We start from the raw sequence: 56,141 nt of genomic DNA, 5'->3' as shown, positions 1-56,141 counted from the left end.
CTCTTATTCAAAAACAGTTTACAAGGTATGTGCCAAAAACAGTAAGGAGGGTAGAGATTCCCAAACCAAACGGGAAATTTAGACCGTTGGGTATACCGTGTATCATAGACAGGATTGTACAGCAATGTATATTGCAGGTCATGGAGCCAATCTGCGAAGCAAAGTTTTATGAACATTCATACGGCTTCAGACCTTGCAGGAGTGCTGAAAACGCTGTCTCCTACGCTTACGGACTGGCTCAAAGGAATAAGCTCCACTATGTGGTAGACGTGGATATAAAGGGTTTCTTTGACAACGTAAATCATAGAAAGCTGTTACAACAGATATGGACGCTGGGTATACGGGATACCAAACTGATTCAGATAATCAAAGCAATGCTGAAAGCGCCAATTCAAATGCCAGATGGAGAAATCTTATATCCAGACAGGGGAACCCCTCAGGGCGGCATACTTTCCCCGCTGTTAGCCAACATTGTCCTGAACGAACTGGACTGGTGGATAGCGTCACAGTGGGAGGGTATGGCAGACCATATGAAGTCTCCTTGTAAGGTCACATATTATCCGAATGGGGCAGAGAAAAAGTGCAACAGCTACACGGCGCTCAAAAAGAGCAATCTCAAGGAAATGCGTATAGTCCGGTATGCAGATGATTTTAAAATCTTTTGCAGGAACCGTAAGGACGCTGACAGAGCATACCATGCGGTTAAGGACTGGCTGCTAAAGCGGCTCAAACTGGAAATTTCTGATGAAAAATCAAAGGTCACAAATCTCAGGAAAAGAGACAGTGAATTTCTGGGGTTCCGTATGAAGCTGATAAGGAAACGCAGGACATGGGTAATCAGTTCAAATGTCTGTGACAAGGCAATGTCGCATATGCAGAAAGAACTCTCAAAAGCAATTATAGAGATTCAAAACAGCAAGACAGCAAGTAATATAAAGAGCAACATTCACGAATACAACGCCAAAGTCATAGGTATGCAGAACTATTATTGCATTGCTACGAGGATAAATCTGAATTTCAGCCGAATGGCTCATGTGAATAACGGTCGTTTTCTCCATCGGATAGATGGATATAAAAAGCAGGGCGAGCTAAACAACAAATATTTAAAAAACCGGTATGGAAAATCGAAGCAAATGCGCTGGATTGGAGATACACCAGTAGTACCTCTGGCATATGTGCAGTTTAAAATACCAATGCGCAAGAGCAGGAAAATCAATCCATATACTCCGGACGGAAGAATGGAAATCCACAGCAATCTGAAACTGAATGTTGAAGATATGCTCTGGCTCATGCGCCACCCGGTAACAGGAGAAACGGTACAGTTCAATGATAACCGAATCTCTCTCTATGCCGGGCAGGAAGGTAAATGTGCAATCACTGGGGAACAACTGGAAGTGATTCACTGTATTTGTTACAGGAAATCAAATGAGTGTAAAAATGGCAGAGACAGTTACCGTAATCTGTTGCTTTTATCGCCTGCCGGATATGAATTTATCTCAACAACAGACAGTATAAAGTTCGCTACACTGACAAAGAAGTATGAATTGAATAAGGCACAAATTACTAAGGTAAACAAACTGCGTGTTACCGCAGGGTTGGCAGAAATGTCAATGTAAATCGTAACAAACTGATTTAGCTAATGTGAAAAAGTGAGTGTGTATCACTGCTGAAACTATGCTTGATGGGGCGCCGGATGCGGTGAAAGTCGCATGTCCGGTGCTAGCCGGGGGAAAAGCTGGAGATAACATCAAAGGCTTACCTATCGGAACCTCTCGTTTATATCCGGAGCGAGAAGGACATTTTGAAACTTGTAAACACAATCATTCTAAACACCAAAGGGGAGGGGCAGCAATCCGGCGAGGATTTTTGGGTGAAAGCCGAAAAGCTCTATTATACCGCACTGATCGGGTACATCTGGTATGAGTGCGTGGAGGAAGAACAGAATTTCACTACCCTGCTTGACATGATAAATGCCAGTGAAGCGAGGGAGGATGACGAGGAATTTAAAAATCCCGTTGATTTGATGTTCGATGAGCTGGAGGAAAGAGAGCCGGAGCATTTTGCAGTAAAGCAGTATAAAAAATACAAACTGGCGGCGGGCAAGACAGCGAAAAGCATCTTAATTAGCTGCGGCGCACGTTTAGCCCCCTTTGACATCAAGGAGCTGCGTGACCTGACAAGCTATGACGAGTTGGGACTGGATATGATTGGGGATGAAAAGACAGCGCTGTTTGTCATTATCTCCGATACCGATGACACGTTCAATTTTATTGTGTCTATCATGTATACGCAGCTTTTCAACCTGCTCTGTGACAGGGAGGACGATGTGTATCATGGCAGGCTGCCCGTCCATGTGCGCTGCTTGCTCGATGAGTTTGCCAATATCGGGCAAATACCAAAATTTGAGAAGCTGATTGCCACAATCCGAAGCCGGGAAATATCGGCTTCCATTATCTTGCAGTCAAAGTCGCAGCTTAAAGCGATTTATAAGGACAATGCCGACACCATTGAAGGGAATTGTGATACCACCTTATTCCTCGGAGGGAAGGAAAAGACCACCTTAAAAGAGATGGCGGAAATTTTAGGTAAGGAAACGATAGACCTTTACAATACCTCTGACACAAGGGGTACGTCGCAGTCCTACGGTTTAAATTATCAAAAGACCGGAAAAGATATGCCATACTTGTTCGTGAAGAGTTCAGTTGCCTTATAAATTCGCATGAACAGGGACACGAACAACTGGATTCTGGAAAACTGAATACAGGAGGTCACAAATGAAAGAACTGCCAGAAAGAATCCATGACGATACCAACGGTCTTGACTACGTTCTTGTGGGTGATTATTACATTCCCGCCCTGCGGCTGACGGAGGAATCCCGCCCAATCGGGCATTGGGGGCGCAGGCGTAAAGCCTATCTGGAAGAAGCCCGCCCCGCCCTTTATTGCAGCCTGCTGTTGTCAGGGAAACTCTGGACGCACCTTGCCGACGTGGACGAGCAGGCACAGGAGCGGCTTGACCTTATCATGGAGCAGATGAAAGCCGCCGAGGGCGTGACGGAGAAATTGAAAGCGGATGACCAGCTTGAATGGGTGCGCCGCTGCAATTCTATCCGCAACCGGGCGGAGGAAATTATCTATGCGGAACTGGTCTATGCGTAATGCGGCTGGCTCCTGTCTGGAAAAAGCGGCTCTAAAGCCGGAAAATTGAACATGGGACACACGATACAAGAGGACTGCTAACCCGGATTTTACGGGGATGGCAGCCCTTTTTGCGTCATTCTTTCGCTTTCTTCTTCCCAAACAGGGACAGCAGCTTTGATTTTCCACGCTGGCTGGCAGACACGGGGAGAAGGGGGGATTTCTTGAACACACGGGCAAGGGTGGCACGCTCCTCTTCCGGGAGGCTCATATAGTCAATGCCGAATACCCGGCAGATAGTAAACGCCCGTTTTTCGTCCGCCGTGCCTTTGTGCATGAGGGCGTCCAGCAGTATCACTGGGATATTCCGGGCGAAATCCGCTGCGGGGGTTTCCAGTTCGGCGGTGGTCTTGTCGGATTCGTGCCGGGTGCGGAGGTCTTTGACAATCCGGTCAAGGTCGTCATGGATGACATGGCTGAAAAACAGTTCCTCGCTGACCTGCCCTAATTCTAAAGTACGCATATAGAGGTCGTTTTCAGGGGGCTGCCGCTGTTCCATGACGGACTGCCTTGCTTTTTCCAGAACTAAGTTCATGTCATGGATACGCATATCCGCAATCCGGTCAATGCAGACTTCCATATCCGTCAGCAGGCGCAGGAATCCGGGATGGCAGACAAACTCACAGAGGAGCCGGTTGTTCAGTGCGCCGCTTTTTAACAGGTCAACCGTGGAATCATTCAAGTGCAGCTCATGCAGGGCGGTGTTCGGGTGGTTCTTATTTTCGGTCAGCCCCATGAGGTAGTCCATGGAAAGACCGTAGTATTCCGCCAGCTTTGCAAGGTTGAACGGGCTTATATCCGTGCATTTGTCGGATTCATATTTTCCCAGCGTGGCCCTTGCTATGCCTGTCGCCTTTTCCAGTTCCGCAAGCGTCATGTGGCGGCTGGTTCTCTCGTCTTTTAATTTTTCCTGAAGCGTCAGTTTTATATACATTGCGCCCCTCCTCTCAAAACAGGGTCTGTGTCCATTATAGCACGGGGCATTTCCGAAAGCGTAGAAATTTTTGGTTTTCACGGATTTTTCCAGCCTTTCGGACATGCGGGGGAAGCCGGTTTATTTTGATAAGATTTCAGTGTCACAGGACATTGAAAACAGAATGACCGGCTGCAAGTGATACCGTTCCCGGAGAAGTAGTGCCATGACAGGAGCATACCAAAGGAACGGAAAACGCTGGGGTGATTCCGGGCAGGAACGGATTGCAGGCAAAACGGCAGGGAAACAAACTATCAATTATGGAGGAAGGAACATGAAGTTAAGCATTGAGGAAAAGAAGATTTTATATGCCTTCGGGTGCGGGAGCCATGAGAACACCGTCCGCAGGCTGAAATGGGTCACTGCCCTGACGGTGGATGAAAAGGTGAAACGCCGGGTGCTGTGCCTGGCAAGGAAGCTGGATGACGGCGGAGCCGGGGAATGGTATCCCTGTTTTTACCGTCATCTCCGTTTGGAAATGGAAAGTTATTTTGAAGCAAAGAAGCATATCCGCATGGTGGAAAAAAGCACAGACTGGGAGGGATTTTATGGGAAAGCCGTCTAAGTATGAAAAGGAAACGATTGTTAACTTCAACGAGGGTGAGAAGGAAGCCAGTATTTACACATTTAATGCGGACTTGAAGCGGCATCTGGCGGAGTTCAGCAAAAAATATCCGCTCCTGTGCCATTTGGAGAAGTCCACGCCGGAAGGGAGCGTGGCCTATGTTCTGGATAAGTCCCGGCTGTCTATCCGGCTGGTTCCTCCTTACAGTGAGGAACGGCGGGCGGCGGCGAGGGCATATGCCAAAGAACACGGCTTCAAGCCCTTGCCGGGCGGGAAGGATATTGCCTGATTTGGGGGCGTTTTACGGTCAAAACAACGGGTGCGGAGCCGGTATTTTCCCCGTGGTTCACGGTGGAGGTATCAGACATCAGGGAAGCCCCGGACGGCGGAAATGCCTGTTTTGGGCGTGTTTTTCCGGCTGTCATGGGGCATGGCTGCGGTTTCTGTGGGAAATCAGAACGAGCGCGGCGCGTTCTGATTTTCTGATACGGAAAAAGGGAGCCGTCTTTGACGTGGGCGGGCGCAGCGCACTCACGTTGGCGGCAACCTTTTATGCGGGGTACAGGGGCGCAGCAGCCCTGTTGGGGTCAAGGGGCAACGCCCATTGGCGGGTTAAGGGCGGCAGTCCTTATCGGGTCAAGGGTGAAACGCCTTGCCCAGCTAGAGTTGGCGCCTGCGCCAATTCGTACTGGGTATTATCTGGCGCAGAAACCGGCAGATTCGGCAGCAAAGCTGCCTTTCCCGCAGAGAGAAACTTGAAAAGAAGGAGGACAGGATGAAGCTGACCAGACACAACGGCAGGGCCGGGAAAAACGGCGCTTACAATCCCAAACACAATGACCGGAGATTTGACGTGGCAAACAGTGAACATATCGACACGGAGCGGACAAAACAGAATATTTACTGGGACTGCTACACCGGCTTATCCTCCGCCCGGACAAGGGAGAGGGGCGGGGAAAACGATTATTCTTTTGAGAAGATTGAAAGGATTTATTACTATGAGCATTATGCTGACCATGTGCAGGCACAGAACGGGCGGAACGAAAAAAACAGGCATACTGAGCGCAACCGGACGGTGGATGACCTGCTCACCAGCAATAAGACCTGCCCGGAAGAAAGCATTTACCAGATTGGCACAGTAGAGGAATCTGTTCCGGGGGAGCTGCTGGCAGAGATTGCAGTGGAATTTTTTGCGGAGATGGAGGAAAGGTTCGGCTCCCACGTCCACATATTGGACTGGGCGCTCCACCTTGACGAAGGCACTCCGCATATCCATGAACGCCATGTATTCGATTGCAAAAACAGGTATGGGGAATTATGCCCCCAGCAGGAAAAGGCGCTGGAAGAACTGGGGGTGCCGCTCCCTGACCCGGATAAGAAGAAAGGCAGGAACAATAACCGCAAGCAGACCTTTGATGCGGAGTGCCGGAAGATGCTTTTTCGCATTTGTGCGAAGCACAGTTTACATTTGCAGACAGAGCCGAGTTACGGCGGCAGGGGCTATCTGGAAAAGCAGGACTTTATCATTGAAAAGCAGAAAGAAGCAATCTCCGCACAGAGGGAAATTTTCACACAGAATACCAGAGCCATAGCAGAGCAGGAAAAGAGGTTTGATAAAGCCGCAAAAGCTGTTTCCGAGAAAGAAAAGGAACTGGAAAAACAGGAGGGGCTGATTGAGGAAAAGGAGCGGGAACTCTCTGAAAAACAGGCAGCCCTTGCCACGGTCACCATGAAGATTGCAGACATAGAATCGCTGGTGGAGGAAGTGGCGGACACGGCTTATGAGAAAGCCTGCGAAGTTGTGGCGGATACCGTCCGGGCGGAAACGCAGAAGGAGGACATCCGGGCGGTGGAGGATTACAAAAAGTGGCTGGCTTCGCCGGAACGGAAAGCCCCGCAGGAGAAAAGGGATTTCGCCGTGAAGTGCCTGTGTACGGTTCAGGAGCAGCTTAAAAATGCGGCGCAGAAAGTGTTAAGGAAAGTCCAGTCGGCGCTCCAAAAACCGGAGGTGAGCCGTGCAAATAAGGAGCAGATTAAAGAGAAGGCGAGGGAATCCATGAAGGACAGGCTTGCAAGGGGGAAAATGGAAGCAGACCGGGCGAACCGGGAGCGCAGGAACGTAAGGGCAGCAACAAAAAAAGAGATGGAGATTTGAAGCATTTGCTTTCCGTGTGGAGATGGCAGATGCTTTTTTATTTCCGGGAAGGGACGGTATGAATGTATTTGAAGCAGTAAAGGAAAATGTAACGGCAAGGCAGGCGGCGGAGCATTATGGAATCCGGGTAGGGAGAAACGGCATGGCGTGCTGCCCGTTCCATGATGACAGGAATCCCAGCTTGAAGGTGGATAAGCGGTTCCACTGCTTCGGCTGCCAGGCGGACGGGGACGTGATTGACTTTGTGGCAAGGCTTTACGGGCTGCCCGGTCTGGAAGCGGCGAAAAAGCTGGCTTCAGATTTTGGCATTTCTTATGACAGCCGGGGGCGGGCTTCCCCAAAACCGGCAAGACGGAGCGTGTCGGCAGAACTGCGGTTCTTGCAGGCGGAGCGGAAATGCTTCCGGGTGCTTAGTGATTATCTCCATCTGTTGGAGCGGTGGGAAACGGCATATGCGCCGAAATCGCCGGGGGACGGGTGGAACCCGCTGTTTGTGGAAGCCATGCAGAAACGGGAGTATGTGGGTTATCTTTTAGACACGCTGCTGACCGGGACAAAGGAGGAAAAAGCCGCAGTCATCACGGGGCATGGGAAGGAGGTGGAACGGATTGAGCGGAGGGTATCAAAGTTTGCCGCCAGAGGTCAGGCAAGCCGTGGGAACAGCCATAGACAGCATGGACGGTGAAAAGACGGTGGGGGAAGTCCGGCAGATGCTGGAAACCACCCAGAAGGGGCAGACCGCCAACACGCCGGGGAATTACAGGGCGGTGTTTTTGCATGACCCGCTGCTTCGAGGGGCGTTCAGCAGCAACCTCCTGACTGACCGGGTTGACATTGTGAAGCCCCTTGGCTGGTATCGGGACGGGAACCGGCTGACGGACGTGGATATTCAATATTTAGTTCTGTATTTGGAGGAACACTACGGGCTGACATCAGAGAAGCGGATTGAGGGGGCTATCAAGGTAGCCGCCAATGAATACCGGTATCACCCTGTCCGTGATTACCTGAACAGCCTGCAATGGGACGGGACGGAGCGGGTGCGCTATGCCCTGCGCCATTTCCTCGGTGCGGAGGTGAGCGATTACAATTACGAAGTCCTCCTGCTGTTCATGCTGGGGGCGGTGGCACGGGTATTCAAGCCGGGGACAAAGTTTGAGGTCATGCTCTGTCTGGTGGGCGGCCAGGGAGCCGGGAAGTCCACCTTCTTCCGGTTCCTTGCTGTCCGTGATGAGTGGTTTTCCGATGACCTGCGGAAGCTGGACGATGACAACGTATACCGGAAACTGCAAGGGCATTGGATTATTGAAATGTCAGAAATGATTGCCACGGCGAACGCAAAGAGCATTGAGGATATTAAGTCCTTTTTGAGCCGCCAGAAGGAAACCTACAAAGCCCCTTATGAAGTCCACCCAAAAGACCATAAGCGGCAGTGCGTGTTTGCCGGAACTTCCAACACGCTGGACTTCCTGCCCCTTGACCGAACCGGGAACCGGCGTTTCCTGCCGGTGCAGGTGCAGGCGGAAGCGGCGGAGGTTCACATTCTGGAAGATGAAGCCGCTTCCAGAGCCTATATCGGGCAGATGTGGGCGGAGGTCATGGAGGTTTACCGGAAGGGGGATGTAAAGCTGAAATTAAGCCCGGCAATGGAGAAATATCTGAAAGAACACCAGCGGTCATTCATGCCGGAGGACACCCTCGCCACCCGGATTCTGAACTTTTTGGACGGGTACGGAGGGAAGATGGTCTGCTCCCTGCAAATCTACCATGAAGGGCTGGGACACCCGGATTATGAGGAACCGAAGCAGTATGACATTCGTGATATTAACTCCATCATGAAGAATTATGCGGCGGGCTGGAAAGCCTTTGAGAATCCACGGCATTTCCCGCCGCCCTATAACCGGCAGAAGGGCTGGGAACGGGCGGAGCCGCCTGACAACGGAGGGCATGGGAAATCGGGTTTCCAGCCTTTGCCCGAAGGGGAGGCCGTCCAGCTTGGGCTGCCAAAGGAATGGCTGGAAGGGGGAAAAGCGTAGCCGGTTGCCGGCTGGTTGCCCCTCCCGTTGTCAGGCCCGTTGCCGGGAAGAGAGGCTGCAAATGCCGTATTTCCGGGCTTTTTCTTTTCCTGACAACGAAAGCAACGGAAAAATAGAAAGAAAATCAATCAGAACAGAAAACGGAAAGCCGGGTTTTGTGTGCGGAGTTTTTTAACGTCCGTTGTCAGCCCCCGTTGTCAGGCTCCCGCCTGCCCGGCAGTCCACGCTATCACACCCGGACGGAAACGCTCCGGGTATCTTTATGGAGGGAAATGCCTATGGCAAAACAAACAGTTTATCCGGCGCAGAACCGGAAGAAAAATAAAAAAGTACAGTTTATCGTGTCCCGTGAGTTTGCGGGAAGCCAGACCATGCGGGAAGCCTTTGAGCAGCTTATTGAACGGCAGACCTGTGAACGGTTTGAGGAATGGCAAAAACGGCAAGCCAGCTAAAGGACGGAAACCGGAGAAAAACCGGGAATCTTGCAGAAAACAGTTGAAAGAATGGCGGGGGCATGGTATTATCATAGTATCGTGTCCCTGTTCATAGAAGGAGAAGCCTATGAGCAGGAAAAATCATCTATTGAATCAAAAAATAACCGCCCTCTATTGCAGGATTTCCCTTGATGACGGCAGCCAGAATGAGAGCATGAGTATCTCGAACCAGAAGCTTTTGCTGAAGGATTACGCTGAAAAGAACGGTATGCCCCGGTATGAGTATTACGTTGATGACGGGTATACGGGAAGGAATTTCAACCGCCCTTCGTTTAAGCGTCTGATTGCCGACATTGAAGCGGGGAAGGTCGGCTGCGTGATAACCAAAGACCTGTCAAGGCTTGGGAGGAACTACATTGAAGCGGGCAGTTATATCGAAATCTTTTTCCCAAAGCACAATGTAAGGTATATTGCGGTCACGGACGGCGTGGACAGCCTGACCCGTCAGGAGATGGATATTACGCCGTTCAAAAATATCCTGAATGACATGTACAGCCGGGATATTTCAAAGAAAGTGCTGGCTGGACGAATGACACGCTCCCGCCAGGGGAAGTTTTGCGGCGGGCAGCCGCCCCTTGGTCTGATGCGTGACCCGGAGGAAAAGGGGCATCTTATCCTTGACCCGGACACTGCGCCGACTATCCGTAAAATTTTTGACCTTGCCTTAAACGGCTGGGGGTGTATGCGGATAGCCAAACAACTGATGGAGGATAAAATCCCCATCACACGGGTAAAAAGCAATACGGAATGTGACGTGAATTATTATTCGTGGGGGAGCGCAAGGATTAGCCATATCCTGCGGAACCCATTTTACAAGGGCGCACATCTTGTCTGCCAGACACACCAGAAGGAAATCCGCTCCAATACCTATGACATCATTCCCCGTGAGGAATGGGAAGTGCTTGAGGGCTGCCATGAAGCTATCATAAGCCCGGAGGACTGGGAGAAGGTGCAGGAACTCATTGACCGCCGCCCTCCCATCATGGAGGGGAACGCCTGCCCCTTCTATAACCTGTTCCACGGCATTATCTACTGCGCCACCTGTGGGAAGTCCATGCAGGTACGCTATGAGAAAGTGGGCAGAACCGGGAAGAACCGCTTTACCGGCGAGGAACGGGAGCCGATAGACAAGGCGTATTATATCTGCCAGACGTATAACCGGCTGGGGAAGAACGCCTGCACCAGCCATAAGGTGGAAGCAAGGGATTTGTATAATCTTGTATTGAAGGATATTCAGGAACTTGCGGCAATGGCGTTGAAAGACGTGGAATCGTTCTACCAGCGGATTAGCAGCCGCATGGAGCGGCGGTATCTGGCGGACGCTTCGGAGATGGAGAAGGAACGGGAGCGGTTGGAAGCAAGGAACCGGGAGATTGACGATATGTTCCTGAACCTGTATACCGACAAGGCAAAGGGAATCCTGTCCGAGCAGCGGTTTGTGAAGCTGACGGCGGCAATGGAGCGGGAACAGGAGGAAAACCAGAAGCAGCTTAAAGAACTGGCACTCTCCCTGCGCCGCTCCAACGAGCAGGAAAGCGATGTCCGCACCTTTATCCGGGAAATCCGGCAGTACGCCGCAGTCCGGGAACTGGACGAGGGTATCTTGAACCGCCTTATCAGCCGGATTCTGGTGGGTGAGGTGAAAAAGGTTGACGGGGAGAAATTTCAGGAAATCAAAATCATTTATAACTTTGTCGGTGAGATACCGGCGGTAACAGAATAACGGCAATGCCCTTCTCTCTTTCCGGGGGAAGGGTTTTCTTTCCGCCTGCACATGAAAAAGAAGCCGGTTCTCTATTCTCCGGCTTCCAGAATAAACTGGGATTTATTTGATAGGTGTCCCAATGCGTTTATCCAATCTCCATTGTGGTGCCATTCCATCATCGGCATAGTATTCGTCCATTGCTGTAATTTTATCGTTTTTTGTTTGAATAAACGAAGTCACATGAAAAGAAATACTTCTATCTTTGGGATAGATACGAACAACTGTAATAATTAAGTCATTCACAATCTCTACTCTTTCAACGAGTCCGTCCCATTCTCCGGGGTACTCACAATTCGCAACAATATATTCATCCACCGTAAAATGCTCGTTGGTGCAATGCCAATTTACATAGGCTTCTGCATGAAAGTATTTTCTAATTTCTCTTTCATCTTGGGCAAGAACGGCTTTCCAAAATTGTTCTATATTCATAATTTTCTCCTTTAAATTGCGATTTCCCAGTATGTCAAACTGGAAATGGTTGAGAAAGACACTATATTGAAATCCAAAATCTTTGAATAATGCCACTTTTACTTAATCCCACTGTATCAACAATTTCATTTTCCATCACTCCACCGTTTTTAATAATCGTCCTTTGCGAAGCTACATTTCCCTTATCGCAGGTTACTAAAACCTTGCTTTCTCCAAACGCACGGCAAAAAGGTAAAACTAATCCCAGCATTTCAGACGCATAACCTTTTCGTCTTTCTGACGGACGAACACTATATCCAATATTACCCCCAAAATTTTTGAGAAAATCCGATAATGGGTGTCGAAAATCAATCATACCAACAACAAAATCGTCTTTTCGCCTTACCGCTAAAAACACTTCTGATGGAACATATCCGCTTTTATATTTTTCTCTTAATCTTCTCTCAAAGTCAATCCACTCATCAAATGATTGGACATCTTCAAGACCTGCACAACCATCAAAACTATCTCCACATTGTAACATTTCTTCTTTATATGACATGACTTGTTCTGCATATAGTTTAGATGGCCTAACCAACATCAATTCACGCATCACATTCATCCTCACAATTTGAATTTATGAACTCAATGCCGTTATCCAGGTAATTTCTTTCTTCAATTTCTTATATGAAGGTTTACTGGAAAAGAAATTTCGTCTGCGTTCAATCATATCCCATACCATTTTATACGCTGTTTCTTCCGATTCTAGTTCAGGACAAAGATGTTCAATACAATGATTATATAATTCTTCATGCCATTTGATATACAGTTCTCCTACATAAAAGGAGTCCTTGAGTATCTGGAGAAAATGGTTAAAGTAATCTTTCCCTTCTTCAAAATCTCTTTTCAAAAAGCAAAGCATCGCTAATTCGTATACTTCCCAGAACACTCTGTTTTCCGGTATATTATTTAACTGGCTTTCCATTTGTTCTTTTGCATAATCCATATCACGAAACAGACGATATTCCCTTACTTTTTCCATGGCAATCTCTGCAAGATGTTCCATCTTTTCAGCAAAGGCAGCATCATCACCTGTATATGATACATATCCCGCTTTACTTACACGATATCCGATGTTAAACGCTAATGTTTCATTTAAAGCTTTACTGGATTCCCATAAAAAACCAATTCCAACATTCAAATATGAACCTTTGTCATAGGCACTAGGCTGAAATTCTATCTGTATTACAAAGTACCCGTTATCATCAATCCAATTTCTGGAAACTCCCACTCTAAAAAGTCCTTCGGGGGCGAGCATTTTCTTGGCTGTTACATTTACTATTTTATTATGTTGTCCTGCCATTTTTCCTCCAAGTAATAATTCTTCCACAAATCCCGAATTTGTTACTGCGTTCAGTTTATCACATTTATAGAACATCTACAAGATTCCGTGTATGAAAAAGCAAAAAGAATGAATTCTTCACTTGACAATGTGGCAAAGAATTGATGTCGATGGATGAGATTTCGGTTATGGATGGTGGAAAATGTATTATGCAGCTTAGAGGGGTTAGACCATTCTTCTCCAATAAGTTTGACATCACAAAGCACAGGCAGTACCGGCTTCTGTCCGATTTTGATGACAAGAACGCCTTAGACATCGAAAAATATGTGAAAAACCTGTGTAAAGCAAGAGTCAGGGACAATGACACCATTGATGAGGTGGAGGATGCGGGCGTGATTGAAGCATGACAACTGAATATGGAAAAAACTGAATAGGGAACTTGTAAACCAGCAACAGGACTTCTGGACAAAAAGTCCAAAAGTTACGGAAACGGAGTTTTGAATGTACTTGGGAAAGGACAAAACAAAGCGTCCGGCATAGCCAATCGCCAAACTGAATATGCCGGATGCCCGCAGGGTTCTTCCTAAAGGATTGCCCTGTCTTTATCTTAGCATAAGGCAGGGCATTTTACACGAAAAACTCTTTCGGAAACCAGACAAAATTATTTTTGAGAAAGAAAGAGGTAGAAACATGGCATTTTTTACAACAGCGGTAACAGGATTAAAGACAGTCGTAACAGCAATCGGAGCAGGCGTGGGCGTATGGGGCGTCATCAATCTTCTTGAGGGATACGGAAATGATAATCCGGGCGCAAATGCTCATGTATGGTAAAGAAGCAAGCAACCGAAAACAAGAGATAGACCGCCAGCACCACACTATTCCGAATCAAAGAAACCAAAGACCAAAAGACAAGCATTGTGGTAAAATCTAAACTTTTGGATTTTTCCACGAATGCCTACGACTACGGAATCCCCTTCCAATTACTAATATCTTGACATAACTAATATGATTTGTTAAAATACAAATCGAAGTAAACAAAAGGAGGTGCTTTATTTTGCCCAAAATAAAAATTGATAAAGAATCGGTTATCAAAGAAGCCGCATATATGGCAAATACGATAGGCATAGAAAACTTATCCTTAAAAACGCTTGCAGCGCAATTAGGTGTTAAGTCCCCATCGCTTTATAACCATATTGACGGGTTTGACGACCTAAAACAGCAGCTTATGCTTTATGGTTGGAAAGAATTAGAGAACAGAATTATTGAAGCCGTAATAGGACTTTCTGGATATGATGCGATTAGAGCTATGTGCTACGCTTTCCATGAATATGCAATAGAGAATCAAGGAGTTTTTAGTACTATGCTTTGGTACAATCAGTTTGAAAATGAACAGATGAACGAAGTGACTTCAAAAATGTTTACAATTTTTTTCAAAGTAACTAAGTCGCTAAATATTTCACAAGATAATTGTGTTCATTTAGTCAGAATGTTTAGGAGTTTTTTAGAGGGCTTTGCATTGCTTGAAAATCATAACGCATTTGGTAATACACAGTTGATAAAAGATAGTTTTGAATTATCAATAACTATTTTAATTGAGGGGACAAAAAAATTAGAGGGGAAATGATAGCGAATGGTATATCAGAATAAATTGAGGGGAACGGTTTTATGAATCGAAAAATCAGACAGATTATTTGTGTAATACTGTCACTAATTTGTGTTGTTTCTATATGGTATAAGCCTGTTTTGGCAAATGAAAAAAGTAGCAATTATAGCGATATTGACAGCCGGTTAAAAAAAGAAATAAAAGAATTGCATATTCCCGGAATGGCGATAGCCATTGTAAACTATAAAGAGGTACTGTTTTCTAAAACTTATGGAAATTGCGATAATTTAGATACGCCTTTTATTATAGGTTCCTTGAGCAAATCATTTACAGCATTAGCTGTTATGCAGCTTGTGGAAGAAGAAAAAGTAGATTTAGACACAAAAATATCTGATTATATTGATACCTCTGCCTATTTTATAAATGCGTCCGACGGAGATAGAATTACTATAAGACAGCTTTTGAATCAGACAAGCGGTTTAGGTACATATCAGCGTTTTGGAAATGCAAAAATAACAGAAAGTTACGGACAACATCAATATGCAAATATCAATTATGGATTGTTAGGAGAAATTATAGAAGCAGTCAGCGCAATTAGCTATTCAGAGTATATGGATAAAAACATTTTCTCTCCACTAAGTATGAGCCATACGGCAGCAACACTTATACAAAGCAAAGAAAACGGATTGATAACAGGGTATCGAAATTATTTTGGACTTCCGATTGCGGGAGAACCGGACTATCCCGATAAATATTCATGGTCTACCGTTCCGGCAGGTTATTTAAGTTCCAGTGTATCAGATATGGCAAAATATCTGCAAATGTATCTAAATGGCGGAATGGGAATCGTCAGTCAAAACAGTTTAAATGCTATGCTTTATGACAATGTATATGTAGATGGTGACAGCCCCTATTATTATGGAATGGGGTGGACTTTGACGGAGGAATATACAGAGCCTGTATTGGGGCATTCCGGACTGGTTGAGAATTATATGTCAAATATGTTTCTATTGCCGGAAAGCGGATTAGGAATCATTTTCCTCATCAATATGAACGATTATCTTGTCACGAACCAACTGGCGGATATTATAAGCAAAAATGTGATATTTGCTCTTTTGGGCAGAGAACAATATGATATATCTGGCAGCCCGTATATTGTAAGACACCTATTGCTGAATGGGGCATATTTAGCGTTGGTTGCAGTGGCGGTATATCCAATAGCAACAATAAGAAAATGGAAAAAAAAGAAACAAACAACGAGACTGATACTCTTTGACATTACAAGGCATGGCATATTGCCACTACTGTTACTCTGTTTGCCCTATATGGTAGGGATTCCATTATGGGTAGTATGGTATTTTGTAAAAGACTTGTTCCTTGTTTTGTTGGTAAATTCAAGTCTGCTTTTGGTTATGGGATTATACAAAATATTATTTGCGGTATTTAAGACATAACAGACTACGTGCGGTTATTGCTCTGAATTATAAAATACAACTGTAAACTATGCAATGCCCTATGTGGGAGAAAGAGGGAATTATTTATGGCTTGCACAGAAGCATACAAGGAGCATATCGAATACACATTTAATGCCTTTTGCAGAGTAGTCATACACTATGCAGCTATCAACGCATGGCGTGACAGGGATAAGCGGCGGCAAAGGGAAATATCCTTTGAATACCTCACCGAAGAAAAGTTTTACCCATTCAGTACAACAGATAAATATTTTATAGACCCTTGTAAGCAATACCCTGTTACGATATGCGGTCAGAGGGTTATCCTTACGAGCGGGGAGCTTGCCGAAGCCCTGTCCTCTCTGCCGGAGAAAAAGAGGGAAATCATCTACCTTTACTTTTTTGGACGTTACACACAGCAGGAAATCGGAGAACTATACGGACGCTGCCGGAGTACGGCGTGGCATCACATACACAGTGCTTTGCAAATGCTGCATGAAGAAATGGAGGTGCTTTTCCATGAGGAATCCTAAACTTGTGCCGTATGAAACTATTGTCAGAGCAACCAGCGGAGAGCCGGAAGCCATTGACGAGGTTTTACGGCATTATGGCAAAAGAATCCGGCTTGTTTCCCTTGAAAACGGACAGGTCAACAAGGACACCGAGGACAACATAAAACAGCGTCTTGTCGCTGCCCTGTTCAAATTCCGTTTTGATGAACGGGAAGTATAAGAAATTACTTCCATTTTTGGAAAAACGGATATATAATAAAGCAACAGCAAATCGGAATCGGTAGACATACCTTGTCGGGTAATAAAATAAGGCATTTCTCGCTTTGTGTCCTGTTTTTTATCGGGCAGTTTTGATAGGATTTTTCTGAAAGGAGGAAAAGCATGAACCAAGAAAAAATCGGAAAATTCTTAAAAGAACTCCGTAAGCAAAAAGGACTTACCCAAGAACAGATTGCAGAAAAATTTAATGTATCAAACAGAACAATATCCCGTTGGGAGAATGGCAACAATATGCCGGACTTAGATATTTTGATTGAAATATCAGATTATTATGAAGTTGACTTACGGGAAATTCTAAACGGAGAAAGGAAAAGCGAGAATATGGATAAAGAAATGAAAGAAACTGTATTGCGGGCAGTGGATTATACAAACGCAGAAGCGGAACGCTACAATAAGCGTGTACGGATATGCAATGGGATAGCAATGCTTTTAGTATTAGCCTACACTATCATTAAAGGAACAAGTCTTTATGATAATCCGACAGTTATGGCTGGACTGGATATTGTACAGGGATTTGCAGTCGGAATGCTTTTGGTGGGTTTGCTATATTCAAGCCGCTATGGTGCGAGGATTAGAGCATTCAAAAAACGACTGATGAAAAGGCAAGAATAAATCGAATAGGTAATTGCGAAACAAGTTCAAAATCTTGATTCCAATAGGGCAAAGGCCCGGTTGAGCCGGACTTACAGGAGGTGGATGTGGATAACAAGGATTTTAAGACATGAAAACAAAGCAGATAAGGATATCTGCCCGTGAAATGGTATGCGGTATGTAAGGTTATGCAATCAGAGGTTTTAAACTGCGGATATATTCATGCCTGTGCAGTTTATCAGCCACCATTACAGTAATAAGCTGGGTAATCCCGGCGAGAAGCAGGTCAGCATGAAGCGTTTTTTCATTCTGCGTTTTACGCCCGGCAACACAGAAGCTGTCCTTGAAATGGTTGATTGATTTCTCAACAGTTACCCTGATCTTATAGGTGGAATCCCATCCGGCCGTACCGCGGAGTGTACCGGGATAGGCGCGCAGGTTTTTCTCGGGATAAATATAAAACATCCTGCCGCAGGGGGATTCCGTACAGGGATTTTCACAGTGGCAGACGCGTTTTGATTTCTTTGTAAGTTTGTTCCACTCCCATTTCATTTTCGGGCATACAAACTTCATGGTTGGCAGTCCGCAGCGGAGATGGGATTTGCTTCCTTCCCGTTTCATTGGAAGGGATGGGTCTTTGGGGCAGCAGGGGATGCCGTCCTTATTCAGCGGGCAGTCGGATTTTGGAAGGGAGATTCTGCCGTTGAGGGGAATGTAAGCCTGCTCAAAGGAAGCTTCCTGTAACAGGTATTTGTAGATTTCAATGGAATCAAATGCGGCGTCTCCCAGAAAAGTTTTCGGATTGATAAGCGGATGCTTGCGAAAGAAATCCTTTAAAGTGGGAATCAATGCCCTGGAATCGGCAAGACTCTTATCTTCATCCGGGGAATCAGATTTTTTTCCAACAATGATGTCAGGATGAGCCGCAAGAAAGTCCTTGTTATAAAAGGAAATATCCCGGACAATGCCGAGTCCGTTGGTAATAATGCCGAATTTATAAGCATAACACCACTTTACAACTTTATAAATAATATCCCTGATGCTGAATCAGTTGTTTTAAAACCTTAATGATAGCTTTTGATTTTATGTGTGTTTCGGCTTTTTTCACGAAAATGGAATAAAATACCTGCTGGCGAATTTGTTCGCTCAGTACGAAACGAAATTCCTGGACGCTTTCTGTCTGGTATTTGGAAAACGTCTTGTCCTGATACGGCAAAAGTTTCATTGCACAATACGCTATGTTGATTAGATTGACAAGCATTTCTATTCCTTTGCGGCTCCGCACCATGTAGCTGCATAATGACCAGAAGGTTTTCTGTTCGTAATAACTAACTTCGATGTTCCACCGAAAAGCATAAAGCATCAGAGGTATAAACTGCATACGGCTGCTTCCTGTCTGATTCAGTGGGGATTTTTCCTGCCAGGCACAGAATATTTGCAGCTGTTCTGGAAAAACTGTGCTGAAATATAAACGCCTGCCACCATTTTCCTTGTCCGCTGATGTAACATATGCCAAGACTGTCCTTTTGCCAAAAATGTTTGTAAGGACACGGCGCACAGCCATGTAATAGCCTCCAATTTTTTCATCAGACAGAGTAAAATCATCCTGGATGGAGAGCCTGTCGCCATGCGTTGCAGGACGTCCTCTTTTTCCCGTCCGCTGTGGCGGCAAATCATAAATGACGGAATCAAGCCTTGCATTTCCTATAAGGTCAAGGTTTTCATATTCGTCCACGATAGAAACAAGGCTCTTTTTTACATACCAGCTGTCACAAAGGAGGACGACGTTTTTCTTTGTACGCAAGACAGGCATTACATGCCGCACCATAGATGCAGCCAGTTCCAGTTTGGATTCCTTTTTCTGCCACATGCGATATCCGAGCGGTACGCACAGATAGTGAATCCTGTCCTTATTCCATACAGGGACACAGAGCATTACGCTCACAAAACAGTGTCCATTCAGGTAATTAGAGCCATTATGCGCAGCATGGTCAAAAAGCTTTGAAGCATCCTCAAATTTTTTGCCGAATTTTGCAATCATTGTATCATCAATACACAGGAAGACAGGCTGAGAGGACAATTTTTCCGGTATGAGCTTTAAAGCCATACCAGCAGTGACATTCATAAATCTGGAAAAATCAGCTTTTGCATAAGAACATGCATAGTAAAATGCATTCAGGGATTTTTCTGTAATCCCTGATAAAAAATGTCTGTACAGCGAACGGATGGAACCTGCTGACTCCATAGCAAGGATAGATAACACCAGCAGGAACAAGGTTTCAATAGTTGGTAAGGAAAAAGTTTTAAAATAAATATAAAAATAATGGTACAGTCTACCAATTAGATTGTTTTCGTTGTATAATAAGTCTGACGTACAAGGTCACCATCTTTCGTATAGTTTTGTGTGCAAACTTATTATACATTAGAAAGTGCCTTGTGCGTTATTTTATTTTTCAAAAAGTTGTAAAGTGGTGTAAGCATAACAGAAATGCCCGTTAATGTACATCTGCTGAATGGCTGGACTGGCGGCAGCATGGGAAGGCATGGAGCCGTAGGCGGCTTTATAAGGGTCAAAGGAATCGTCCATCCCTTTTGCTTTTTTGAAGGCTTTCAGCTGTTTGATGATACGGTTGGCATATTTGGGATTGTTTTCTGTAACCCATGCCTCAATGCCGGAGGTGTCAAAGAGAAGCATGGAAGCTTTCTGTGTATCAATACAATGGCAGATTGGTTCGGTCAAGTCAACAAGATGATCGAACATGGATTGTAAGTCCGATAAAAAATCCTGTTTGAACCGGGTGAATTTAGAGGCGTCCGGGACAACGTCAAACCCGCAGAAGTCCCGCAGTTCCTGAGAGTATTTCAGGAATACGATCAGCAGGGATGTTGTTGGGATTGAGAAGATAAGCTGTAGTAACAGAGCCTTCAGCATTGGGTAAAGCAGATGCCTGCGGGGTCTGCCGGTGGCAGCATGAAAATGAGAAACAAAAGACACCGGAACAATTTCATCAAGGTTGATGGTTTCATCGAGTATGGAAAGAAACGCATATTTATCGTTATCAAATTTATTTTGGCAATCGGTAAAAATATCTGCCAAAGAGAGCTGTTTATGTGTTATCATATAGATACGACTCCTTTACTGGTGGATATGGATAATTGTTACTGGACATTTCAATTATACCACAGACCAGTGAGGAGTTGTTTTATTTTGTAACAAAGAGAATCCCGTATTTATGTGGGTTCTGGCGTTTCGCAAACGCCTAATAAATCGAAGTTTGAAAGGAGTAACAGACATGGAATTTCCTTTTTATGATTCACCCGATACTGCTACGATTATCTGTTGTCATATATTGGAGCGTCAGGCACCTATTCTATATGTATCACATGATGAAGATGACGGAATGTGGCAATTTCTATGCGGGGAAACACACGAAACAGATGAAGCAAAGTTAGTGTCTTTAAAATGGGTTTTTGATTTAGATAACTCTGTTAGTACCTTAAAGGATATGCCTTGCGGTTACTATGCAGAAAGGAAAACCCAAGATGACGATTGGATTATCAGAAAGCGATAACTTCCTAATTGGACAAAATCGCTGCGCCACAGCCATGGCAGGCCATCGCGCAGCGATTTTGTTCAATAGGAATTTTCAAGGCTAAGGAGAATGTATAATGAGTAAAGTGAGTAGACAGTTTCTATAATAAAGCAGCAACAAATTCAATCGAGATTTGGAGGTATTAGCGTGAAAAAAATATATTGTATTATAGCACAGTTGATATTGTTGCTATGGTTTTTTTTGGCTATGACAGGATTGTGCTTTGGAAATAAATGTTTAGTTTCGAGGTCATATAAAGATGATGGTATATTTTTTCTAATTTATTTAATAGTACACCACTTTACAACTATTATAAATAGCGCTCCTTTTGCTGAACAAGGTATTTTAAGGCTCTCATAAGGGCAGATGATTTTATTATACTTTCGCTCTTTTTCACGAAAGTGGCAAAAAATACCTCCTGCCTGATCCGCTCGCTGAGCACAAACCTGAAATCCTGTGCGCTTTCCCTACGGTACTTTGAAAATGCTTCATCCTGATATGGCAGCAGTTTCATCGCACAATAAGCTATGTTGATCAGATTAACCAGCATTTCAATCCCTTTCCGGCTGCGCACCATATAGCTGCATAGTGACCAGAAGGTTTTCTGTTCGTAATAGCTGACTTCTATCTTCCATCTGAATGAGTACAGGAACAAGGGGATGTAATCCATCCATGCACTCCCCGTCTGGTTCAGGGGGGTCTTTTCCTGCCATGCACAAAAAATCTGCAGCTGTGTGGGGAAAACCGTACTGAAGAACAGGCGCCTGGAACCGCCTTCCTTCTCTGTGGCTGTCACATAGGCAAAAACTTCCCTTGTGCCGAAAATATTTGTAAGGACACGGCGCATCCCAATATAATAACCGCCTATTTTTTCATCCGAAAGTGTAAAATCTTTTTCCGCCGAAAGACGTTTCCCATGTTTTGCAGGCCTGCCCCTTTTTCCGGTCGGCTGCGGGGCAAGGTCATAAAGGACAGAGTCATACCTTGCATTTCCGATTAGGCCAAGGTTTGGGTATTCATCCACGACAGAAACCAGATCCCCTTTTGTATACCAGCTGTCGCATAGGATAATGACATTCGCCTTTTCCTGTAATTCAGGCATGGCCTGGCGTACCATGGAAGCAGCCAGCTTTAATTTTGACTCTTCTTTCTGCCACATACGGTAGGAAAGCGGAAACGCCTGGTAAACAATCTTGCCTTTATCCCACATTGGCACACAGAGCATGACACTTACAAAGCAGTGCCCATTCAGGTAGCCGCTGCCGTTGTGCGCGGAATGGTCAAAGAGTTTTGAGACATCCTCAAATTTCTTTCCATATTTGGGAACAATGGTATCATCCATGCATAAAAAAACGGGCTGCGTCTCTAAGGATTTCGGGATTAGTTTCAATGCCATAGATGCTGTTGCATTCATAAACCTGGAATAATCCACTTTGGCATAGGAGCAGGCATAGTAAAAGGCATTCAGGGATTTATCTGTTAGCTTTGACAGGAAATGTCTGTAAAGGAAACGGATGGAATCCGCTGACTCCAGTGTCAGTATGGACAGCAGGAGCAGGACCAATGTCTCGGCTGTAGGAATGGAACAAGCCTCAAAATAAATGTAAAAATAATGATAAAGTCTACCAATTATAGTTTTTTCGTTGTATAATAAGTCTGTCGTACAGGATCACTTTCTTTCGTATTTTTTTGTTTGCAAACTTATTATACATCAGAAAGTCCTGTATGACATTTTTTTTATGGAAAAGTTGTAAAGTGGTGTAATAGTAGTGATATTGTTCATTGTTAAAGAACAAATTGGTAAATGGTTTGTAATTGTATGGCTTACGATGTGGTTTGCGATACAGTTTATCTGCCATGAATGGTACACTATTTTTAATAAAGGATTTATGGGTACATTAGAAAGAAAAATTGAATATTTTTCAGGCACAATACAGTGGTTACAAATAGAAGGCAAATATATACCCGATGTATATCATGCTATATTGCATATTCTCATATTGTGTACCTTAATCAGCACCATTGTATATTCCATAAAATCACAAAAAAAGAAATAGAAATTCTGGTTTGTGGAATTATAGCCAGCTAAAAACTGAATAACCGCCGCTACATAGAACGGCACACCAAGACAGGAAATCAAGAAAAGGTTTCCTGTTTTTTTGCGCTCATTTTTGGCATTTTCAAAAAATGTCGGTATTATGCCGTGCAAAGGGGGGATAGAAAGAAATTTTCACAAATTCCCGCCTATTCGGGCTTGTGTGGTTTTGTAGGTAGCAGGGAGAGAAATATTGATGTGGTATAAAAAAAGTTGACAGCCCATTCTCAAGGATTTGAGATATAATCAAGAGGATAAGGAGTGAACAAAAATGGCAGAAAACAGGCAATACGACCATGAATACAAAGTACAGGCAGTGAAACTGGCAAAGGAAATCGGACAAGCAAAGGCCGCTAAAGAACTGGGGGTTCCAAAGAATACCATGTATGGCTGGGTACGGGCCAACCGCCCTGGCAGCCTCGACCTTGGGGCAGGTTCACAAACTCCGCAAAGCGCCATGACCCTTAACCAGGAACTTCTTCAGCTCCGCCAGCTGGTTAAGGAACAGGAAAAAGAAATCCGCCGTTTGAAGAAGGAAAATGACTTTCTGGAGGAAGCCAGCGCTTTTTTCGCCGCGAGCCGTCTGAGGTCAGCAAAAACGAAAGAATGAAGTTCATTGCTCTTAAAACCAAAGACGGCAAATTAAAAGGGGATATCTTCTTTTACTGTAGAACCCTTCATGTCAGCAGGCAGGGATTCTACCAGTACCTTGCAAATAAAGACCGCCCATGGAAGTATCAGCCCCTGGCAGACGCCATGATGGAAATCCTTGAGGAAGATGATTGTAATGACACCTACGGCCGGATCCGTATGTATCAGGCATTAATGTTAAAACAGCCTGAAAATGTGGATATTCCCAGCGAACGTACTGTTTACCGTGTCATGGAGGATATCGGCATCAGCCACCATCCCAGGCGCAAACCAAACGGAATCACGAAAGCGGATCGGCAAGCCCGGAAATCAGAAGATCTGTTAAAACGTGATTTTAAGTCAGAGAAGCCGCTGGTCAAGTGTGTAACAGACATAACAGAGATCAAAGCCAGCGATGGAAAGCTGTATGTTTCGGCTGTTTTTGACTGCTTCGATTCCAGCGTGGTTGGACTGGCGATGGATACTAATATGAAAGCTCCATTATGTGCGCGGACACTGGAAAACGCGGCGAAGACATATCCGGACATCCATGGGGCAATTATCCACAGTGACAGGGGAAGCCAGTACACGAGCCAGCTTTACCGGGATGTAATCCGGAAGTATGGCATACGGCAGAGCATGAACAGTGCAGGCGGCAGATGCCATGATAACGCCCGCTGCGAGAGCATGTGGGCCAGAATGAAATCTGAACTACTCTATGACCGTTACGATACAGAGAAGATGAGCACGGATGAACTGAAAACCCTGATCTGGAGATATTTCATCAGCTATTGGAATAACCGGAGGATCTGTTCCTCTAATGGAGGCCTTCCTCCCATGATAAAACGGCAGCGATACTATGATTCCCTGAAAGAAGCAGCATAGGATACAAAATCCTTGAGGAAAATGTGTCAACTAATCTTGACAAAATCACAAATAAAGACCGCCCATGGAAGTACCAGGCTCTGGCAGACGCCATGATGGAGATCCTTGAGGAAGACGATTGTAATGACACCTACGGCCGGATCCGCATGTATCAGGCATTAATGTTAAAACAGCCTGAAAATGTGGATATTCCCAGCGAACGTACTGTTTACCGTGTCATGGAGGATATTGGAATCAGCCATCATCCCAGGCGTAAACCAAACGGAATCACGAAAGCAGACCGGGAAGCCCGGAAATCAGAAGATCTGTTAAAACGTGATTTCAAGTCAGAGGAACCGCTGTCCAAGTGCGTAACAGACATAACAGAGATCAAAGCCAGCGATGGAAAGCTGTATGTTTCCGCTGTTTTCGACTGCTTCGATTCCAGCGTGGTTGGCCTGGCAATGGATACAAACATGAAAGCTCCGTTATGTGTGCGGACATTGAAAAACGCGGCGGAAGCGTATCCAGGCATCCGCGGAGCAATTATCCACAGTGACAGGGGAAGCCAGTACACCAGCCGGCTTTATCGGGACGCAATCAATCAATATGGCATCCGACAAAGCATGAACAGCGCGGGTGGAAGATGCCATGATAATGCCCGCTGTGAAAGCATGTGGGCCAGAATGAAATCAGAACTGTTATATGACCGCTATGATACTGAGAAGATGAGCACAGATGAACTGAAAACCCTGATCTGGAGATATTTCATCAGCTATTGGAATAACCGGAGGATCTGTTCTGCTAATGGAGGGCTTCCTCCCATCATCAAACGACAGCGATACTATGATTCTCTGGAAGAAGCAGCATAGAATACAAAACCCTTGAGAAAAATGTGTCAACTAATCTTGACAAAATCAATTTGAATGATGTGGTGGAGCTGGTTAAGACAGAGGAATAATAAAATATGGTTACAGTAACAGGGAATTGCGGATAGATGCAGTTCCTTTTGTTTTGCAGTTATTTAGTCCTTAGACTGTTTCCTTTTCGTACTGTTCCGGCGTTTTTTTGCATCAGGTTCTAAGATTTCAGACTGTCCAAGCATATCTGCCATATCATCAATATTCTTTTCGGTTGGTTTAATCTTTAGAAATTGGGTGAATATGTAAGCAAGTTTCTGTTTGGAAGTGCCTGCAAAGTTTTCAGCTTTTTCAAGAATTTCTTCCCAATGTTCGGTTATGGTCTTAGGAGGGGCAGAATCAATATCGCCTTTATGGGCATTCCTGATGTCTTTGATAATGGCGTGCATATCGTCATCAATCACATGGGAAAAGTATTCATTCAGTTCAAGGTGCTGTGCTTTCAGCGTGTTTAATTGCAGGTTGTATTCATCAGGATTGTGCCGCTTCATCAGTGCCTTTCTGCTTGTGTCCACCACAAAATTAAGTGATTTGATCTGCATATCAGCAAGACCGTCAACATATATCTCCAAGTCAAGCATGAGTTTTCGGAACTGTTCATGAGTGATAAGCTCTGACAGGAGCAGTGTGTTGATTTTGCGGTCTTTGAGAAGTGTCAGGGCAGCGTCACTCAGGTGCAGATTGGACAGGGCAATGTTGTCAAGCTGTCTGTTTTCAGTCATACCAAGCAGATAATCCGTTGATACTTCATAGAATTTTGCTAATTCGATGATGTTCCTATGGGGTATTTCTTTATAATCATCAGATTCATAAGAGCCAAGCGTGGAAGCAGGAATTTTTGTCTGCTGTGACAGTTGTTCTAAAGTCATTCCCTTTTCTACACGCAGGTCTTTCAGGCGTTCCTGTATGCTTAATTGCGTTTTCATAGATAAATCTCTCCTTTACGAAAACAGAATATCACACAAACAGGCGGATTCCTACCGAAAATTTCCAGCATGATAGAAAAAATCTGTTTTTTGGAAGATTTCTGACATGGTGGATATACGGGAAAGCAGGGCGTTTTGTTGGATAATGACAGTACAACTGAATGACTGTCCAAGCTGATATAAACTGCCAAGACCAATTTTAAGAAAATTTGAGCGCCAATATTGGACGACACAGTGCCGACAAGGGTTGCCTGTCAGGAAACAGCAAGGGGAAAACAGCAATGATAGAAAACCGCCCAAGATTGAGTATATTTATTTGGTACCGGAAGGGTACCGTTAAATTGGATTGGTGCCAGTTTCGGTACTAGGTAATTGCGAAACAAGTTCAAAATCTTGATTCCAATAGGGCAAAGGCCCGGTTGAGCCGGACTTACAGGAGGCGGATGTGGATAACAAGAGTTTTAAGACATGAAAACAAAGCAGATAAGGTTATCTGCCCGTGAAATGGTATGCGGTATGTAAGGTTATGCAATCAGAGGTTTTAAACTGCGGATATATTGATGCCTGTGCAGTTTATCAGCCACCATTACTGTAATAAGCTGGGTAATCCCGGCGAGAAGCAGGTCAGCATGAAGCGTTTTTTCATTCTGCGTTTTACGCCCGGCAACACAGAAGCTGTCCTTGAAATGGTTGATTGATTTCTCAACATTTACCCTGATCTTATAGGTGGAATCCCATTCGGCCGTACTACGGAGCGTACCAGGATAGGCGCGCAGGTTTTTCTCGGGATAAATATAAAACATCCTGCCGCAGGGGGATTCCGTACAGGGATTTTCACAGTGGCAGACGCGTTTGCTTTTACCGGTTGATTTATCATATTCCCATTTCATTTTCGGGCATACAAACTTCATGGTTGGCAGTCCGCAGCGGAGATGGGATTTGCTTCCTTCCCGTTTCATTGGAAGGGATGGGTCTTTGGGGCAGCAGGGGATGCCGTCCTTATTCAGCGGGCAGTCGGATTCCGGAAGGGAGATTCTGCCGTTGAGGGGAATGTAAGCTTTCTCAAAGGAGGCTTCCTGTAACAGGTATTTGTAGATTTCAATGGAATCAAATGAGGCATCCCCCAGAAAAGTTTTCGGATTGATAAGCGGATGCTTCCGAAAGAAATCCTTTAAAGTGGGAATCAATGCCCTGGAATCGGCAAGACTCTTATCTTCATCCGGGGAATCAGATTTTTTTCCAACAATGATGTCAGGATGAGCCGCAAGAAAGTCCTTGTTATAAAAGGAAATATCCCGGACAATGCCGAGTCCGTTGGTAATAATACCGAATTTATAAGCATAACAGAAATGCCCGTTAATGTACATCTGCTGAATGGCTGGACTGGCGGCAGCATGGGAAGGCATGGAGCCGTAGGCGGCTTTATAAGGGTCAAAGGAATCGTCCATCCCTTTTGCTTTTTTGAAGGCTTTCAGCTGTTTGATGATACGGTTGGCATATTTGGGATTGTTTTCTGTAACCCATGCCTCAATGCCGGAGGTGTCAAAGAGAAGCATGGAAGCTTTCTGTGTATCAATACAATGGCAGATTGGTTCGGTCAAGTCAACAAGATGATCGAACATGGATTGTAAGTCCGATAAAAAATCCTGTTTGAACCGGGTGAATTTAGAGGCATCCGGGACAACATCAAACCCACAGAAGTCCCGCAGTTCCTGGGAGTATTTCAGGAATATGATCAGCAGGGATGTTGTTGGGATTGAGAAGATAAGCTGTAATAACAGAGCCCTGAGCATTGGATAAAGCAGATGCTTACGGGGCCTGCCAGTGGCAGCATGGAAATGAGAAATAAAGGACACTGGGACAATTTCATCTAAGTTGATGGTATTTTCGAGAAGTGCAAGGAACTGATATTTATCATTATCAAATTTATTTTGGCAATCGGTAAAAATATCTGCCAAAGAGAGCTGTTTGTATGTTATCATGTAGGTACAACTCCTTTACTGGTGGATATGGTTGATTGTTACTCGGCATCTCAATTTTACCACAAACCAGTGAGGAGTTGTTTTATTTTGTGACAAAAAGAATCCCGTATTTATGCGGGTTCTGGCGTTTCGCAAATGCCTAAGTTTCGGTACTGGAGAAAGGAGCATGGAATGAAATTATCAAGATATGAGCAGGAGGTTGTTATCAACTTTAATGCAGATGAAAGCGAAGCAACAATTTACACAGCTAATCTGGCATGGATACGGAAAATGGATAAGCTATGTAAAGAGTTTCCAGAGGTAATAAGGTTAAAGTCATGGACGGAAGTAAGTAAGACCTATGTTTTACCCAAAAATCTTGTCAGGATTGGGAAACCGAGAACATTAAGCGAAGCTCAGCTTAGACATTTACGGGAGTTGCAGAACAGGGGATAAGAATTTCGGATTGAGTGAAATGGGTAAAGTCAATAAAAGCAGTCACGTAACAGAAATCCATAAAATTCCGGAGTGTGGCGGATATTTAATGTATATATTGGTGCTTGTATACACAAATCTTGACGAAAACCTGCTCCCTGTATATAATTATTTCATTATAGATGAATTGAATTAACTGAAAGGCATGATGAAAATGGGCAAGCAAGTATTGTTGATAAATGATCTGGCAGGATATGGAAAGGTGGCATTATCGGTCATGCTTCCATTGATGTCATATATGGGGTACCAAATATATAATCTTCCCACTGCGTTAGTATCAAATACGTTGGATTATGGCAAATTCGATATTCTTGAAACAACAGATTATATGAAGAACACTATTAAAGTATGGGAGGAATTGGGATTCTGCTTTGATGTGATAGCGACAGGCTTTATTGTTTCAGAGGAGCAGGTAAAAATCATAGAAGAATTTTGTCGAAAGGAAAGCATGAAAGGAACCCTGATATTTGTTGATCCAATTATGGGAGATGAAGGAACCCTGTACAATGGAGTTACAGAGCAAATGGTTGCACATATGAAGAAACTGGTAGGAGTAGCCGATTATATTGTACCAAATTATACTGAAGCGGCCAGACTTACAGGAGTGGAGTATCATGAATCTGCAACAATCTCGGAGGTAGATGAAATGATTCAAAGGCTTGGTAATATGGGCGCAAAATCGGTAATCATCACAAGCATTCAGCAGGATGGCAAAGATGTGGTTGCAGGCTTCGATCATAAAACGAAACAAAGATTTACAATTCCTTTTTATAACATTCCGGTCAGGTTTCCGGGTACGGGCGATATTTTTTCTTCCGTTTTATTGGGAAAACTGATGGAGGGAAACAGCCTGTATGACAGTACAAAAAAAGCCATGGACACTGTGAGCAGCCTGATTGAAAACAATAGAAACAATACAGATATATATAAGGGAATACCGATTGAGAAGGAGTTGGAGGTGCTTAAAATATGAAAAAACCTGGAATCCAGATCACATTGATTGATCAAAAAGGCACGAAAGGATGTCATAGGGGTCACAAAATAGGTGATAGTTTTGATTTTGATACAGAGCGTGGAAAACTCTGTCCTATGGCTATGCATGTTGCATTTCCATATATTGATATTTTAAGATACGGCGGCGAAATACCCGGACAGGAGAAGGGGACAGCGGTTTTTGCCTGCCCTGATGTGGACACATTAAATGTCTTTAAAATAGAACGGATTGATGTTTTGGATGACGATTCGCCATAAGGTTGGCTTTTAATTGTACGATGTGACTGGTAAGTTTGTGGACTATTGGTTATAGACGATGTATAGATAACAGGAGGAAATGATATGACTGTTTCAGAAATCATGGTTAAAATGGTAAAGTATTCAAAAGGAAATCTTCATGATATCAATCATTTTATGAAAGTGTATGCCTATGCAAAAACGATTGCAGAGTGTGAGAAAGTAGCGGATGATGAACAGAGAATAATAGAAATTGCGGCTATTATACATGATATTGCGTGTCCTTTGTGCCGGGAAAAATACGGAAATACAAATGGAAAACTTCAGGAAAAAGAAGGCGCTGTATTAGCTGAAGAATTCCTGAAGGGTACAGGGCTGTCGAACGAGATGGTGAACCGTATCATCTTTTTGGTCGCACATCATCATACTTTTCAGGAGGTTGACGGGATTGATTACCAGATTTTGCTGGAAGCTGATTATTTGGTTAATGCTGACGAATCCGGATATCAGGAAGCCAATATCAGAAATGTTATAGATTGTGTTTTTAAGACATCATCAGGAAAAATGCTTCTGCAATCCGTTTATGGGATTGCAGAAGGCAACCGCTGATTTGATAACAAATATGTATTTTGTAAACAGGTCAATCTGCTATGTATAGATTGACCTGTTTTAATTTGTGGCATTTGGACTTAATTCAAAATGAGAATGAAAGGTTTTCAGAAGCCCTTCTTTTTGCAGCTTTGATAATTCTACAGACATTGCTGCACGTTCTACACAGAGGAAGTCGGCAAGCTGCTGGCGGTTAAAGGGAATGTCAAAAGAAAGTGATCCTTGTCTGGCTGCTTCAGCAGATAAATAGGAAAGCAGCTTATCACGTGTTTTTCGCTTGCTCATGTGCGTTATCTTCTCGTTAAACAACAGTGTCTTTTGGGCAAAAGCTGTAATCAGGTTTTTAATCAGGCGGTTATGATGGCTGCAGGCAGCGGAACACATGGTAATCAGGCGGCTCATATTTATTTCCACAATTTCACAATTTTCTGTCGCAACAACACTGACGCTGAGAACTGCATCAGGAATGGCGGCAAAGGGTTCGGCAAAGTAGTCGCCCGGCATAAGATTTGTTATAACGTTCCGGTTTCCCCATAAATCTTCCTGAATGACTAAAGCAGTCCCAGACGCAAGCAGGCTGATACAGTCCGTACAATCTCCTGCCTGAAGGATGTATTGATTTTTGGCGTTTTTTCTGACTTTTGCTCCGATACACTTTAGCGAGGTTAAAATCTCGTCATCGGATAATCCTGCAAACAGCGGGCATTTTTTTAATACGTTTAAAAATTTTTCCAAAATCTCACCTCTTTGTTTGAATTCAAACATACTTGCTCTGCTTATTTTACTATAATGTAATCACCAAAGCAAGAAAATAAATAAAGGAGGATATCATGATAAAGTACGAGGAATGGAAGGATAAAAAGAAAGACTTCTTCAAAGTGGATGTACGCCATGTGCAGGGAAATTTCTTTCCCGGCTTACAAAGACGTGCCATGACGCTAAAAGCCGGGGAGGGAATTGAGGTCATACAGACTTTTGAACCTTACCCGCTATATAAGGAGATGGATATGCTGGGGTATATACATCATACAGAGAAGCTGGCAGAAAATGAGTTTCATGTCTGGTTTTACCGGACAGAGGAAAAAGAGCCGGAAGGCTCTGCACCATACCGTCCGCTTGCATTGCTGAATTATCCTATGATTGATGAGGACTTAGGGCGTATCGCGGCGGATTTTTGGCAGGCAACATGGCAGAGTGAGAAGCGCACTCTCCCCTATGAAATGCGTCTGCTCCTTTCCCTGACAAATGCAGTTGGCGCAGGAAGAATGAGGCAGGCTGTGCGGGAACTGGTAAAGGCATATATCTATGGTCTTGAATCCGCAGCGCTGGATGATGTGTTTGAACTTTTGGCATGGAATCAGGGGATCGGATTTTTCAGCTCGGAAATTGGACCTTCACCGCTTTTTCAAGCGTATAAGATGATTAAGACGCAGGAACAAAGAGGCATAAGCAGGGAAGAAATCTGCACCGAGATAAAAGAAAAGTTTGGCGAAAAAAATCAGGAAGTGCAAGTGTTGTAACAGGAAAGAAAGATAGGAGGAAAATAATATGGCAATCACAAAGGAAATGTTACTTGGAGAAATTTTAAGAACCAAACCGGAGGCGGCAGAGGTGTTGATGCAGATGGGGATGCACTGTTTAGGGTGCCCGTCCTCACAGATGGAGAGCCTTGCGGATGCCTGCATGGTGCATGGGCTGGATGCCGATGAACTCTTGAAAAAGCTGAATTCATAGGAGGAGTGCAATGAGCGCATTTTTAGGTTCGATTCATCACTGGCTATACGGAAAAATAGAGTTCCAAAACGGGCTAGTTGAAAGATTATCAGATATGATAAGCAAAAACGGGTATGATGATGGCATTCTTTCCGAAATGGAACAAAAGTATGGGGCGGTGGAGAAAGGCAGTCTTGAAAATATGATTGATAACAGTAATATACATGGCTGGTTACAGGATAAAATCGCTGCCGCTGAAAACCGCCTTGCTTTTCTGGTCATCTCAACGATGGATGCCCATTCTGAATGTATGCCGGATATTGCGAATGCTGCATATGAGTATGGACGGAGCAGGAAACTGTCGGGGAAAACAAGCGCAGAAGAAGTTTATAGGCATTTAGATAATCTGCTATTGAACGGAATGCCTTGTGACAGGGTTAATACTGTGGTTTCCATAAGTCAGGAGGCAGTAGTATGGAAACAGACTGTGGATATACATTTGCCATATTGGGAAGCATTACAAGGAGATGTCAGTCATTATTATGACCTGAAGGAGAGGCTGGTCGCAGGTATTTTGGAGGGCAGCGGTTTTTCCTGCAAATATTTAGGAAATCAGACATTCACATTGATTAAGGAGGGATAAATAATGTATGGAATTGATTTACTGATGAAAGAACATGAGAATATCGTAGCACTGACTAAGCATTTAAGGAGAACCTGCTGTGCTGTGATTGAGGGGGCAGACATTGATGTTCAGGAGTTTCTGGAGTGTATTGATTTTGCAAGAACTTATGCAGACAAGCATCATCATGGAAAGGAAGAACAGATATTGTTTCGGTTTATGCTTAATAATTCCGATCCTGTTGCAGAAAAACTGGTGCGCAATGGAATGCTGGTGGAACATGACTTCGGAAGATTCCATATCGGGGAATTGGAGAACGCAGTTAAGCAGTATGCCAGTGTTCCGACTACAGAAGGAAAGCTGGATATCGTCACCCATGCATCGGGTTATGTGGATTTATTGCAGCGTCACATTGAGAAAGAAGATACCGTCTGCTACACTTATGCATTACGAACACTGTCAGAGGAATGCAAAGCGCAGATTGATGAACAGACAAGAACGTTTGAGAAAAAAGCGGAACAGGACGGCATACAGGAGAAATATATTACATGGTTAGAAAAAAGGAGATAGGCGAATGGGTAAAGTTGTTGATTTCACAAAAACAGTTTCAGAGCTGGTAAGTGAAAATCCTGAAATAAAAGAGGTATTGGCAGAAGCAGGGTTTAAGGAAATTATAAAGCCTATGTCTTTAGCTGTAATGGGTAAGGTAATGACGATACCAAATGGAGCTGCCATAAAAAATATTCCTATGGACAAAGTTTTTGAAACTTTTGAGAAACATGGGTTTGAGGTGAAAACAGAAACATCTTGAACGGGTGGTTAAAAATCAGGCTGAGGGAAGGAGCAAACGAACAGTATGGAAAAAATAAAAAATATAGACAAGGCAGAAATTTTAGTTTTAAAAGAACAGGTTGCTTACCAAAGCAATCAGGTTGTAAGCAGGACTTTAGCACAAAATAATGCGCTGAGTGTCACATTGTTTTCTTTTGACAAGGGAGAAGAAATCAGCAGCCATGAGTCCAGTGGTGATGCCTTTGTGATTTGTTTGGATGGCGTTGGCGAGATTACGATTGATGACAAAAAGTATGAACTGCATGAGGGAGAATCTATTGTAATGCCCGCAAAACACCCTCATGCGGTCTTGGGTAAAGAGCAGTTTAAAATGTTGCTGGTTGTTGTATTTTAGCGAAAGGGGGATGCGGCATGAGGGTGAATGTAGATCAGAATGCTTGTATTGGATGCGGGCTGTGTGTTGGGATGGCACCTGATGTATTCCGTATGAATGACGATGATAAGGCGGAGGGGTATCAGGACTCTGCACCGGAAAACGAAAGCATGGTACAGGATGCCGTTCGTTCCTGTCCTGTTTCCGCTATTGAATGGGAGGAATAGAGATGATAAAAACAATTAACCCAAGAAAAGCAGCAGTCATCGGCTGTGGATTTGTAGGCGCTGCAACAGCATTTACACTGATGCAGAGCAGGCTGTTCACTGAAATGGTGCTTCTTGATGCAAATTATGATAAAGCAGACGGAGAAGCAAAGGACATTTCGCATGGCGTTCCGTTTGCCGGACAGATGAAGATTTATGCAGGAGGCTATGATGACCTGATGGATGCTTCTATTGTCATTGTGACTGCCGGGGCAAACCAGAAGCCGAATGAAACAAGGCTCGATTTAGTACATAAAAATGTTGCTATCTACAAAAGCATCATTCCTGAAATTGCAAAGCGCAATTTTAAAGGAATATTGCTGATTGTATCAAATCCGGTTGATATTCTTACTTATGCTGCTGTAAAGCTGAGCGGGTTTCCTGAAAAAAGAGTAATTGGTTCCGGAACGGTTCTTGATACCGCAAGGCTAAAATATGCGCTTAGTAAACATTTAGGGGTAGACAGCCGTAGCATTCATTCCTTTATCATTGGCGAACATGGGGATAGTGAGATTGCAGCATGGAGCAGCACGAATATATCTGGTATTCCATTGAATGATTTTTGTGAGATGCGTGGACATTTCAACCATGAGGAAGCAATGCGGGAGATTGCGGAAGATGTAAAAAACAGCGCTTATGATATTATTTCTAAAAAGCAGGCTACTTATTATGGAATTGCTATGTCGGTTAAGCGTATCTGTGAATGCGTTGTAAGGGATGAAAAATCTATTCTTCCGGTATCTTCTATCATGCATGGAAATTATGGGATTAAAGAAATTGCCCTTAGTATGCCCGCTATTATAGGGGCAGACGGAATCGAAACCCATGTTCCTATTTCTTTGAATGAAAAGGAAATGGAGAAACTTCACAATTCGGCAAAAACTATAAGAAAAATTGCAGAAGAGCTTGATTTGGAAGTTGTCCCAAATTAGGAAAAAGGAATATTTACACTGAAACTTAGGCGGGAAAGCGTTTGTTGGAAGAAAACCAATGAGCGCTTTTCTGTTTCTAAAAGCAACAATACACTGCCGTTCCCCGCCAGTCCTAACTTCGTTTCAGATAAATCAATTTTTCAGAAATAGAGGACAGGACATTGATAAACAAAGATAAAAAAGACAGGGTGGTGCGCCAGTTTGTGACATACTGCCGCATGGCATTGAGATACGAAAAAATTAACTATTACAACGAACGCAAGCGCATGGCGGAACGGGAATCGCACATGGAGATGTTTTCCGAAAAGCAGTTGGAAACGGTTGATAAAATCTTTGATACATACCACGCTGACTATTTTTATGTCATGGGCTATGAAATCGGCATAGTGGACGGTGATTTGGCACAGGCATTAAGGGAACTGTCGGACAGACAGTTACAGATTGTGCTGATGTATTACTTCATCGGATGGACGGACAGGGAGATTGGGGGAATCCTCGGTCTGGCAAAAAGCACTGTCTGCAAATGGAGGAATGATACGGTAAAAACACTCCGGTGGCTGGTGGAGGGAATGTGTCATGGAGAATAAATTTAAAGACAGGGACATTTCCTTTGAAACACTGGAAAAGGCAGTAAATGGCGATTATTTTGCTATGCAGGAGGTGATTCGGCTGTTCAAGCCGTACATGGCAAGGCTTAGCATTGAGGAAGGCAGATTCAACAGGGAACTGTACGAAAGGCTCGTGCGGAAAGTTATGCTTATAACGGTACGGTTTAAGACGGATTATGATGAAAAATAAACAGGCGTGATGAAACACAGGAGAGGGCATTCCGGATACGGGTGTCCTCTTTTGTGTGCCTGTTATTGATATGCAATATTAACAGCGTTACAGGCAGAGAGGAAGTGAGAAAATGAGCGAAAATAAATTAAGAAACAGAGAGGTAATTGATGCGGAATTGCAGAAAACGAAAGCCGAGCTTGCCATTGCAAAACATAGGCAGGCGAAACTCCTTAACCAGATAAAAGGTAAGACAGAAAAGGAACGCCGACACCGCAACATCGTATGGGGAAGCCACTTTGAATACCTTATCAGAGAAAAGCTGAATATTACCAAAGAACAGCTTGCCTCCCTGAATGATGATTCAGTAAAAGATATTCTGAATACTCTCTTTTCTGATTCGTATTTCCGCCGGATGATGCAGAATATTTTGACAGAAAAAGTAAACCCACAATCCCCGACGGAAATGAATAAAGAGCATTCATAGAAATTATCTGCCGAAACGTGGCGGGCGGCATTATAAAACTTTGTGGGCAGATAAAGGCTGCTCTTTAGCCTTTATCTGAACGCAAAGTTCACTAAAGGGTAGGGCGGAACGCCCGTAGGGGAATTGTCGTTTCCCCTGTTGTCTGCCGTAAGGCAGGCAAAGCCCCGCAGGGCGCACACACGCGAAGCGTGTATAAGTGCGCCCTTGTCAAATGTAGCACAGCTACATTTTTCCGTCGGGGATAGAAAATGCAGAAAAGGAGGGAGATACCGATAAGCACCAAAATGATACATCTTAACGCAAAGATAATCAGCAGGGGCGGGGAAAAGCCGCAGTCGGCTGTGGCTTCTGCCGCATACCGGAGCGCAACAAAAATTTACTGCGAATATGATGGTGAAGTAAAAGACTTTTCAAGGAAGGGTCATGTGATATATTCCGAAATCCTATTGCCGGAGTATGCGCCAAAAGAATTTGAAGACCGTTCTGTTTTGTGGAACGCTGTTGAAAATTTTGAAAAAGGAAGCAGGGCGCAGCTTTCAAGGGAAGTTGAATTTTCTCTGCCCTGTGAGCTGGATGCGGATGAACGGTTAAAGGCGGCAAGAACACTCGCGGAATTTTTTAGAAATAAAAGAATGGTTGTTGATATGAATCTGCACAATCCAGACCATGAAAACCCGAACCCGCATTGTCATCTCATGCTTACCATGCGCCCATTCCAAAAAGACGGGACTTTTTTAGAAAAGAAATGCTGGCGGGAATATGACCTTGATAAAAACGGTCAGAAAATCCCCACAAAGAAAGGCAATGATTATAAGTCACATAAAGTTTACGCTACTGATTGGGATGACAGGGAAAACGTGGAAAAATGGCGGGCATTGTGGGCGGATATTGAAACTGATTTTTACAAAAAGAACGGCTATGAGATTACGGCGGAACACCGTTCTTTTGAAAGGCAGGGCATAGACCTTTTACCGACAATCCATATGGGTGCGGCAGTGACCGCAATGGAGCGCAGGGGCATTAAAACCGAAGTCGGCAACATGAACAGGGAGATTAGAAAAATCAACGCCCTTATCCTGTCCAGCATGGAGAACATAGAGCGTCTGACGGATAAAATAACGTTCCTCGAAAAAGAGAAAAAAGCCGTTGGACAGGAAGAAAAAGAAACACCGGCAGAGGAAAAGAAACCGGACACTTTAATTTCAATCCTTATGGAATGGCAGCAAAACCGGAGCGCCTTTATTCAGGGTAACAATATCCGGCAGCGCACAGACACGAAAGCAGGAAATGTAAAAGATTTTTCTGTTATGGTGGCATTTTTGCAATCACATAAGATTGAAACGCTTGAAGATTTGCGGAAACTGGCAGAGGACACCAAAAAGCGGCGGAGCGATAACATTCACAACCAGCGTGAATTAAATGCAAAGCTGAAAAAAGTATCCAATATCGTAGACATCTATCAAGCCTACAAGCCATATGCAGAGTACCTGAAAAAATACGAAAGTCTTTCCGGCAGGCAGAAACAGTCTTATTATGACAAAAATGCGGACAAGATTGAAACTGCGCTCTCCTACCGGACAGGATTGAAAAATATGAGTGGTACGGATAAGCTGCTTCCGAAAACGTGGAAAAAGGAACTTGACGGACTGAAAGCGGAAAGTGCAAAGATAACACACGATTTAGCAAAAGATGATGCCATTCTTGGGGAACTTGCGGAGATTGCGGACAAGGCGGCAATGGTACAGAGGGCAAAAGCAAAACAGAATGAAATACTTCCCAATCTTGGGGAGGAAAAAAGAATAAAAAAGGAAGGGGGCAGCTATGGCAGAGAATAAGAAATATTATTTCCTCAAGCTCAAAGAGGATTTTTTTGACCAACGTGAGATTGTGGTATTGGAAGGTTCAAAAGATGGCGTTTTATATGTGAATATCCTGCTCAAGCTGTATTTAAAATCATTGCAGCATAACGGAAAACTGCTCTTAAATGAGATGACGCCGCTTTCTGCGGAGATGATCGCACTGCTCACAAGGCATGAGATAGGAACAGTGGAAAGGGCGATACGGGCATTCATGCAGCTTGGGCTTGTGGAGGTATTGGAAGATAACACTTACTATATGCCGGAAATTCAGGAAATGACAGGAAAAGGCTCGTCCGATGCAGAACGCAAGGCAAGATACCGCAGATTGAGGTCAGAGGGAAAAACGCCACTTCTTACAGACAAAAATACGGGCATAGAACAAAATTGGGACAATGTCCCACCTGTGTCCCAATTCAGTCGGTCATTTTTTGCGGACAGTTCAATACATACCATCCGTTTTTGTTCCCTGCTCCTGCGTTTGCTCTCGTTCGACTTCTCCCTCTGTATCTTCTTAGCGCAAACAGGGCAATACTTTGATATGCCAGAGCCAGGGACGTATTCAACGCTGCACACCGTACAGTGTTTAGCGGGTAACGCTGTCCACCGCTTCGTGGGTGTGATATGTAATTCACCGACAAAGCCGATGAATTTATAATAAATCTTGATTTCCTGTCTAACCCTTCCGTCCGCCATCTTCTCACGCTCCGAAACAAGTATCTTGTCTACCAGTGCATTTACAACGGTTGCGTCCAGTTCCTTTAAGCCTTGATAGTTGCGGATTAGTGAGAGGAAGTCACGGATTCCCTGCGATTTCTCATAGCTTTCATTAAGGGTTTCCGTTACTTCCCTTAACCGTGCTTCGATTTCAAGCTGTTCTTTCTGGTATTTCCCCGACATCATCTCAAAATTCCGCTCGGTGATACGCTCCATGACCTTATCCTCATAGAGAGAGGAAAACAGCCTGTCAAGCTCCGCAAGGCGTTTATTCGTAAGCGCTCAATAATCCTACGAATGGACAAAATAAAACAGCCCCTACATAATGGACTGTAGGAACTGCAAGCATTTTACTCTACATTGTACCAGAACATCTGCCAATAACCTCCGGATTCCATGGGGCCAGCCTGGATAGTTCGCTGTCCGCCATCCTGGTCTCCGGCAGATGCTCAGGCAGATATTTCAGATATTTATAAATATTCAGGTTATGGGCTTTGGCCATCTCAACCATGGTATAAACCATGGCACTGGCATCCGCACCTTTGGGGGTATCGCTGAACAGCCAGTTGCGGCGGCCTGCCGTGAACGGACGGATTGAATTCTCACTCAGATTGTTAGAAAAGCTGCACCTGCCGTCCTCAAGGTATGTCATGAACTGCTCTCTGTGATTTTGGGCATAGTTCACCGCTTTCTCAAAGCGCGTCCCTTTTTTCGGGGACTGCTGTGAGACCCATTCCCAGAAAGCGTCCGGCACTGGCATCTCTTTCTGGATCCGGTATTCTTTCCGCTGCTCGTGGCTGTGTCCTTTCTCATGGGACTGACGTTCATACTCGAACAGCTTGTTGCAGTACTGCACCCCCTGGGCGGCAGGATTGCCGTAATCCAGCTCCTTCCCTTTCGGAACTGCCTCCACAAAGTACCTGCGCAGGTGCGCCCAGCAGCAGCACCGCTTCACATCCGGCAGGCCATTGTAGCCCTGGTAGCAGTCCGTCTCCAGATAGCCCTTGAAACCTTTTAAGAAGTCTGCCGCATTCAACCCTGCCCTGGTCTGCGTATACCGGTAGAGGATGATGGGCGGCAGGCCGTCCTCCCCGGTCCGGAACAGCCACATGAACGAGTCTGTCTCCGCATTCCGCTCCGGTTCCTTCAGCACCTGGACTCTTGTCTCATCTGCCATCAGGAACTGCCTCTTTATAAGTTCCCGGCGGAAATAGCCATACAGCAGAGAAAAATAATTCCCGGCGCAGTACAGGATCCAGTTTGCAAGCGTCGCCCTGCTCAGGATGACGCCCATCTGTTTCCAGTCCTGCTCCTGGCGGTACAGGGGCATGGAATTGGCATATTTCTGGTACATCGTCCATGCAACGGCGGATGCGGACGCATAGCTGTGGGGGATCAGCGCCTCCGGCACATGAGCCCTGGCGAACCTTACGGCTTCCGCCATTGCCGGGGCCGTGGAACATACCGGACACTTTGCCGTCTCCCGGTAGATATTGACTACTTCGCCCCTGGCAGGGGTGAAACGGAATTCCCGACGGACAAACTCCTTCCCGATGGCTTCCATTTCCGCTCCGCATTCCGCACAGTATCTCTGTTTTTCGGAAAGGGGGATGACCTCATCCCTCGCAGGCACACCCTTAAAGATATCCGCATGGGTGCTCTTTGCCCTGCGGGCATGTTCTCTGACAATGCCTTCTTCCGCCTGTTCCCCTGCGGGGGATGCCTCCTGCTCAGCCTCATTGAAAAGGCTGAGCTGTCCTTCCACATTTTCAGACTTTTCACTGGATGTGCCGAAGAGTTTTTTCGTAAGATAATCGACCTTTTCATTCAGGACCGCCATTGCTTCATTATTAGAAGCAATGGTCTGGCGCAGGGAATCGATAAGCTCATTCTGGCTTCTGACTGTCATATTCAGTTGGCTGATCGTGTCCTTATACTCCATGATTCTGGAGTCCTTCGGGTCTTTTGCCATCTATCCCTGCCTCCTCTTCTGATGCTTTTATTGTACCATGGAAAGCATCTGGAGTGAAGCCTGGCAGACCTTGTTTTTCGGGATATTCAGCTTTTTTTGAGAAACCCGCCGGTGCTGTCAGGAGGCTTTGGGCGGAGGGATATCCCGCTCATTTTCAGGCGGCCTGAACGCTTTGGGCTGTTCTATCTCCAGTCCTGACATGAGCCAGTCGAACTGCTTCCAGGAAATGCCCCTTGCCTCCTGGGAGTCCCTGGGCCACCGGAAGCGCCCCTGCGCCTCCATCCTCTTATAAAGGAGCAGGAACCCGTCACCTTCCCATAAAAGGGCCTTGATCCTGTCACAGCGTTTCCCGCAGAAAAGGTACAGGGCGCTGCGGCGGGGATCCATGTGGAGCTTTTCCTGCACGATCCCGCAGAGGCCGTCGATGGAACGCCTCATATCCGTGTAGCCGCAGACGATATAGATTTCGTCCGCAGCTGAAATGTCTCCTGACATGATCCGCCTCCGATCAGGCGGACGGTTTCTCTCAGCAGCGCCGGATCTGTCCCGTTGGGGATGCGCAGTACCATACCGGCTACGGATAGTTCCATGGCCGGAACCGGGAATGCCGGATACGCAGTCTCCAAAAGGGGCGGGGAGACATCCCGGCCCTGCCGGATGTCAGGCTCTATCCTGACGATTTCCTGTTTTGTGCTTACACGCTGGCTGTGAACTGGCTCCGGTATGTCCTGATATCCTTTCTGGCGGAGCCTGCGCACCCAGCCGTAGAATGTGCCTGGGCAGATGCCTTTCTCCCTGCACCACTGGTGGTCCGTCAGGCCGCTGGAGCGGCATTCCATGACCAGACGGTACTGCTCTTTCGCTTTGACTGGCTTTGCTGGCATATATTGAACCTCCATAGGTATAGTGAAATGCTTGCGTTTGCAGAACTCTGGCACAATGCATAGGGTAAGATGCCTGCATTTCCACTATCCATTATGAAGCCGAATTAAACCCTTGTCACTCCGTCAGGATATTTTGCGCTTACGTTTTTGAAAATAAAAAAGGTAGCTGATTGTCTGTTAAGATAACCGCTACCTAAAGGTAAACAATATTCAGTTTTTATGTTTAATTCTGTTCCCAACAAACAAGAGGTTTGCACCAATATCAATTATCCATATCCAGATTAAATCTTATGATATTGTTCGTTTTCCGATTAGCAAAAATCTCTCCGTAACCAGTTGTAAGATTATACAGAACACTCCATTGTAGTTTGTCTATATTTCCATCAAAAATACCGACATCAGCCAATAATTGAACTGCCTGACCTTCCTCAAGTATACCGTTATTCGCTTCTATCGCATTTTGCACTTTATCATAGCGTTCAAATTCAGTCCCTCCTTCTCCGATATTCAAACCGTCATAGGCAATAAAATTAGAAGCAATTTGATATTCGTCCTCCGCTTCAACGACACAAAGCTCTTGATTTACATATTCCACAATGACAGAATGCCCACTTGCATCAGCAATTAAATAATGGCAATCAATACCTCCAGAAAAATATATATTATATTGTTTTAACAATTCAATGGCTTCTTCCACTGTAGCCGCTTTATCAAGTACAAGCCGCATTGCTGTGGTTGTATTTAATGTTATATTGTCGGGATTATATGGGGCTTCCGCTTCTAGCACTGAAAGCGTAGCAATCGCAAGCCCTTTCTCATTCATTCCGTCAAAGGGAAGAAATGGTGCGGCTAATGTCAGGAAATCATCAAAAAGAGAACCACTTGGTAAATTGTCCTCAGAATATCCTGCAAAAGAAAGATTGACGGTGGAAACCGAAGCATATCCATTATTAGGTGCAGTGTAAAGTTGTAAAGACGGGGCATATAAATAATCAAAATTTCTTCCAAACAAAATATCGCCATTCTCATTTTTTACGACAAAAGCTGTGCAGCCGTCTCCTGTAACACCCAAATTTATTGGCAGTCCTTTCAACAACTTTTTTGTTACAAATGCTTCAATGTCCGCATCATTTTCAGCACCAATTTCCAGAAAGTCATCAAATCCATAATCGCCATAATAGGTCATTTGATACATTCCGTAATCATCAACCTTTTTCAATGACATAAGAGAGCGCAATTCATTTCTAAACAATACAAGTGCTGCGATTATAATAATCAACAAAGCTATTCCTATACCTACTATAACCCGAAGAACAATTTTCTTTTTTTGTTTCATATTTACCTCACTCCATAATTTCAATTTGTTTAATTATCCAACGCTGTTATTTTACCATAAGCACATACATAATTCCATTAAATTTTGCTTAATCTCCCTTTGCCTTATTCTTTGCAATCATCATCTGCCTTGCCCGTTCCCTCTGCTCTGTGCTGACCGCCCTCGGCTTGCGGTAGCTGACGTGTGATTTCGGAAAGGAATAGGTTTTAGATACCTCGTCCTGCCCTGTCAATCTGTATATGTCGGGAAAGTCTGCAACAAGCGTGTCAAGTTTCCGCATGACCGCCTTATCCCTTGTATAGAGGGTGGCAGTCTGTTCTCCTGCATTATAATTGAGAATACTTTCCTGCTCGTATCGTGAAAGTTTCATAGTACCATATCCCCCTTTCCTTTGCTGTGGGTTCTGTGCTGTTTTCCCTCGGCAACTGTCGGCTGTTTTGCCTGTTCCTTTGCTTTGGCTAATCTTGTCTTTATGGAATGGTCATGCTCGGTCAGTTTCCGTCTTTTGGTGGTGGCTGTCAGTTCCGCACACGTTTCATCTGACAGGGCATTTAATTTCTTCAATGTGTCGCTTACAATCTGCTTTGTATCGCTGTCCTTTACCTGCGGAAGAATAGCGGATAAACTGGCGCACGTTTCCGCTTTGTTCTGCTCCCCAAACTGATAAATTAAGTTGATTTCATCAGCGTTAAAAGGTATCTGAAAATTTGCGCCCTCACATAAACGCTCCACGCCCATGCACTTAGGGAGATTTCCTGTCAGTTCGTAATTATCCCTTGCTGTGATTGTTCCATGATTGTCGGTCTGCCTTACCTCGACTTCGCACTGGCTTTTCTGCTCCAACACAAGCCACTGGTATTTGTCGCTTTCTTTGGTGAATACGGTTTGATGCGCATTGGAGTGTGTCCTGCTATGGATATATTTGTCTGTGGTGCTGTAATAGTCCAAAATCTGCTGTTCCTGCTTTTTATTCATGGTCTTTACCCTCCTGTGATATGGATTGATTGATATGATTGGTTGGTTTCGGTGCTGATATATGGTTTTCTTCCGTTAATTGTCGGGAGATTGGATTGCGGAATACTGTTGTTGGGTATTTCTCCGCCTGTGGGAATAGGGGGTTATTTCTTACGGTAATTACCGCATGAAAAAAAGCTATAACCGTTACTGTCATAGCCTTTAAGGATTGAGGAAGTCCCTTTTTTATTTATATTTGTTTTGTCACCCCTCCGCACTATCCAACATCAGTCGGTCATTTTTTGCGGACAGTTCAATACATACCTGTCTGTCCCTTGTCCTGCTCCTGCGTTTGCTCTCGTTTGACTTCTCCCTCTGCACCTTTTTCGCACATATCGGGCAATATTTTGAGATAGCAGAGCCGGGGACGTATTCAACACCGCACACCGTACAATTCTTTGGCGGCAACGCTGTCCACCGCTTTGTGGGTGTGATATGTAATTCACCGACAAAGCCGATGAATTTATAGTAAATCTTGATTTCCTGCTTCACTGTTCCGTCTGCTGATTTTTCACGTTCCGAAACAAGTATCTTGTCTATTAGTGCATTTACAACAGTTGCGTCCAGTTCCTTTAAGCCTTGATAATTACGGATAAGGGAGAGGAAGTCACGGATTCCCTGCGATTTCTCGTAGCTTTCGTTGAGCGTTTCCGTTACTTCTTTCAGTCTTGCTTCGATTTCAAGCTGTTCTTTCTGGTATTTCCCTGACATCATTTCAAAATTCCGTTCGGTAATCCGCTCCATGACCTTGTCCTCATAGTGATTTTGTCAAGATTAGTTGACACATTTTTCTCAAGGGTTTTGTATTCTATGCTGCTTCTTCCAGAGAATCATAGTATCGCTGTCGTTTGATGATGGGAGGAAGCCCTCCATTAGCAGAACAGATCCTCCGGTTATTCCAATAGCTGATGAAATATCTCCAGATCAGGGTTTTCAGTTCATCTGTGCTCATCTTCTCAGTATCATAGCGGTCATATAACAGTTCTGATTTCATTCTGGCCCACATGCTTTCACAGCGGGCATTATCATGGCATCTTCCACCCGCGCTGTTCATGCTTTGTCGGATGCCATATTGATTGATTGCGTCCCGATAAAGCCGGCTGGTGTACTGGCTTCCCCTGTCACTGTGGATAATTGCTCCGCGGATGCCTGGATACGCTTCCGCCGCGTTTTTCAATGTCCGCACACATAACGGAGCTTTCATGTTTGTATCCATTGCCAGGCCAACCACGCTGGAATCGAAGCAGTCGAAAACAGCGGAAACATACAGCTTTCCATCGCTGGCTTTGATCTCTGTTATGTCTGTTACGCACTTGGACAGCGGTTCCTCTGACTTGAAATCACGTTTTAACAGATCTTCTGATTTCCGGGCTTCCCGGTCTGCTTTCGTGATTCCGTTTGGTTTACGCCTGGGATGATGGCTGATTCCAATATCCTCCATGACACGGTAAACAGTACGTTCGCTGGGAATATCCACATTTTCAGGCTGTTTTAACATTAATGCCTGATACATGCGGATCCGGCCGTAGGTGTCATTACAATCGTCTTCCTCAAGGATCTCCATCATGGCATCTGCCAGAGCCTGGTACTTCCATGGGCGGTCTTTATTTGCAAGGTACCGGTAAAATCCCTGCCTGCTGACACGAAGGGCTCTGCAGTAAAAAGAAAGATTTCCTTTTAATTCGCCGTCTTTGGTTTTAAACGCAATAAACTTCATTCTTTCGTTTTTGCTGACCTCAGACGGCTCGCGGCGAAAAAAGCGCTGGCTTCCTCAAGAAAGTCATTTTCCTTTTTCAAACGGCGGATTTCTTTTTCCTGTTCCTTAACCTGCTGTCGGAGCTTTAAGAGTTCCTCATTAAGCGTCATGGCGCTTTGCGGGGTCTGTGAACCTGCCCCAAGGTCGAGGCTGCCAGGGCGGTTGGCCCGTACCCAGCCATACATAGTATTCTTTGGTACCCCCAGTTCTTTGGCGGCTTTTGCTTGTCCGATTTCCTTTGCGAGTTTCACTGCCTGTACTTTGTATTCATGGTCGTATTGCCTGTTTTCTGCCATTTTTGTTCACTCCTTATTCTCTTGATTATATCTCAAATCCTTGAGAATGGGCTGTCAACTTTTTTTATACCATATCATTCGCACAGGAAGCGGAACTTGCGGAGAAGCTGGAACGCTTATCCGCCTTAAATGCCCTGCTCAATATGGACGAAAAGGGCGATGACGCACTCGGCATGGACGATGGGCCGGAGGAAGAAAACGAAGGACAGGAAACTTCTGGACATGATGTCCAGAAGTCAGGGCAGGAGGAAGAGGCTTCCATAAAGCCGGAAACCGGAGAAAGCGCTGTGGATGTGCCGATTCCATACCCGGTAGAAAACGCAGGGCATAATTACGCAGTGGACAATGGAAAGCCACAGGGGGCGAAACTGGCGGCGGCAATGGCTGACAAGCCTGTGCAGCGGACATCGCTGAGAGAGAAACTGGAAGCGTTCAAGGCTAAGGTGTCTGGAACAGAAAAACAGGAGAAGCATAAGGAAAAGGGGAAGGGGGTAACAATGTAGGCATAAAAAATTCATAAAAATCCTGTTGCAAAAGCGATGATAAAACCGTACAATGTAAATGGGATAGTATGCGGAATGTAAAAAGAGCCATACTGATAAAGGAGGTGTTTTTTATGGCAACTTCAAGCATTACAAAGAATTTTGTTATATCAGGCCAGAAGCAGGTGGAGATGTTTGCTGATGCGATTGAAGCATCTGCTAATAACCCTACGCCTCCTGTCAATGTCAGCGCTACTTTTTTAACTGACCCGAAAGATATAGCGAAATTTATGGAGAAAAGGAAGAAAGCGAATGCAGGAAACAAGTAAATATACAGTTTTCAACATTCGTGAGTATTTGGGCGATGGAAGTCATGGACTCGGAGAGGACACGCTGCTTCAGGTTCTTTCCGAGTTTTCATGTAAGATAAACCCGGATGTTGAAAGATTCATAAAGAAACAGTCTGTAGAGTTTGCAAAAAAACAACAGTCGGTTACATATCTGGTATTTTCAACGGAAGATGCAGAGCTGGTTGGATATTTTGCACTCACAATCAAACCGATTACCATAAACGCAAAACCATTCAGTAATACCGTAAAAAGGAAACTGTCAAGAGTAAGTACATTGAATGAACAGGATCAGACTTATAATCTTGCGGCGTATCTGATCGCACAGCTTGGGAAAAATTATAATAATGACGCAAATGAACGCATTTCAGGTAAAGAATTGTTAGGGCTTGCAATACGGCAGATACAGCGGCTGCAGTATTTAGCGGGCGGCATGGTTATCTTTTTGGAGGCAGCGGATGAGGAAAGGCTTTTGTCTTTCTATCGTGAGAACGGTTTTCAGCAGTTCGATACAAGACTGACAGATTCCTCCAAAGGGGAGCCGCATGAGCTGATACAGTTATTAAAACTGTTGTAACGAAAAATTTTATAGTAAAAGTAACTTCAGGTGCATGGTAGAGAAAAAATCAATACCATGCACTTTTTTTGTTTTCGGGATACCGTCTTGTAAATATTCAGGGCGGTATTTTTGTGTGGAAAAAGGAAAGGAAAATCAAATATGGCAGACGTAAAAACAGAAAAACAGAAAGTAAAGGAGATCACTGACAAGCTGGAGGAAGGGTTAAAAGAACTTTTTGAGAGCGGGAAGTACAAAAACTACCTCTCCACCATGTCTAAATTCCATAATTACAGTGTCAACAACACGCTCCTGATAGCCTTACAGCGCCCTGACGCCAGTCTGGTCGCAGGGTACCAGGCATGGCAGAAAAATTTCAACCGCCATGTAAACAAGGGGGAGAAGGGAATCCGTATCCTTGCCCCTGCCCCTTACAAGATCAAAGAGGAACGGGATAAGTTAGACCCTGTGACCGGGGAGATCATGCTTGACCAGGACGGGATGCCGCAGACGGAGGAAGTGGAGATTAAAATCCCCGCTTTCCGTGCGGTATCAGTGTTTGATGTCAAGCAAACATCAGGAGAGCCAATCCCGGAACTGGAGGCAAAAGAGCTTCTCTCCACGGTGGAGGGGTATGAGGACTTTGTTAAGGCAGTCACCTATGTTGCTCCGGTTCCGATCAGCTTTGAGGATATACCCGGAGATTCCAAAGGTTTCTTCAGCCCCACAGAAAAACGGATTGCGGTGCAGGAGGGTATGAGCGAGAGCCAGACTTTAAAGACGATGGTGCATGAAACCGCCCATTCCATGCTGCATGATAAGGAAATCAATAAGGATATTCTTGCGCCCGCAAAGGACAAGGGTATTATGCAAAGATAGGAATATCGGAATGTGGAAAGCCCCGGATGTGGAGTGGATACGCATGATGAAGCAATGGGCGGGAAAATCGTGCCGCCTTTTATGGGAGGTGCGGTATAACCGTTCTTAATCCGGGAGGAAAGAGCAGCCATGCTACCTGTGAAGCCGTGAACAAAGTAAGCGGTGGAGGGACGGGCTGTAGTCAGGAACAGAAACAAAATCATATTCAATAAACACGCATAGGTTCGAGTAGGACTAAGAAAGGCGAAAATCCAAACGAAAGTGGGGATAAGTAACCGACTATGGCAACAGGAAAGGCAAAGAAGAAAGATAAGTTAAGGCACGCCGAGTATTATGACTTTCAGGCAATTCAAGATAAGCTGTATGCCGACAGCAATAAAGGCAAAGTTTTCAAACATCTGGTTGAAATCATTGCATTACCCGAAAACATACGGCTGGCATACCGCAACATCAAGAAGAACCACGGGAGTACGACGCCCGGCACAGATGGAAAAACAATCACAGAATTATCAGCACTCTCTGATGAACAGCTTATATGCGCCGTACAGCGCAAATTAAACTGGTATGTCCCACAAAGCGTCCGGCGGGTAGAAATTCCGAAAGGAAATGACCCAATGAAGAAGCGCCCGCTCGAAATACCGACGATTATGGACAGGCTGATACAACAGTGCGTATTGCAGGTCATGGAGCCGATATGTGAGGCGAAATTCCATGACCACAGTTATGGATTCCGCCCTAACCGGAACCAACAGCACGCAATCGCCCAGGTTCACAAAAATATGCATAGAAGCAATCTCCACTATGTCGTAGACATAGACATTAAGGGGGTCTTTGACAACGTGAACCACGGAAAACTTCTGAAACAGTTCTGGACAATGGGAATCCATGACAAGAAGCTGCTTAGTATTATATCAGCTATGCTAAAAGCGGAGGTGGCCGGGATAGGATTCCCGGAGGTCGGTACGCAGCAGGGAGGTATTATCTCTCCCCTGCTGTCCAATGTAGTTCTAAACGAATTGGATTGGTGGCTTGCCAGCCAATGGGAAGAAATACCAACGGAATTTCCTTACAAGGAGTCCGTCAATTACAACGGAAGTGTCAGCAAAAGCCATAAGTTCGCCGCATTGCGCAGGACAAGGCTCAAAGAGGTCACCTGCATCTGATACGCTGATGATTTTAAGATATTTACGAACAGTTATCAAAGCGCGGTGAAGCTGTTCCACGCAACCCAAAGCTGGCTCCATGAAAGGCTCTCGCTTGAAATCAGCCCAGAAAAATCAAAGGTGATAAACCTGAAAGAACAGTATTCAGAGTTTCTTGGCTTTAAGCTAAAGGTTATCCCTCGTGGGAAACGGAGCAATGGGAATACCAAATATGTAGTGGAAAGCCATATCAGAGAGAAATCTATTGCGAAAATAAAACCAAACCTAAAACGACTGATTTATGACATTGAGTTCCCGTCACAAGGCAGGCGTACTGAATATCAAGCGATTTGTCGCTACAACGCTTATGTAATGGGAATCCATGAATATTACCAATTAGCCACAAAGGTCTGCGATGACCTTGCACCATTCGCCTTATCTGTCCACAAGAGCCTGCGGGCAAGACTGAAAAAACGTGTAAAAACTGTAAAACAGGTCAGGAAAAGGAAGATTCCATGTGAAGTATCGAAAGTTATCAGGGAACGGTACGGAAAAAGCAGACAGCTCCGATATGTAGCCGGACACGCAGTTGTCCCGATTGGTTACATACGGCACAAGCCCCCGAAGTCCATGAAGCGCAAAATCAATTCCTATACGCCGGAGGGCAGGGCCGAAATCCATAAGAATCTGGACAGAATCGACATGGCGGTTCTTCACTACCTGATGAGGAACCCGGTTCTGTACCGTTCTATCGAATACAACGATAACAGGCTTTCGCTGTATTCGGCTCAAATGGGAAAATGCGCTGTGTCTGGCAGGGCGCTTTCGATTGGTGATATTCACTGCCATCACAAAGTGCCACGGCACTTAGGCGGTAAAGACAACTATCAGAATCTGATACTGGTATGCGAAGATATGCATCGCTTAATCCATGCCACAAACCCTGATATTACCAAGAAATATATGGAAATCTTTAAACTTGACCAAAAGCAGAAAGAAAAACTCAGCAAGTTAAGAAGCCTTATCCACGTTGAGAGTTATTGAGATGAAATAAAATCTGTTCCTGATGGAAAGCCGGGTGAGCTGAAAGGTTCACGCCCGGTTTAGGGCGGGGGAAAATCCAGAGATAACATCAAAGGATTACCTATCGCTGTTCAAGGAGCTGCGTGACCTGACAAGCTATGACGAGTTGGGGTTGGATATGATCGGGGATGAAAAGACAGCGTTGTTTGTCATTATCTTCGATACCGATGACACGTTCAATTTTATCGTGTCTATCATGTATACGCAGCTTTTCAACCTGCTCTGTGACAGGGCGGACGATGTGTATCATGGGAGGCTGCCCGTCCATGTGCGCTGCTTACTCGATGAGTTTGCAAATATCGGGCAGATACCAAAGTTTGAGAAGCTGATTGCCACAATCCGGAGCCGGAAATATCGGCTTCCATTATCTTGCAGTCGAAGTCGCAGCTTAAAGCGATTTATAAGGACAACGCCGACACCATTGAAGGGAATTGTGATACCACCTTATTCCTCGGAGGGAAGGAAAAGACCACTTTAAAAGAGATGGCGGAAATTTTGGGTAAGGAAACGATAGTGCGCCCGTTAGGGTGTATGCCATAAACCGCCTTTAGCAAGCGGTAGACAAAGATATCAAAGAAAGGAAGGTGAAAATTTACGGTCTATCATTCCACGACTTATCCGTGAGGGGAAACCCTCTGGGGAGTGTAGCATGTCGTTGTTATAGTGTTCTTTACTATAACTGGCATAGAATGGCGTAATCTTCTAACCGTCATTTTATGCGGGGATGAAAATCCGTGTATGAGGATGAAAGCTAAACTGCCTGATTGGTAGCCGGAGCCTGGGAGTATCTGGCCTACGTGCGAAAGAAGATGAAACGCATGGTGCTTTGGCGGCTGTCGCTCGATTGTCGGCAGGCGTGGGATATCCAAAGCAAGGCAAGCCTTAGATTAGGTTGAACGGCGAACGCCACATATCTACAAAGATTACCGACAACACGGAACGCTATGTATGGCATATGCTACCGGGGATGACCTAAACCCGCCCATTTGCGGGCATGGTTACACAGCTCCCATAGTAGCCCGTGGACTCTGGATTTACAGGGATAGCCGTAAAAGCGGAAGCGGGAGAGCCGCCCACATGACGAAGGGGAGCAGTATGCTTTTAATACAAACAAGAGAGGAAGGTGCGTGAGGCATCATGAGAAATCCAACTGATGTATTAAATAGCCTGAACAAACAGTCTAAAGATTTATCGTATAGGTTCCAAAGGCTTTACCGGAACTTGTACAACCCGGAGTTTTACCTGTTGGCATACAGGAATATCTACGCCAATGAGGGGAGCATGACGCCGGGTGTGGATGGAGAAACACTGGACGGGATGGGCAGTCCGAGAATAGAGCGTATCATCAGCGCATTGAAAGACCGTTCCTACCGCCCAAAACCTGCACGGCGTACATATATTGCGAAGAAAAACAGCAGTAAAAAGCGTCCGCTTGGGATTCCTTCCGGGGATGACAAGCTGGTGCAGGAAGTAGTCAGAATGATATTGGAAAGTATTTATGAACACACTTTCTCCGATTATTCCCACGGATTCCGCTCGAAAAGGAGCTGTCATACAGCCCTGGAACAGATACAGCGGACATTCGCCAGGGCAAACTGGTTTGTGGAAGGGGATTCCAGGCATGTTTTGACAGCTTTGACCACCACGTGCTGATTGATATCCTGCGCAGGCGCATTGATGATGAAGCATTTATCTCATTGATGTGGAAATTCCTGAAAGCCGGATATATGGAACAATGGCAGTACAACAGGACATACTGCGGCACTCCGCAGGGTTCTGGCATCAGTCCCGTTCTGGCAAATATTTATCTGCATGAACTGGATATGTACGTGGAGGAATACAAGGCAGGCTTTATAAAAGGAAACCGGGCAAGCCGCAAAGTGAACCCGGAATACGCCAGACGGAACCGTGAGGTGCAGAGGTTTATGCGCCAGAACAGGGAAGTATGGGACAGCCTTAGCGAAGCCGAAAAGAAAGAACGTGCCGGGGAATTACGCAGACTGCGGGAGAAACAGAGGGAAATCCCGTCTAAGCAGTTTCGGGATGAAACTTACAAAAATCTGCAATACGTCCGTTATGCGGATGATTTTATCATAAGCATTATCGGGAGCAAAAAGGACGCTGAAGCCTTAAAAGCAGATTTAGCCGTGTTCCTCAAAGAAAAACTGAACCTTACGCTGTCAGTGGAAAAAACCAAAATCACCCATGCAACTGGCCGGGCGAGGTTTCTTGGCTACGATATTTCAATTTCAAAAAGTCAGGAAGTCACAAAACGCCAGGGCAGGAAAGTGAAAGGATACAGCGGCGCAGTGAAACTATATATGCCGCATGAGAAATGGGAATCGAAACTATTGGAGTATGGTGCAATCCGTATTAAGAAAGACAAAGTTACACACAAAGAGCATTGGAAAGCCATCCACAGACCACAGCTTATTAACCGCAAAGACATTGAAATTCTGTCAAAGTACAACTCTGAAATCAGAGGTTTGTACAACTATTACTCACTGGCATGTAATGTATGCGCAATGAGCAAGTTTGCGGGTTTGATGCATTACAGTATGCTGAAAACATTCGCAAATAAATACCGCACAAAGACCAGAAAGATTAAGAAGAAATATTTTAGGGATGGACGGTTTACAGTCATTTACAAGACAAAAAGCGGTATGAAAGAGAGCGTATTTTACAGGGGGCCTTTTATCCGCAAGGATAAGCCCAAGGTGCCGCAGGCAGATATTCTTCCAGCTTACAAGCGGTATGACAGACCAAACCGCATAGCGGCGAAACTGCGCTCGAAAACCTGTGAACTCTGCGGACAGTATACAAATGATGTGGAGATTCATCAGGTAAAACGGCTGAAAAGCCTTAGCGGTGAATATGAGTGGGAAAAAGTTATGCTAAAGAACCGCAGGAAAACGCTGGCAGTATGCCCGGCGTGCCACCGTGAGATACACGGAAAAGACTGATTCGTTAGTTGACGGCATATGGAGAGCCGTGTGCATCGAGAGGTGCCCGCACGGCTCGGGAGGGAGCGTCCACGAGGCGCTTACCTCATGACCTTTACAATACCTCTGACACAAGGGGTACGTCGCAGTCCTACGGTTTAAATTATCAAAAGACCGGAAAAGATATGCCATACTTATTCGTGAAGAGTTGGCTGTCCAAAACAAAAATAAGCAGAACAGGGACACGATCAGCCGGCAATTCAGCTAATCATGTCTTTTTTATTTCTTTTAATCTGGTACAATTCTGTATGTCTGAAAAAGTAAGGTAAGGGAATAATGGGTTGAATCAACCAAACGAAAGTATGTCAGGAGGAAAGGCATGGGTGAACTAAAGGAACGGATAACGGAAAATGGTATTGATTATATACTGGTAGGGGATTATTATATGCCTGATTTGAAACTGCCGGAAGAAAACCGTTCGATTGGGTATTTTGGTCGGCTGCATCGGGATTACCTGAAGCAGAAACATTCCGCACGTTATACAGCATTATTACTGACTTGTGAATTGTGGACTTACCTTGCCGATTTGAACGAGCAGGCAGAGAAACGGTTAGATATTATTATGGAGCAGATGAAAGCTGCAGAAGGAGTGACCGAGGAACTAAAGGCTAAAAATCAGTGGGAATGGATTCAGAAAATGAACAGTATCCGGTATCGGGCAGAGGAAATAGTAAAAAATGAGATGATTTATATTTAAATCATGGAGGCAAAAGCAATATGGAAAAGAAAATTTATATCACAGAGGAAGAACAGGCAAAGTGCCAAAAGGTGGCTGATGCGTTTACGGAGCTGTACGAAATGGCAGATATTGTAGTGGTTGATGTGGGCAGATACGGTTTTGTGATGTTGAAATACTATATGCCGCCGCATGGCTTTGAGGAAGATGAAACTTTTACGGACAGCAGGACATTGTTTGATGCTCTCTGGCAGGAGTGGCTTCATACAATGCTGTATTTGGCGGCAAAGGAAATGCAGTTAAATGACATTCTTTATGAGGACGTATTCAGTTACTTATCAAAAGAAAAACAGTCGGCAATTATCGGTAGCTTTTCTCATGCAAACAAGGTACTTAGAAAACGCAGATATAAAAGGATGAAAGGAATGGGATGAATTTCATCGGCGTAGTAGCATAATGTCAATTATAAAATGTATTATTTAGCCTGGGCATTAATGGAAACTGGTAGGCATCGTAATTCATATTGAGGATTTTCTGAATTATATTCAGGAGTAAATAGTTCTGCCTCAATAATAATTTTATTCTTTCCAGTCAGTTCCGGAAAAATATCGTTATATTCAAAAAAGGACTCTTTTGCTACGGTCATACAAAAATATTCAGACGGTGGGATTTGGATAATGTTATCCGGCAACTGGCTTGTACCGCTGATAATATCTACAGTAATATAATTATAGATGGTATCACAGTTTTCTTTGCAGATAATCAGCCTGCCTGTATCATAAGTTGTTATAACTCCCTGTTTTTCCATATCACAGATTTTCGGATAAAAATATAAAAGCCGTTCGGATTTATTTTCAAAAGCCTGATAGGGTTCAATCCATAAATTAACAGCAGACATCCGGCATCGTATAACGCCATGTTCCTGAAGGACTTTTTCGCAGCGTTTTGTTTCGCCCTGCATCTGGTCAAGGCGTGCAAGACGGTTTTTAATCTGCTGGTATTTCTGTTCTGCAAGGCGGCTTCCGTCCTCAAATAATTTATTATAATACAGATGGCTGTTGGCTTCATCATAGTATTCGTGAAACCGTTTTAGCGGGATACCGAGGTCTATACAAAGCTGGATTGCATCAACCAGTATGATTTGGGACGGGCTGTAATAACGGTAACCGCTTTCAGCAATGAGTACGGGTTTCAGTATTCCTAACTGATCGTAGTAACGCAGACATTTCACATTGATTTTTGCCAGTTTTGAAAATTCACCTATAGAAAATAAATTTCGGTTCATAAATATACAAATTCTCCTTTTAAATTTCCCATAATGAGAAAGTTTTCGCAAATCATTATATATACTGCAATGGAATATGTCAATAAAGTTTGGTTTATGGTTAAAAAAATAAAATATTGCTGAAAAAGGATATCATCTGTTGACTCTCCTATAATAGGATAGTTTATTCTGATAGGGAGAGGAGTGATAGTTTGACAGATACATT

General features: G+C 44.6%; 59 protein-coding genes and 11 pseudogenes (2 of these 70 running past the window's edge). 48 read left to right on the top strand and 22 right to left on the bottom strand.

The genetic code is table 11. The features are described from left to right. The 3 genes and pseudogenes from ltrA (VSQ32_16190) to VSQ32_16180 form a co-directional block, all read left to right on the top strand. Nucleotides 1-1,616: the 3' portion of a group II intron reverse transcriptase/maturase gene (ltrA, locus tag VSQ32_16190; protein MEH2944350.1), read on the top strand. 253 nt of this gene lie to the left of the window's left edge; the window shows 1,616 of its 1,869 coding nt (coding positions 254-1,869); the start codon falls outside the window, past its left edge; the stop codon is at nt 1,614-1,616. Nucleotides 1,617-1,777: 161 nt separating this feature from the next. Continuing rightward, nucleotides 1,778-2,671 (top strand): annotated as a pseudogene (locus tag VSQ32_16185) (type IV secretory system conjugative DNA transfer family protein). A gap of 103 nt (nt 2,672-2,774) precedes the next feature. After that, on the top strand, nt 2,775-3,158 hold the full coding sequence (locus VSQ32_16180) for a TnpV protein (protein ID MEH2944349.1): 384 nt from the start codon (nt 2,775-2,777) through the stop codon (nt 3,156-3,158). Nucleotides 3,159-3,273: 115 nt separating this feature from the next. Here the strand turns inward: VSQ32_16180 and VSQ32_16175 are convergent, their stop codons facing one another. Beyond that, nucleotides 3,274-4,131 (bottom strand): helix-turn-helix transcriptional regulator, encoded by an 858-nt coding sequence (locus VSQ32_16175; protein MEH2944348.1) that lies wholly within the window; start codon nt 4,129-4,131, stop codon nt 3,274-3,276. A gap of 205 nt (nt 4,132-4,336) precedes the next feature. Here VSQ32_16175 and VSQ32_16170 point away from each other — a divergent pair, with 205 nt between their 5' ends. The 7 genes from VSQ32_16170 (at nt 4,337) to VSQ32_16140 (ending at nt 11,140) form a co-directional block, all read left to right on the top strand. Further along, nucleotides 4,337-4,735 carry a hypothetical protein gene (locus VSQ32_16170; GenBank protein ID MEH2944347.1) on the top strand — a complete coding sequence of 133 codons (399 nt, stop codon included), beginning with the start codon at nt 4,337-4,339 and terminating at the stop codon, nt 4,733-4,735. Further along, a complete protein-coding gene (locus VSQ32_16165; GenBank protein MEH2944346.1) occupies nt 4,719-5,024 on the top strand; it encodes a molecular chaperone in 306 nt (101 codons plus the stop codon). The genes VSQ32_16170 and VSQ32_16165 overlap by 17 nt, the downstream gene beginning before the upstream one ends. 486 nt (nt 5,025-5,510) lie before the next feature. After that, on the top strand, nt 5,511-6,890 hold the full coding sequence (locus tag VSQ32_16160; protein ID MEH2944345.1) for a serine/arginine repetitive matrix protein 2: 1,380 nt from the start codon (nt 5,511-5,513) through the stop codon (nt 6,888-6,890). 58 nt (nt 6,891-6,948) lie between these two features. Continuing rightward, entirely contained in the window at nt 6,949-7,575 is a 627-nt protein-coding gene (locus tag VSQ32_16155) for a CHC2 zinc finger domain-containing protein (protein MEH2944344.1), read from the top strand. Further along, the gene (locus VSQ32_16150; protein MEH2944343.1) at nt 7,565-8,923 is read left to right on the top strand and encodes a virulence-associated E family protein; all 1,359 of its coding nucleotides are present in this window, start codon (nt 7,565-7,567) and stop codon (nt 8,921-8,923) included. Before VSQ32_16155 ends, VSQ32_16150 begins: the two co-directional genes overlap by 11 nt. A 278-nt stretch (nt 8,924-9,201) precedes the next feature. Then, nucleotides 9,202-9,375: a hypothetical protein gene (locus VSQ32_16145; protein MEH2944342.1), complete on the top strand. Its 174-nt coding sequence runs from the start codon at nt 9,202-9,204 to the stop codon at nt 9,373-9,375. A gap of 109 nt (nt 9,376-9,484) precedes the next feature. Continuing rightward, nucleotides 9,485-11,140 carry a recombinase family protein gene (locus tag VSQ32_16140; protein ID MEH2944341.1) on the top strand — a complete coding sequence of 552 codons (1,656 nt, stop codon included), beginning with the start codon at nt 9,485-9,487 and terminating at the stop codon, nt 11,138-11,140. 102 nt (nt 11,141-11,242) lie between these two features. Here VSQ32_16140 and VSQ32_16135 read toward each other — a convergent pair whose 3' ends face one another. From VSQ32_16135 to VSQ32_16125, 3 genes are all read right to left on the bottom strand, one after another. Continuing rightward, a complete protein-coding gene (locus VSQ32_16135; GenBank protein ID MEH2944340.1) occupies nt 11,243-11,611 on the bottom strand; it encodes a nuclear transport factor 2 family protein in 369 nt (122 codons plus the stop codon). Between the two features lie 61 nt (nt 11,612-11,672). After that, a complete protein-coding gene (locus VSQ32_16130) occupies nt 11,673-12,203 on the bottom strand; it encodes a GNAT family N-acetyltransferase (GenBank protein ID MEH2944339.1) in 531 nt (176 codons plus the stop codon). 24 nt (nt 12,204-12,227) lie between these two features. After that, on the bottom strand, nt 12,228-12,953 hold the full coding sequence (locus VSQ32_16125) for a hypothetical protein (GenBank protein MEH2944338.1): 726 nt from the start codon (nt 12,951-12,953) through the stop codon (nt 12,228-12,230). Between the two features lie 167 nt (nt 12,954-13,120). On the opposite strand from VSQ32_16125, the gene VSQ32_16120 reads away from it, so the two are divergent. The 7 genes and pseudogenes from VSQ32_16120 (at nt 13,121) to VSQ32_16090 (ending at nt 17,389) form a co-directional block, all read left to right on the top strand. Continuing rightward, a complete protein-coding gene (locus tag VSQ32_16120; protein MEH2944337.1) occupies nt 13,121-13,339 on the top strand; it encodes a TraG family protein in 219 nt (72 codons plus the stop codon). A 283-nt stretch (nt 13,340-13,622) separates the two neighbouring features. Next, nucleotides 13,623-13,751, top strand: a pseudogene (locus VSQ32_16115) (Maff2 family protein). A 235-nt stretch (nt 13,752-13,986) separates the two neighbouring features. Next, nucleotides 13,987-14,556, top strand: a complete 570-nt coding sequence (locus tag VSQ32_16110; GenBank protein ID MEH2944336.1) for a WHG domain-containing protein — start codon at nt 13,987-13,989, stop codon at nt 14,554-14,556. A 41-nt stretch (nt 14,557-14,597) separates the two neighbouring features. Then, nucleotides 14,598-15,989: a serine hydrolase domain-containing protein gene (locus tag VSQ32_16105; GenBank protein MEH2944335.1), complete on the top strand. Its 1,392-nt coding sequence runs from the start codon at nt 14,598-14,600 to the stop codon at nt 15,987-15,989. An 86-nt stretch (nt 15,990-16,075) separates the two neighbouring features. Continuing rightward, on the top strand, nt 16,076-16,519 hold the full coding sequence (locus VSQ32_16100) for a sigma-70 family RNA polymerase sigma factor (GenBank protein ID MEH2944334.1): 444 nt from the start codon (nt 16,076-16,078) through the stop codon (nt 16,517-16,519). After that, complete coding sequence (locus VSQ32_16095) at nt 16,506-16,718, top strand: helix-turn-helix domain-containing protein (GenBank protein MEH2944333.1); 213 nt, start codon at nt 16,506-16,508, stop codon at nt 16,716-16,718. Before VSQ32_16100 ends, VSQ32_16095 begins: the two co-directional genes overlap by 14 nt. 161 nt (nt 16,719-16,879) lie before the next feature. After that, nucleotides 16,880-17,389, top strand: a complete 510-nt coding sequence (locus VSQ32_16090; GenBank protein ID MEH2944332.1) for a helix-turn-helix transcriptional regulator — start codon at nt 16,880-16,882, stop codon at nt 17,387-17,389. Nucleotides 17,390-17,616: 227 nt separating this feature from the next. Here VSQ32_16090 and VSQ32_16085 read toward each other — a convergent pair. The 3 genes and pseudogenes from VSQ32_16085 to VSQ32_16075 all read right to left on the bottom strand — a co-directional run bounded on the left by VSQ32_16085 (nt 17,617) and on the right by VSQ32_16075 (nt 20,489). Then, nucleotides 17,617-18,376 (bottom strand): annotated as a pseudogene (locus VSQ32_16085) (ISNCY family transposase). A gap of 13 nt (nt 18,377-18,389) precedes the next feature. Continuing rightward, nucleotides 18,390-19,613, bottom strand: coding sequence for a transposase (locus tag VSQ32_16080; protein ID MEH2944331.1), 1,224 nt, complete (start codon nt 19,611-19,613; stop codon nt 18,390-18,392). A 228-nt stretch (nt 19,614-19,841) separates the two neighbouring features. Continuing rightward, nucleotides 19,842-20,489, bottom strand: a pseudogene (locus VSQ32_16075) (transposase). A 172-nt stretch (nt 20,490-20,661) separates the two neighbouring features. On the opposite strand from VSQ32_16075, the gene VSQ32_16070 reads away from it, so the two are divergent. Continuing rightward, nucleotides 20,662-20,940, top strand: coding sequence for a hypothetical protein (locus VSQ32_16070; GenBank protein MEH2944330.1), 279 nt, complete (start codon nt 20,662-20,664; stop codon nt 20,938-20,940). Nucleotides 20,941-21,271: 331 nt separating this feature from the next. Here VSQ32_16070 and VSQ32_16065 read toward each other — a convergent pair whose 3' ends face one another. Then, nucleotides 21,272-22,495, bottom strand: coding sequence for a transposase (locus VSQ32_16065; protein MEH2944329.1), 1,224 nt, complete (start codon nt 22,493-22,495; stop codon nt 21,272-21,274). Nucleotides 22,496-23,327: 832 nt separating this feature from the next. On the opposite strand from VSQ32_16065, the gene VSQ32_16060 reads away from it, so the two are divergent. From VSQ32_16060 to VSQ32_16050, 3 genes are read left to right on the top strand one after another with little or no spacing between them, the layout of a single operon-like run. Continuing rightward, nucleotides 23,328-23,666 carry a transposase gene (locus tag VSQ32_16060; protein MEH2944328.1) on the top strand — a complete coding sequence of 113 codons (339 nt, stop codon included), beginning with the start codon at nt 23,328-23,330 and terminating at the stop codon, nt 23,664-23,666. After that, the gene (locus tag VSQ32_16055) at nt 23,663-24,571 is read left to right on the top strand and encodes an IS3 family transposase (GenBank protein MEH2944327.1); all 909 of its coding nucleotides are present in this window, start codon (nt 23,663-23,665) and stop codon (nt 24,569-24,571) included. The genes VSQ32_16060 and VSQ32_16055 overlap by 4 nt, the downstream gene beginning before the upstream one ends. A 23-nt stretch (nt 24,572-24,594) precedes the next feature. Next, complete coding sequence (locus VSQ32_16050; protein MEH2944326.1) at nt 24,595-25,422, top strand: IS3 family transposase; 828 nt, start codon at nt 24,595-24,597, stop codon at nt 25,420-25,422. A gap of 152 nt (nt 25,423-25,574) precedes the next feature. Here VSQ32_16050 and VSQ32_16045 read toward each other — a convergent pair whose 3' ends face one another. Together VSQ32_16045 and VSQ32_16040 are read right to left on the bottom strand one after the other, a co-directional pair. Continuing rightward, nucleotides 25,575-26,396 carry a helix-turn-helix transcriptional regulator gene (locus VSQ32_16045; protein MEH2944325.1) on the bottom strand — a complete coding sequence of 274 codons (822 nt, stop codon included), beginning with the start codon at nt 26,394-26,396 and terminating at the stop codon, nt 25,575-25,577. 586 nt (nt 26,397-26,982) lie between these two features. Next, nucleotides 26,983-28,378: pseudogene (locus VSQ32_16040) on the bottom strand (transposase). A 171-nt stretch (nt 28,379-28,549) separates the two neighbouring features. On the opposite strand from VSQ32_16040, the gene VSQ32_16035 reads away from it, so the two are divergent. The 4 genes from VSQ32_16035 (at nt 28,550) to VSQ32_16020 (ending at nt 30,691) form a co-directional block, all read left to right on the top strand. Then, nucleotides 28,550-28,813 carry a hypothetical protein gene (locus VSQ32_16035; protein MEH2944324.1) on the top strand — a complete coding sequence of 88 codons (264 nt, stop codon included), beginning with the start codon at nt 28,550-28,552 and terminating at the stop codon, nt 28,811-28,813. Between the two features lie 193 nt (nt 28,814-29,006). After that, nucleotides 29,007-29,825, top strand: a complete 819-nt coding sequence (locus tag VSQ32_16030) for a pyridoxamine kinase (protein ID MEH2944323.1) — start codon at nt 29,007-29,009, stop codon at nt 29,823-29,825. Continuing rightward, nucleotides 29,822-30,103, top strand: coding sequence for a TIGR04076 family protein (locus VSQ32_16025; protein MEH2944322.1), 282 nt, complete (start codon nt 29,822-29,824; stop codon nt 30,101-30,103). Before VSQ32_16030 ends, VSQ32_16025 begins: the two co-directional genes overlap by 4 nt. 84 nt (nt 30,104-30,187) lie before the next feature. Then, nucleotides 30,188-30,691, top strand: coding sequence for an HD domain-containing protein (locus VSQ32_16020; GenBank protein ID MEH2944321.1), 504 nt, complete (start codon nt 30,188-30,190; stop codon nt 30,689-30,691). Between the two features lie 60 nt (nt 30,692-30,751). On the opposite strand, the gene VSQ32_16015 is transcribed toward VSQ32_16020, so the two are convergent. Next, nucleotides 30,752-31,456, bottom strand: a complete 705-nt coding sequence (locus VSQ32_16015; GenBank protein MEH2944320.1) for a Crp/Fnr family transcriptional regulator — start codon at nt 31,454-31,456, stop codon at nt 30,752-30,754. A gap of 65 nt (nt 31,457-31,521) precedes the next feature. Between VSQ32_16015 and VSQ32_16010 the strand changes: the two genes are divergently transcribed. The 13 genes from VSQ32_16010 (at nt 31,522) to VSQ32_15950 (ending at nt 39,167) form a co-directional block, all read left to right on the top strand. After that, complete coding sequence (locus tag VSQ32_16010; GenBank protein MEH2944319.1) at nt 31,522-32,211, top strand: DUF2249 domain-containing protein; 690 nt, start codon at nt 31,522-31,524, stop codon at nt 32,209-32,211. Between the two features lie 28 nt (nt 32,212-32,239). Continuing rightward, nucleotides 32,240-32,425 (top strand): DUF1858 domain-containing protein, encoded by a 186-nt coding sequence (locus tag VSQ32_16005; GenBank protein ID MEH2944318.1) that lies wholly within the window; start codon nt 32,240-32,242, stop codon nt 32,423-32,425. A gap of 10 nt (nt 32,426-32,435) precedes the next feature. Continuing rightward, nucleotides 32,436-33,047: a hypothetical protein gene (locus VSQ32_16000; GenBank protein ID MEH2944317.1), complete on the top strand. Its 612-nt coding sequence runs from the start codon at nt 32,436-32,438 to the stop codon at nt 33,045-33,047. Nucleotides 33,048-33,050: 3 nt separating this feature from the next. Then, nucleotides 33,051-33,596, top strand: coding sequence for a hemerythrin domain-containing protein (locus VSQ32_15995; GenBank protein ID MEH2944316.1), 546 nt, complete (start codon nt 33,051-33,053; stop codon nt 33,594-33,596). Nucleotides 33,597-33,600: 4 nt separating this feature from the next. Next, on the top strand, nt 33,601-33,837 hold the full coding sequence (locus tag VSQ32_15990) for a DUF1858 domain-containing protein (GenBank protein MEH2944315.1): 237 nt from the start codon (nt 33,601-33,603) through the stop codon (nt 33,835-33,837). Between the two features lie 45 nt (nt 33,838-33,882). After that, a complete protein-coding gene (locus VSQ32_15985; protein MEH2944314.1) occupies nt 33,883-34,212 on the top strand; it encodes a cupin domain-containing protein in 330 nt (109 codons plus the stop codon). A 17-nt stretch (nt 34,213-34,229) separates the two neighbouring features. Further along, on the top strand, nt 34,230-34,418 hold the full coding sequence (locus VSQ32_15980) for a ferredoxin (GenBank protein ID MEH2944313.1): 189 nt from the start codon (nt 34,230-34,232) through the stop codon (nt 34,416-34,418). A 2-nt stretch (nt 34,419-34,420) separates the two neighbouring features. Next, the gene (locus tag VSQ32_15975; GenBank protein ID MEH2944312.1) at nt 34,421-35,389 is read left to right on the top strand and encodes an L-lactate dehydrogenase; all 969 of its coding nucleotides are present in this window, start codon (nt 34,421-34,423) and stop codon (nt 35,387-35,389) included. 161 nt (nt 35,390-35,550) lie between these two features. Then, nucleotides 35,551-35,976, top strand: a complete 426-nt coding sequence (locus tag VSQ32_15970) for a sigma factor-like helix-turn-helix DNA-binding protein (protein MEH2944311.1) — start codon at nt 35,551-35,553, stop codon at nt 35,974-35,976. Next, nucleotides 35,966-36,187 (top strand): helix-turn-helix domain-containing protein, encoded by a 222-nt coding sequence (locus VSQ32_15965; GenBank protein ID MEH2944310.1) that lies wholly within the window; start codon nt 35,966-35,968, stop codon nt 36,185-36,187. Before VSQ32_15970 ends, VSQ32_15965 begins: the two co-directional genes overlap by 11 nt. 112 nt (nt 36,188-36,299) lie before the next feature. Further along, nucleotides 36,300-36,653, top strand: coding sequence for a hypothetical protein (locus VSQ32_15960; GenBank protein MEH2944309.1), 354 nt, complete (start codon nt 36,300-36,302; stop codon nt 36,651-36,653). 248 nt (nt 36,654-36,901) lie between these two features. Further along, nucleotides 36,902-38,488, top strand: a complete 1,587-nt coding sequence (locus VSQ32_15955; GenBank protein ID MEH2944308.1) for a MobA/MobL family protein — start codon at nt 36,902-36,904, stop codon at nt 38,486-38,488. Further along, entirely contained in the window at nt 38,475-39,167 is a 693-nt protein-coding gene (locus VSQ32_15950; protein MEH2944307.1) for a phage replisome organizer N-terminal domain-containing protein, read from the top strand. Before VSQ32_15955 ends, VSQ32_15950 begins: the two co-directional genes overlap by 14 nt. Nucleotides 39,168-39,205: 38 nt before the next feature. Here the strand turns inward: VSQ32_15950 and VSQ32_15945 are convergent. The 10 genes and pseudogenes from VSQ32_15945 to VSQ32_15900 form a co-directional block, all read right to left on the bottom strand. Beyond that, nucleotides 39,206-39,409 (bottom strand): annotated as a pseudogene (locus tag VSQ32_15945) (DUF4368 domain-containing protein). A 172-nt stretch (nt 39,410-39,581) separates the two neighbouring features. Next, entirely contained in the window at nt 39,582-41,198 is a 1,617-nt protein-coding gene (locus tag VSQ32_15940) for an IS66 family transposase (protein MEH2944306.1), read from the bottom strand. 117 nt (nt 41,199-41,315) lie between these two features. After that, complete coding sequence (tnpB, locus tag VSQ32_15935; GenBank protein MEH2944305.1) at nt 41,316-41,693, bottom strand: IS66 family insertion sequence element accessory protein TnpB; 378 nt, start codon at nt 41,691-41,693, stop codon at nt 41,316-41,318. Next, complete coding sequence (locus VSQ32_15930) at nt 41,633-42,082, bottom strand: IS66 family insertion sequence element accessory protein TnpB (GenBank protein ID MEH2944304.1); 450 nt, start codon at nt 42,080-42,082, stop codon at nt 41,633-41,635. Before VSQ32_15930 ends, tnpB begins: the two co-directional genes overlap by 61 nt. A gap of 262 nt (nt 42,083-42,344) precedes the next feature. After that, nucleotides 42,345-43,418 carry a C45 family peptidase gene (locus VSQ32_15925; GenBank protein MEH2944303.1) on the bottom strand — a complete coding sequence of 358 codons (1,074 nt, stop codon included), beginning with the start codon at nt 43,416-43,418 and terminating at the stop codon, nt 42,345-42,347. Nucleotides 43,419-43,506: 88 nt separating this feature from the next. Continuing rightward, nucleotides 43,507-43,788: a hypothetical protein gene (locus VSQ32_15920; GenBank protein ID MEH2944302.1), complete on the bottom strand. Its 282-nt coding sequence runs from the start codon at nt 43,786-43,788 to the stop codon at nt 43,507-43,509. Beyond that, on the bottom strand, nt 43,785-44,393 hold the full coding sequence (locus VSQ32_15915; protein MEH2944301.1) for a transposon-transfer assisting family protein: 609 nt from the start codon (nt 44,391-44,393) through the stop codon (nt 43,785-43,787). Before VSQ32_15915 ends, VSQ32_15920 begins: the two co-directional genes overlap by 4 nt. A 243-nt stretch (nt 44,394-44,636) precedes the next feature. Beyond that, nucleotides 44,637-45,191, bottom strand: a pseudogene (locus tag VSQ32_15910) (DUF4368 domain-containing protein). Between the two features lie 49 nt (nt 45,192-45,240). After that, nucleotides 45,241-46,149: an IS3 family transposase gene (locus tag VSQ32_15905; protein ID MEH2944300.1), complete on the bottom strand. Its 909-nt coding sequence runs from the start codon at nt 46,147-46,149 to the stop codon at nt 45,241-45,243. Next, the gene (locus VSQ32_15900) at nt 46,146-46,484 is read right to left on the bottom strand and encodes a transposase (GenBank protein ID MEH2944299.1); all 339 of its coding nucleotides are present in this window, start codon (nt 46,482-46,484) and stop codon (nt 46,146-46,148) included. The genes VSQ32_15905 and VSQ32_15900 overlap by 4 nt, the downstream gene beginning before the upstream one ends. Nucleotides 46,485-46,627: 143 nt before the next feature. Between VSQ32_15900 and VSQ32_15895 the strand changes: the two genes are divergently transcribed. From VSQ32_15895 to VSQ32_15855, 9 genes and pseudogenes are all read left to right on the top strand, one after another. After that, nucleotides 46,628-46,987, top strand: coding sequence for a hypothetical protein (locus VSQ32_15895; GenBank protein ID MEH2944298.1), 360 nt, complete (start codon nt 46,628-46,630; stop codon nt 46,985-46,987). A gap of 113 nt (nt 46,988-47,100) precedes the next feature. Next, nucleotides 47,101-47,295, top strand: coding sequence for a hypothetical protein (locus tag VSQ32_15890; protein ID MEH2944297.1), 195 nt, complete (start codon nt 47,101-47,103; stop codon nt 47,293-47,295). Further along, complete coding sequence (locus VSQ32_15885; GenBank protein ID MEH2944296.1) at nt 47,279-47,890, top strand: GNAT family acetyltransferase; 612 nt, start codon at nt 47,279-47,281, stop codon at nt 47,888-47,890. Before VSQ32_15890 ends, VSQ32_15885 begins: the two co-directional genes overlap by 17 nt. Nucleotides 47,891-48,031: 141 nt before the next feature. Further along, nucleotides 48,032-48,730: pseudogene (locus VSQ32_15880) on the top strand (ArdC-like ssDNA-binding domain-containing protein). A 299-nt stretch (nt 48,731-49,029) separates the two neighbouring features. After that, a pseudogene (gene ltrA, locus VSQ32_15875) lies at nt 49,030-50,934 on the top strand (group II intron reverse transcriptase/maturase). 112 nt (nt 50,935-51,046) lie between these two features. Continuing rightward, nucleotides 51,047-51,486, top strand: a pseudogene (locus tag VSQ32_15870) (TraG/TraD/VirD4 family protein). 624 nt (nt 51,487-52,110) lie between these two features. Beyond that, nucleotides 52,111-53,936: pseudogene (locus VSQ32_15865) on the top strand (reverse transcriptase domain-containing protein). Between the two features lie 358 nt (nt 53,937-54,294). Beyond that, complete coding sequence (locus VSQ32_15860; protein MEH2944295.1) at nt 54,295-54,672, top strand: TnpV protein; 378 nt, start codon at nt 54,295-54,297, stop codon at nt 54,670-54,672. Nucleotides 54,673-54,692: 20 nt separating this feature from the next. Beyond that, nucleotides 54,693-55,085: a hypothetical protein gene (locus tag VSQ32_15855; GenBank protein ID MEH2944294.1), complete on the top strand. Its 393-nt coding sequence runs from the start codon at nt 54,693-54,695 to the stop codon at nt 55,083-55,085. A 41-nt stretch (nt 55,086-55,126) separates the two neighbouring features. Here VSQ32_15855 and VSQ32_15850 read toward each other — a convergent pair whose 3' ends face one another. Continuing rightward, the gene (locus tag VSQ32_15850) at nt 55,127-55,936 is read right to left on the bottom strand and encodes a MerR family transcriptional regulator (protein MEH2944293.1); all 810 of its coding nucleotides are present in this window, start codon (nt 55,934-55,936) and stop codon (nt 55,127-55,129) included. Nucleotides 55,937-56,127: 191 nt separating this feature from the next. On the opposite strand from VSQ32_15850, the gene VSQ32_15845 reads away from it, so the two are divergent. Continuing rightward, nucleotides 56,128-56,141, top strand: partial view of a chemotaxis protein CheW gene (locus VSQ32_15845; GenBank protein ID MEH2944292.1) — the beginning only. Its footprint extends 214 nt past the window's final position; only the first 14 of its 228 coding nucleotides appear in the window; its start codon is at nt 56,128-56,130; the stop codon falls past the right edge of the window.

The organism is Lachnospiraceae bacterium JLR.KK002, assembly GCA_036941025.1.
In the GTDB taxonomy this organism is placed as follows: Bacteria; Bacillota; Clostridia; order Lachnospirales; family Lachnospiraceae; genus Petralouisia.
Note: the sequence above shows the minus strand (reverse complement) of the source record. Positions and strands in the feature narration are given on the sequence as shown.

Excerpts from the sequence above, each read along its gene's own strand:
- VSQ32_15975 (MEH2944312.1), top strand. The coding sequence starts at position 34,421 with ATGATAAAAACAATTAACCCAAGAAAAGCAGCAGTCATCGGCTGTGGA.
- VSQ32_16125 (MEH2944338.1), bottom strand. The coding sequence starts at position 12,953 with ATGGCAGGACAACATAATAAAATAGTAAATGTAACAGCCAAGAAAATG.
- VSQ32_16020 (MEH2944321.1), top strand. The coding sequence starts at position 30,188 with ATGACTGTTTCAGAAATCATGGTTAAAATGGTAAAGTATTCAAAAGGA.
- VSQ32_15995 (MEH2944316.1), top strand. The coding sequence starts at position 33,051 with ATGTATGGAATTGATTTACTGATGAAAGAACATGAGAATATCGTAGCA.
- VSQ32_15915 (MEH2944301.1), bottom strand. The coding sequence starts at position 44,393 with ATGAATAAAAAGCAGGAACAGCAGATTTTGGACTATTACAGCACCACA.
- VSQ32_16015 (MEH2944320.1), bottom strand. The coding sequence starts at position 31,456 with ATGTTTGAATTCAAACAAAGAGGTGAGATTTTGGAAAAATTTTTAAAC.
- tnpB (MEH2944305.1), bottom strand. The coding sequence starts at position 41,693 with ATGTCAGGAGACATTTCAGCTGCGGACGAAATCTATATCGTCTGCGGC.
- VSQ32_16095 (MEH2944333.1), top strand. The coding sequence starts at position 16,506 with ATGAGGAATCCTAAACTTGTGCCGTATGAAACTATTGTCAGAGCAACC.
- VSQ32_15955 (MEH2944308.1), top strand. The coding sequence starts at position 36,902 with ATGCAGAAAAGGAGGGAGATACCGATAAGCACCAAAATGATACATCTT.
- VSQ32_16030 (MEH2944323.1), top strand. The coding sequence starts at position 29,007 with ATGGGCAAGCAAGTATTGTTGATAAATGATCTGGCAGGATATGGAAAG.
- VSQ32_16035 (MEH2944324.1), top strand. The coding sequence starts at position 28,550 with ATGAAATTATCAAGATATGAGCAGGAGGTTGTTATCAACTTTAATGCA.
- VSQ32_15940 (MEH2944306.1), bottom strand. The coding sequence starts at position 41,198 with ATGGCAAAAGACCCGAAGGACTCCAGAATCATGGAGTATAAGGACACG.
- VSQ32_16145 (MEH2944342.1), top strand. The coding sequence starts at position 9,202 with ATGGCAAAACAAACAGTTTATCCGGCGCAGAACCGGAAGAAAAATAAA.
- VSQ32_16120 (MEH2944337.1), top strand. The coding sequence starts at position 13,121 with ATGGATGGTGGAAAATGTATTATGCAGCTTAGAGGGGTTAGACCATTC.
- VSQ32_16175 (MEH2944348.1), bottom strand. The coding sequence starts at position 4,131 with ATGTATATAAAACTGACGCTTCAGGAAAAATTAAAAGACGAGAGAACC.
- VSQ32_15960 (MEH2944309.1), top strand. The coding sequence starts at position 36,300 with ATGAGCGAAAATAAATTAAGAAACAGAGAGGTAATTGATGCGGAATTG.
- VSQ32_15965 (MEH2944310.1), top strand. The coding sequence starts at position 35,966 with ATGGAGAATAAATTTAAAGACAGGGACATTTCCTTTGAAACACTGGAA.
- VSQ32_16070 (MEH2944330.1), top strand. The coding sequence starts at position 20,662 with ATGGAATTTCCTTTTTATGATTCACCCGATACTGCTACGATTATCTGT.
- VSQ32_16060 (MEH2944328.1), top strand. The coding sequence starts at position 23,328 with ATGGCAGAAAACAGGCAATACGACCATGAATACAAAGTACAGGCAGTG.
- VSQ32_15950 (MEH2944307.1), top strand. The coding sequence starts at position 38,475 with ATGGCAGAGAATAAGAAATATTATTTCCTCAAGCTCAAAGAGGATTTT.
- VSQ32_16160 (MEH2944345.1), top strand. The coding sequence starts at position 5,511 with ATGAAGCTGACCAGACACAACGGCAGGGCCGGGAAAAACGGCGCTTAC.
- VSQ32_16170 (MEH2944347.1), top strand. The coding sequence starts at position 4,337 with ATGACAGGAGCATACCAAAGGAACGGAAAACGCTGGGGTGATTCCGGG.
- VSQ32_15985 (MEH2944314.1), top strand. The coding sequence starts at position 33,883 with ATGGAAAAAATAAAAAATATAGACAAGGCAGAAATTTTAGTTTTAAAA.
- VSQ32_15885 (MEH2944296.1), top strand. The coding sequence starts at position 47,279 with ATGCAGGAAACAAGTAAATATACAGTTTTCAACATTCGTGAGTATTTG.
- VSQ32_16080 (MEH2944331.1), bottom strand. The coding sequence starts at position 19,613 with ATGGAGTCAGCAGGTTCCATCCGTTCGCTGTACAGACATTTTTTATCA.
- VSQ32_16005 (MEH2944318.1), top strand. The coding sequence starts at position 32,240 with ATGGCAATCACAAAGGAAATGTTACTTGGAGAAATTTTAAGAACCAAA.
- VSQ32_15905 (MEH2944300.1), bottom strand. The coding sequence starts at position 46,149 with ATGAAGTTTATTGCGTTTAAAACCAAAGACGGCGAATTAAAAGGAAAT.
- VSQ32_16100 (MEH2944334.1), top strand. The coding sequence starts at position 16,076 with ATGGCTTGCACAGAAGCATACAAGGAGCATATCGAATACACATTTAAT.
- VSQ32_16000 (MEH2944317.1), top strand. The coding sequence starts at position 32,436 with ATGAGCGCATTTTTAGGTTCGATTCATCACTGGCTATACGGAAAAATA.
- VSQ32_16010 (MEH2944319.1), top strand. The coding sequence starts at position 31,522 with ATGATAAAGTACGAGGAATGGAAGGATAAAAAGAAAGACTTCTTCAAA.
- VSQ32_15855 (MEH2944294.1), top strand. The coding sequence starts at position 54,693 with ATGGAAAAGAAAATTTATATCACAGAGGAAGAACAGGCAAAGTGCCAA.
- VSQ32_15980 (MEH2944313.1), top strand. The coding sequence starts at position 34,230 with ATGAGGGTGAATGTAGATCAGAATGCTTGTATTGGATGCGGGCTGTGT.
- VSQ32_15990 (MEH2944315.1), top strand. The coding sequence starts at position 33,601 with ATGGGTAAAGTTGTTGATTTCACAAAAACAGTTTCAGAGCTGGTAAGT.
- VSQ32_15930 (MEH2944304.1), bottom strand. The coding sequence starts at position 42,082 with ATGCCAGCAAAGCCAGTCAAAGCGAAAGAGCAGTACCGTCTGGTCATG.
- VSQ32_16130 (MEH2944339.1), bottom strand. The coding sequence starts at position 12,203 with ATGCGTGAATTGATGTTGGTTAGGCCATCTAAACTATATGCAGAACAA.
- VSQ32_15920 (MEH2944302.1), bottom strand. The coding sequence starts at position 43,788 with ATGAAACTTTCACGATACGAGCAGGAAAGTATTCTCAATTATAATGCA.
- VSQ32_16055 (MEH2944327.1), top strand. The coding sequence starts at position 23,663 with ATGAAGTTCATTGCTCTTAAAACCAAAGACGGCAAATTAAAAGGGGAT.
- VSQ32_15895 (MEH2944298.1), top strand. The coding sequence starts at position 46,628 with ATGGACGAAAAGGGCGATGACGCACTCGGCATGGACGATGGGCCGGAG.
- VSQ32_16025 (MEH2944322.1), top strand. The coding sequence starts at position 29,822 with ATGAAAAAACCTGGAATCCAGATCACATTGATTGATCAAAAAGGCACG.
- VSQ32_16135 (MEH2944340.1), bottom strand. The coding sequence starts at position 11,611 with ATGAATATAGAACAATTTTGGAAAGCCGTTCTTGCCCAAGATGAAAGA.
- VSQ32_16165 (MEH2944346.1), top strand. The coding sequence starts at position 4,719 with ATGGGAAAGCCGTCTAAGTATGAAAAGGAAACGATTGTTAACTTCAAC.
- VSQ32_16045 (MEH2944325.1), bottom strand. The coding sequence starts at position 26,396 with ATGAAAACGCAATTAAGCATACAGGAACGCCTGAAAGACCTGCGTGTA.
- VSQ32_15860 (MEH2944295.1), top strand. The coding sequence starts at position 54,295 with ATGGGTGAACTAAAGGAACGGATAACGGAAAATGGTATTGATTATATA.
- VSQ32_15925 (MEH2944303.1), bottom strand. The coding sequence starts at position 43,418 with ATGAAACAAAAAAAGAAAATTGTTCTTCGGGTTATAGTAGGTATAGGA.
- VSQ32_16180 (MEH2944349.1), top strand. The coding sequence starts at position 2,775 with ATGAAAGAACTGCCAGAAAGAATCCATGACGATACCAACGGTCTTGAC.
- VSQ32_15850 (MEH2944293.1), bottom strand. The coding sequence starts at position 55,936 with ATGAACCGAAATTTATTTTCTATAGGTGAATTTTCAAAACTGGCAAAA.
- VSQ32_16150 (MEH2944343.1), top strand. The coding sequence starts at position 7,565 with ATGGACGGTGAAAAGACGGTGGGGGAAGTCCGGCAGATGCTGGAAACC.
- VSQ32_16155 (MEH2944344.1), top strand. The coding sequence starts at position 6,949 with ATGAATGTATTTGAAGCAGTAAAGGAAAATGTAACGGCAAGGCAGGCG.
- VSQ32_16090 (MEH2944332.1), top strand. The coding sequence starts at position 16,880 with ATGAACCAAGAAAAAATCGGAAAATTCTTAAAAGAACTCCGTAAGCAA.
- VSQ32_15900 (MEH2944299.1), bottom strand. The coding sequence starts at position 46,484 with ATGGCAGAAAACAGGCAATACGACCATGAATACAAAGTACAGGCAGTG.
- VSQ32_16140 (MEH2944341.1), top strand. The coding sequence starts at position 9,485 with ATGAGCAGGAAAAATCATCTATTGAATCAAAAAATAACCGCCCTCTAT.
- VSQ32_16105 (MEH2944335.1), top strand. The coding sequence starts at position 14,598 with ATGAATCGAAAAATCAGACAGATTATTTGTGTAATACTGTCACTAATT.
- VSQ32_15890 (MEH2944297.1), top strand. The coding sequence starts at position 47,101 with ATGGCAACTTCAAGCATTACAAAGAATTTTGTTATATCAGGCCAGAAG.